The following is a 57,671-nucleotide window of genomic DNA, read 5'->3' as shown; positions in this document are numbered from 1 at the left end:
ACGGATGCCCGATACAACCATTCGGGCATGACGAGTCGAATTTGCGAATGCATCAAATATCGCAAACGAGGCAGCAGGAATGAAAAGAGCCCTGTATCTCATCGATGCGGGGCTCCTTGATTGAATATGAGAGGCTGTCCTCAGGGGCGAATCTCGACGATGGTCCCATTCGGCGTCAGCTTGTCGATCTCTTCCATTTCCTGGTTCGTCACGGCAATACACCCCTCCGTCCAGTCAACCTTCGCATGAGCATTCCCGACCCAGGAGAAATCATTTTTGAGACCGTGGATCATGATGTTTCCGCCTGGAGAAACACCCAGCTCCTTTGCCCGCTTTTTATCCAGCTCATTGGGGTAGGAAATACGCAGAGACCGGAAATATTTGCTGTTCCTGTTTCTGGCCTCGATCACGTAGGTTCCCTCGGGGGTTCTGTTATCGCCTTCCCTTTCCTTATGACCATCGGGGTTTGCCCCCAAAGCTATCGTGTATGTTTTGAGAACTTCACCGTTTGAGATGAGCATCAAACGACGAGCTTTTTTTTCTATCAGTATCCTGTCTGCATGTTCCTGCCTGATGATGTGCGCGAACACATTCTGTTGCTCTTTCATCCTGTTCTGCAGATCGATAATCTCCTTTTCCTTGCATTTGATCTCCTGACGAAGAGCTTCGATCTGTTTTTGCTGCTCGGCAATGGTTTTATCCTTGATGGAGATGTTCTTGATCGAAAAGATCATCATCTCGCTGTTCTGCCTGAATTCACTTTCCGGGTAATCCTTTACAAGTTTCTGAAACCATTCCAGGGCTTGGTCATAATCTCTTCGTTCATTGAGCGGATGCGAGGAAATGACCCCCATTTCGAAAAGGATCCGATCGCCTTTGACGGGATTTTTTTCGAGAAGTTGCTCGTATTTTTTCAGAGATGCCGCATACTCTCCCTGATTGAACAAACAGTTTGCCTCTTCGAAACTGGAGTGACCGCATCCGGACACCAGTGTTGCCGATATGAGACACCCAAGGAAAAGAAGAAGGAGCTCATACCCCCTGCCCTGTTTCTTCATATGACATCGCAACAGGTCCCTCATCCTCCACCTCTTAAAAACATTCCGAATCACCAGCAGGCCGCACTGATGAAATGGCAGGCCTTGAAAGCCCTGCCATTTCCCTTGAGCAGCAACGCCGATCAATTACTTCATCATGGATTTCTGGAAGGCCGCTTCGGCTCTCTGCGCCTTTTCATCTGCGAGCCGTTCCCTTTCCTCTGCGGCCTTTATTGCGGCATCGGCACGGGCAGACGTTTCATCCGCCCGCAACTTGGCCTCATCAGCCGCAACCTTGGCTGCCTGTGCATCCTGCAATGCCTGTTCGACCTTCGAATCAAGCATTCTCTGCTCTGCCTGCATTTTCTCGAGATCCCCGGTTGTTGCACACGCAATAAAACCAACAGGGAGTGCAACCATCATCACAATCAGCAAGACTTTTTTCATCTTTCATGTCTCCTTTTTCAGGGTTGTCATCCAGCCTACAGAAACCAGTTGAGCGCCATCCGAAAATTTCGGATGGATACAGCGTGGCTTTCAAATGGAAACGAGCGATCTTGCGAACCATTTCCCGAAAAAACTGGTTGTATTTCGCGAATCACCTCCTTCCGATGAACCGGTTATCCCTTCTTTACGGGTTCGATCAATATACCGTCCAGGTCCAAATCGATTTTCAAGCGCTTGACCGCGCCTTTGGCCTCTCTCACATCCTTGAAGGGGCCGGCGATGACGCGGTGGGTGTTGCTATTTGACAACACCCTCGCCGGGATGGGCGGCCCCTGATGGTTGATTATCGCAGCAACTCTCCTGGCATCGGTCTCATCATCAAAATCGGCAGCCAAAACATACCAGGCATTCAGATTCGGTTCAGGAGGTTTCGGACTGCCATACAGATTGCCGGGATGTCTGATTTTAATCGGTTTAGCCGCCTCTTTTGCGCTTTCCCTGAGAGGAACTGGAACACCTCGGGCCTCAACCAGTATTTGCCTGACCTTGTTCCAGTCGAGCTTGTATCCCGAATCCTTTTCAATCTTCTTCAACTTTTTAAAGACACCTTCAAGTTCAATATCCATGCCTTGCAGCGGGACGTGGGCCTCCAGGTAAAGTACGCCATGACGCTTGCCCACAAGATAGGGCTGGTTGACAATGAGAACGGGGGTCTTGACCGGAGTATCCTGATAGAGTCTTTCCACATCTTCGGGATAGAGTCTTATACAGCCGTTGGTTGCCCTGAGACCGATGCTGGCCGGCTTGTTGGTGCCGTGCATCAAATAGGTCGACCTGCTCAGATACAAGGCGTATTCTCCCAGGGGATTTTCCGGGCCCGGCGGCACCTTGGCGGGCAGGATGTCTCCTTTTTTACGATGGTCTTCAGCAATGGAGGCAGGCACGAACCAGGTCGGCCGGGCGGTTTTGCGCTCCACAATCATCGGGCCGGTAGGTGATGGTCGCTTTTCGGTACCGATACCTACCGGGTAGGTCAGCACTTTCAGAGAGTCACCATCCTTTTTGAACTGAAAAAGCCTCATGGTGGCGAGGTTGATCACGATGCCTTTCCTGGGAGCCTCCGGCAGGATAAAACTCAGAGGCAACAGGACCTCCTCCCCAGCCTCGGGCACCCACACATCCACCCCGGGATTGGCCGCACTGATTGCATTGATTCCCAAGCCGAAGTGCCTCGCCATATCCGGCAGGGTGTCTCCTTTTTCAACCCGGATGACCGCCAGTCGACCAAAAACGTCTTCTCTTTTTGCATCTGAAAACTCATTTCGTTCGATCTCCGATTCAGGATACCCCTGCAAATGCGAAAATTTTTCCTGCACGTTTTTCATAGCGGCACATCCCTGGAGAGCCAGGATGCACAGGCCCAGGGATACAAGACCAATGTTTTGGGATAGGCGCGACAAGCCACTGATTCGATTCATGGTTGAATTAGACTACCTCTCACAAAAATTTAATGACAATTTTAGCTCAAAAAACAAAAGCCGGGGCCGAACATCCTATGATATTTCGGCAACCCGGCTGTCTGCTTGAGACCCTGTAGGCTTTCCGCCCCATTCTCGCGAATGGTTGAGTATTATCGTCTATCATTGATTAAAAAGTCGGTTTTCGTTCCGATAATGCAACAGTCATGCCTCAAAAATGCCTGCTGCTGACTTCTTCCCCTTATCGCCGTGTTCGTACAAAAAAAGCCGGGCCGAACATCCCAGTGATATTTCGGCAACCCGGCTGTCTCTGTAAGACCCATAGGCTTTCCGCCCCATTCTCACGAATGGTTGAGTATTATCGTTTATTATCCCAGTATTTTTAGTGGCTTATCATTTCCATAGAATTTTGTCAAACTCAGTTTATGGATAGCCCCAGCGCCTGTTCATCCTTGCGCCTGTGACAAGTCAGGGAACCTTCGCGCTTTCGGCTTCCTTGTGACTACCGAGAAAATCGAGCAGCTTGCGAATGTCATCCATGAGATCGCTGAAGCCCTGCAGGGTCAGCGATTGAGGCCCGTCGGAAAGGGCCTTTTCCGGCTCGGGATGCACTTCCAGCATGATGCCGTCCGCGCCCGCCATCAAGGCCGCCTTGGCCATGGGCGGAACGAGGCTTCTTTTACCGGTGGCATGGGAAGGATCGATGACGATCGGGAGATGGGACATCTCCTTGACCAGGGGAACGACAGCAAGGTCCAGGGTATTGCGGGTCGCTGTCTCAAAAGTGCGAATGCCCCGTTCGCAGAGAATCACCTCCCGGTTCCCCTCAGCCAGGATATACTCGGCAGCGGCCAGCAGTTCCTCGATGGTGGCGCTCATGCCGCGTTTCAGGAGAACGGGCTTCCTGATTTTGCCAAGTTCCTTGAGCAGTTCGAAGTTCTGCATGTTTCTGGCGCCCACCTGGAGCATATCCGCATATTCCGCAATAAGCTCGACGGTGTGGGGACTCATCACCTCGGTAACGAAGGGCAGGCCGGTCTCGCGGGAGGCCAGGGCCAGGAGTTTCAAACCCTCTTCTCTCATACCCTGGAAAGTGTGGGGACCGGTGCGGGGCTTGAAAGCCCCCCCGCGCAGCATCTGGGCCCCGGCCGCCTTTACCGCCCGGGCGGTCTTGAGAATCTGTTCTTCACTCTCCACCGCGCAGGGCCCGGCCATGACCACCGGATACCTGCCCGTGCCGATCTCGAAGCCGGCAATCCTGATCACAGTGTTCCGGGGATGAAAATCGCGCGACACCAGTTTGTAGGGTTTCGAAACGTGGATGACTTCCTTCACCCCGGGCAGGTTTCGCACGGTGGCATCGTCCACATATCCCTTGTTGCCGAGAACGCCGATGGCCGTCCGTTCGCTGCCCGGAATGGGCACGGCGGAATACCCCATCCGCTCCACGGCCTTCATAACCGCGTCAATCTGCTTCTCTTCTGCATTGTGGTTCATGACGATGAGCACGGGATCCTCCGATAAGCAATGACTTCAGCCGACCCGACGAAGGTACCACGAAATTCTTCTCTGACGGTAGTGTTGAGTTGCAGCCGCCGGAGCGGACAGGGAAAAGGATTTCTGCGCCGATGAACGATCAGTCGGGGAAGACCAGATTAAATTGTTTCTCCTGGTCCGGGCTGCCGATCAGAATCAGGTTCGTCCCCTTTTGCAAAACCGTTTCGGGGGGAGGCACCACGATGGTCTCGCCCCCGCCGGGCGGTTCCAGGGCCACGATGGAGCAGCCTGTTCTGGGCCGGATCTGACAGTCGGCGATGGTCTTTTCGGCAAGGGACTGAGGCACTGAGCGGCGAAAAACGGTAATGCCCTCGGTGAGAAAAATGGAGGCTTTGGATTCGACGATGTTGAGCAGAATACTGGCGCCTACCGATGCTTTGGAGACGACAAAATCTGCGCCGGCAGCGTAGAGCTGGGAAACGTTTTCGTCTCGGTTGGCCCGGGCCACGATGCGGATGTGAGGGTGAGCGTGACGGCTGGCCAGGGTGAGGAAGATGTTGGTGCTGTCGTCATTGGTGGTGACAACCAGTCCGCGGGCTTTCTCGATGGAGGCCTGTTTGAGAATATGAACAACGGTGGCGTCGCCATAAACCGTCACATGCTCTTCGCATGCCGGGTTCTTTTCCCGATCGACGAGAATATAGGGGACCGGGCTGCGATCGAGAAAGGTCGCGGCGGCGCAGCCGATGCGCCCATGGCCAAGGATCAGGACCAGATCGTCGCCGGCCTCCTCCCCGACCAGTTTTTCCAGAGAATCCAGTTGTTCCCGCGTTCCCGCCAGCACCATCAGGGCTCTGTCTTCCAGCAGGGTATCGGCGGTGGGGATGGTCAGCTTGCCGCGTTCCCATAAACCGATAACGGCGAGTCCCGTGCGCCTCCGAACCTGCGCTTCGGCCAGCGTCTGACCGGAAAAGGGTGTGCCATGTACAGGAATTTCTGCGATTTTCAAGCTTCCGAAGCTGTCGAGAATATGGGCGATGGCACCGCGCGTGGTGGCGCGTGTCGCCAGATAGCGCCCCAGGATCTTGTGCAGGGGGATCGTGTTCCGGGCTCCCGCCAGGCGAAGCAGCTCAGCATTCCGGGCTTCCGACAACATGGCCACGACCGGAATGTCGCAACGCGCACGGGCCGCGAGACAGAGGTTGGCATTTTCAGGATCGCTCAGGTTGGCGACGATCAGACGGGCTTCCGTGATTTTCACCGCATCCAGAACACGGGGATCTATGGGTGGCCCGCAGATGACCTCGACCCCCTCCTCCTCTTCCAGCCGCAAAGCCTCCCCCTCATCGCAGGTCACGACGGCCACGGGAATATGACGGACCTGCAGTTTGGAAATCAAGGCCCGGGTGACGGCATCGACGCCGAAGATTAAAACATGACCGGATATTTTCGCGGGCAGCTCGCGGATTCGCCGGTAGCGAAGACGGTTTTCGATCCAGGGAGCGAGGAACAGGCTGACAAGGCCGAAAGGGAGAATGATCAGCAGGAAAACCACCCCCGATATGGTGACAACGGCAGCAAAAATGTATCCCAGATCGCTGTGAAAGGTAATGTCGCCGAACCCGAGGGTGGTCATCACCGTGATGGTCCAATAGATGCCGGCGATAAGGGAAAAATCGCGGCCCTCCAGATGGAACATGAGGAACCGGAACAGGACCGCGTAGATGAGAACCAATGAAAAGAGAAACGCGCAGTAGATGACCAAATATTTGATGTTTTGCCTGGCGCGTCCGCGAAGAAAGAAGGCCAGTTCAGCGGCAACCGTTTTCATTCTGTCCGATAAATTTGAATTCTATTGAAAGAAAAAATTGAATGGCCAGGCATAAGCCCCGGATCGTCCGACTGAAAGACTATGACAGTTGCCATCTTGCCCGTCAAGATTTCCCCTCCGAATGCCTTGCCTGCCGGACCTTTTGCCTGCACCGGACACTCGGACCAAAGGTTTTGCAGCTTCGGCGGCGGAGCTCGAAATTTCCTAATCCATGGTCACCAGCTCCAGGGAATGCTCCAGCCGGATACAGCCCCTGACGCTCATCGCTCCCGGGCATTTGTCTATGTAATTCTCCAGAGCCCAAAGGGCGCTGGTTTGTTCCTCCCGCGCCACTTCCAGCACATAGTGGACACGAATCTCCGTAATCCGGAGTACGCCCTCCAGGTTCTCGATATCACCTTCGACGTCGGCATGGAATCGATCGGCAGACGTTTTGATCTTCTGAGTCGCCAGCACGCTGGCGAAAGTCCCCATCATTCAAGCCGATACCCCGCCGATGATATGGTCCAGGGTGGCGGGATGCTCTTCCACCTCATCAACCTTGTAGAAATCCCGGATCCCCCCGTGAACTCCGTAAAAAACGGGCTCGGCAAAACCCTCTATCCAGGCTTTCCTGATCGGTCCCCGGTCTCTGGTGATGGTGATTTTCGACGTGTGAATGATCTCGGCCATAACAATGCCTCCTTCCGAATAGATTCCTGATGGTTAAACCTTACCGCCCATGAAAAGCCGGATGACCGAGACGCCCCTACCGATCCTGTACTTTCCGGAACCGGATATCGTCGTACCAAGCAGCGGCCGCCCCCCCGGTGTTGTCCGTATCGGTCATAATGGCAACGGCGCCGGCCGGTGGCGCATCATCGCCGAAGGCCGCTCGATAGTCGGCAGAGACATTCCTGCATTCGGACCTCCATTGGCCGATATTTTCCTTTCCGCTCTCGACCGCAACCATCATGGCATTGGAGGTAAAGGGGTTTGGCACAACCGCCCCGGGCGGCAGCTTGTTGCCCCAGATGTAATTGATTGTTCGGGTTTTCGGAAAGAACCAGTGGGGAAAGATAACATAGAGCCTGGCGGCATAATCATCCCCTTCCTTTTTTCTGGCGTCTCCCTTCGCCACGATATTGTCCACCTTCCAACGCCAGCAAAGGTTGGGGTATTCCGCCAGATCGATTTTCCGTTCGAAAATGAGAGCCGAGGCGGCGCCTCGGGACTCGGCTTTCAGGACCTGTCCCGTTTCATTCCGAACCACCCTGTAGTCGGTCCTCCCCGCCAGAACCTTTTCTGCCCAGCCCGGTCGCAGACCGGTCTCGAAATCATCGATGACCAGCTCCGTTTCAGCGGCATCCGCGAAGAGTGCCGGCAGCAGGAGCAGTGTCAGAATGATCGGGAAGAGCTGTTTCATGTCACATCCTGATGGCGGCAGTTTGGAAAATGAGCTCCCTTTGCGGTAATCTTATCTGCAAACTGCCGTTTTCACAGGGTAGCGGAAAAGAGAAATCATGAAGACAGTCTACCATCCGGGCGAACTCAAGATTCAGGAAAAAGTTGGCGCGCGCGAGGCCGCCGACCATGTCGGTCGTACGATTTACCCCCTGATTGCTCACATGTTCGTCGATTTCATCCAGAGTCAGCCCCTGGTCATTCTCGGCTTCAGCGACGACGCGGGGGAAACTTGGGCCTCCTTACTGACAGGAGAACCTGACTTCATGCAGGTTGTCGATGAACAGACGCTGCGCATCAAGGCCCTTCCTCATGAAGGAGATCCCCTGGAGCGTGAACTGCAGGATGGCAGCGAGCTCGGCCTGCTCCTGATCGATTTTGCGACCCGGCGCCGCCTCCGGCTGAACGGAAGGGGAGAAATGGAGCGGGACGGTTTCCTCGTGCATGCCCGGCAGGTCTATGCCAACTGTCCCCGCTACATTCAAGCGCGCAAGTGCGAGTGGAAAAAGATGTCGGCAGCCACCCCGAAGCCAGGGACATCAGGAAATAATCTCAATCCAGGACAGCAACAGCGCATCCGGCAGGCCGATACCTTTTTTATCGCCAGCACCCACCCCGTCGGCGGGGCAGACGTTTCCCACCGCGGCGGTTTCCCGGGATTCGTTCAGGTCATGGATGAACAGAGCCTGATCTGGCCCGAGTACAACGGCAACAGCATGTTCAACACGCTGGGAAACATCTGCGAAAATCCCAAAGCGGGATTGCTGTTCCCGGACTTCGAAAATGGCGGAACGCTCCAACTGTCGGGAACCGCTGAGATCGTGTGGGACGAGCAACGAGCCGCCGACTTCCCTGGCGCCGAACGGTTGATCGTATTCAAGACCGCCCGGGTCATCCAGACCGACAAGGCTATGGGCCTGTGCTGCAGCTTTCTCGAATACTCCCCCGACAATCCCTGGCCTTTTTGAGCGAAACCGTTGTCTGATCAGGCGCCTCGATCGAGATTCCCTAACCTCTCCAGGCAGGACTTCAGAGCCGCCCTGCAGAATTCATCCCGCTCCCCTCCGGGTAGAATCACCCCCGTCAGTTGCCGGAAGCGGGTGGACCGGCAACCCTTCTCCACCCGGAAGCCGAATAGGGCCGAAATGTCGTAGGCACCCACCAGGAAGGTATCCTCGATCTCGGCCCGGTAGCTCCCCGGGGCAGTCTCCGTCAAAGGTAGGGTGCTCACCTCCCCGTCGGGGCGCTCCAGGCGCAATCGTGCGCCCGGAAGGGCGGAGACGGGGAGGCCGTGGAGCCGGGGTTCGAAAAGGGCGGTCATGGGGGATCCAGGCTTGTAGTCGTTCTGGATCAGCCGGCCGGGGAGGAGAAGTCCCGTGACCCGGGCGGCGGCGATGACGCTGTAGAAGAGATCGGCCCGGGATCCGGGGGCAGCGGCATTGGCCACCCAGATCGTCCAGACGCCCGCCCAGTCCTCCGGATCGATCCGGCTCGCCCTGAAAATGAGATGGGACCCGTGCTGCCGGAAGGCGAACCCCGGGTTGGCCTGGGCCAGGGAAGGATCGATCATGCGACCGCCGGGGGTCTCCAGCCACACCCGCATGTACTTGGGATGGACGGCGGTAGGGCGACAGACGACGATGAACTGCACCTCCCGGTCGGCCCCGCAGACCTCGATGTCCGTCCGGTGGCGGGCTCCGGGACGCAGCACCAGTTGCGGATCGCGGATGAGGGAGCCACCGCCGAGATCGGCCAGGATCTGGGCGTAGAGCTTGTGCAGCAGGAATTCCCGGCTGCCGGTGAGCTCGCCGGTGACGAAAGCCGCCCCGCCATTTGCGGTGGCGATCTCCCCCACCTCCCGCTGGTACTGGTCGAGGCCGATCCCCACGGCGTAGACCCGCTGGGGAGGGACCCGCCCGGCGATCGTCTGTCGCGCCTCCTCGATGCCGATCCCCGTGTTCTGTCGCCCGTCGGTAAGGACCACCAAGGCCCGCTTTTCGACGGCAGCGCCGGCGAGCACATCGCTACCGGTGATCATCCCCTCGCCGATGGCAGTGTCCCCCTGGGGATCGAGAGCGTCGGACTCCAGCACCTGCCAGGCCTGCGCCTGGCTGTCTCCTCCGACATCCGCCAAGTCGAGGAGGACGTCCCCGGGATTCTCCGACTGCTGGTTGAAGCGCACGATCCCCACCCGCTGGTTCTCCCGCAGCATCCCCACGAAGAGTCCGGCGGCCTCTACCGCCACCTGTCTGCGGGTGCGATCGCCGATCCCCACCGGGTCTCCCATGCTCCCGGAACGGTCGAGTACGAGAACAGCATCGATAGGCGGGGGCGGGATCACCGTGGCTTTCAACGTCAGAGGGAGGATATCGTAATTTTCGGCATCGGTCCTCACCTCCACATCGGTAGTGACCAACCCCTCTCCGGTTTCCAAGGCAGTGAAGCCGACCAGCACCTGCACCTCTACGACTCCCTCGATGCCGGGAGGAGGGATGACGAAAACATAGGAGCCGTCCGGTCGCATCGCTCCGCCGGGGGGAAGTTGGGCATAGAAGAAGGGAGCAGGGAGAGGCGGCAGGATGACTTCGACTTCGGCTCCGCAATCGAAGTTGTCGTTGCCGAAAAGATTCATCACCGTAAAGGAGCGATACATGGTCAGCCCCTGGACCACCAATCCGAGATCCAGGGGGGCGTAGGGTTCGCCGTCGACCTCGAGCTGGAGCGCGGCCCGGCCGATGCAGACGGCGGCCCGGACTGCGACGGAGACCTCCGGAGCGCTGGAGAAGATTTGGAGAGTGGCGTTCACCTCTCCCGACAGAAACTGGGGGATGAGGATGATCTCCACCGGTACGCTCTCTCCTGGCTCGACCGTCTCGGGATGGGAACCGAGCAGAAAATTCGGATTGTCCAGTTCGAGCTCAACCCCGGTCACCGGCTCCTGCCCGGGATTGAGCAGCTCAACCGTGCCCACCGCCTCCCATCCCAGGGAAACGGTTCCCAAGTCGAGCAGCGGGGGGCTGGCCTTCAGAATCGGGGCGGGCGGAAGGTAGGAGCGGAGGCGGGTGTAAATAACCTCCCGGCAAACCGCGCAGAACCTCTTCCCTTCCCGCATGATGCATTCGTAGGCGGGGCGGTACAGGCCGCAGTGAAATTGCCCGGCCCCCTCGAAGAGCCCCGTCGCCTCGGCATCGTCGCCGGTCAGGGGATTGGAATCAGGACCGACTGTCGTGCAGTCAGGGTTCTGCTGGGTGGGGACAGGAATGTGCGCCGGAACCAGATGCCTCCACTTGAGGAGGGAGCGATCGGTGACGGCGGTGAGATTGGGCTCGGAAGGTTCGTCCCCGGAATGCTGGTTCTGGGCGGGCTCGTCGGCATCGGCCGCCCTGAGATAGCCGTACTCGTCCCCCAAACCGAAAGCGGTATGCCCCAGCTCGTGCACCGCCACGTTCCTCCAGTCGCCCGAGAGGTCCACCACCCCTACCTGCTCCCCCCCTGTCCCCCCGCCCTTGTTGTCGTTGACGATTACCAGAGCGTAGAGCCAGAGGGGGACCATTTCGTTGAGCACATCGGTGACAAGTTCGTCATCGACGATCAGAGTCCTTCGGATCTCGCCATCCCCGCAATAGGTAGCGTCGAAATAGGTGCTGCGGACGGCGCCCGTGCCTTCCGGGCATGCGGAGGGATCATCCGCCCCCGACTGGCTGGAGGCGATGTTGACCCGGTAGAGATTGACGGCTCCCATGACGGGGGAGAGGTCCGGGTGCTGAAGGAGATGTTCCTTCAGTTCGTCGCAGCGGGTGTTGAAGAGATCCTGCTGGGCCTGGGTGAACCCTTCGGCGACCAGGGGGATCGTGAAGCGCTCCCCGTCGGGGCCGTGGTCTAGGATCTTCGTCGCTCCCAGGATTGTGCCGTCAGCTGCGCCCATGGCTCTTCTCCGGAAGGGGGCTCCAGGGAATATGCGCCAGCACCTCCGAGCGGGAGCGGCGCTCGCGGAGGGACACCTGCTGTCCCCAGATGCGCAGGGACGCGATACCAGAAAGGGCGGGGACCGGCAGGTCGAGAAAAGCCCGGGGACGCCGGGTTGGGAGGCGGCGGGGTTTGCCCCCGTCGAATACTTCCACCGACTGCTCCGTCGGATCGACCATGGTCCGGCGAAACAGGACGCGCCCCTCGACATCGAGAAGCTCGATCCAGAAACCGCAGCGCCCTGCCCCTTCCGGAATTTTCGGCAGGAGATCGGAAGGGGGAAGGCGCAGGGGGCCGATGGCCAGCAGGCGGCGCAGGGACCAGGTCCCTTCCTCCCAGATCAAGCGCAACCGGAAAGCGGGGATGGGGCGGTTCAGATCGGCGACTCGGCTCATCTTCCGTCCTCCCAAGGCCAATAGGAGGCATTGCGGTAACACCCCAGGATGGTGATGGCGATCTTGAACCACAGGGCCATCAGGGTGTAGTAGCCAAAGGTGATAAAGGCGCCGACGAAGCACCCCACCGTCACCTCGAAGATGACCGTGACGATCCCCCAGACGAGGGCAATGACCGCCATGACGCTCGCCAGCAGGTCGAGCAGGAAAGAGGCCCACCTCCCCAGGGTGCAGTTCATGGTGGCGGCGATGCACAGGATGAAGAAGAGAATCCAGGAGGTGGCGGTGACCACGGCCAGGGCAATAGCGGCGACGATGGTGTAGGGGTTGGGGGCGCAGCCGGCAACCACGATGAGAATTCCGGTGACGATCAGCAGAACCAGGTTGGCGATGAGCCACAGCAGGCAGGGATCGAAAACGGCATTCCCGTCGGGCGGTGGAGGTTGCGGCGTCTCCCCGTTCCCCTCCCGGGGGGGCTCCTCCTCCGCCGGCGGACAGGGCTGCAGCAGCGCGGCGTCGAGGGTGTGGCCGTAGCGGCAGTCGGGGGAGAGCTCCAGTTCCACCTCCGGATGCTCCAGGTCGGTCGGTGTAAAGACCAGTTCGACGCTGCTCTCGTTTTCCTCCTCCAGGTAGTCGGTGACGGCGCGTCCGTCGCCGTATCGCCAGGGGATGTAACCGCTCACCGGATCCCCCGAGAACTGGGCGGAGATTTCCACGACCCGGTTCCCCTCCCCGTTGCAGCCGCCGTCGCGGGGAGAGCCGAAGCGCACCTCCGGACAGACGGCGGGACACGGCTGCAGCAGCCGCTCGGGAACCCGCAGGTGGTAGAGGCAGTCGGGGCTGATTTCAAAAGTAATCTCGGGATGCTCCAGGTCTCCCGGAGCGTAGAGGAGATCGACGGAGCTCTCGTTCTCCTCATTCAGATAGTCGTTGATCGTGCGGCCGTTGCCGTAATGCCAGGGATAGTAGCCGGTCAGGGGCTCTCCCGAGATCTGGGCGGTGACGGACAGAATGCGGTTCCCCTCCTCGTCGCAGCCGCCGTCCCGGACCGTCCCGAAGCTCACCTCCGGACAGGCGGCGGCACAGGGCTGGAGAAGGAGGCCGGGGATCTCCAGGGCGTATTCGCAATCGGGATTGAGGGCGAAGACGACCTGGAGATGCGCCAGATCGTCCTCCTCATAGGCGAGGGTGACCGTCGTCTGATTGCTGTCCTCGAAGGCGCTCTGGGCCTGACGGTCATCGCCAAAGCGCCACTGGACGAACTGATTCAGGGGAGGCCCCTGGACCGTGGCGGTGAGGGTGACCAGCCGCCGCTCCTGATCGTCGCATCCTGCGTCCTCCGGCTCGGAAAAGGTGACAGCCGGGCAGGCGGTGGGTTCGCAGAGCATCGTCAGTTCGACCTCGACATTGCATTCGGGTACACCGACGCATTCCGCCACCACCCGGGCTTTTCCCCCGCAGGGGACATCCTTGAAAAAGGCGCTCCAGGAGAAGGTATCGATGAGGTTGTTGTTGGTAAGGACCTGGGCTGTTTCAATGCGGGGAGGCCCGGATTCGGGAAAGAGGGTGACCTTGACTTCGGCATAATCGCCGCTGACGGAGGACAAGGTGGCGGGGCAGCCCTGCACGGTGCCGATGACGTTGACCGCCGTGAAGAGGTTCAGGGAAGGTTCGAAGTCCGCCCCCTCGATCCGGTCGACAACGATCTGGCACATAGAGAGCTCCTTTTGGAGTCTTACGGGTCAGGCCGCCCCCCATCGGCGTGCTGGAACCGGTTTCGGAATCTATGTTCGAAGTCTATCCCGGAGTCTGCAGGTGTCAATCGGTCACAACCTAGTCCGTAGGAACGCCGGCAAGTTAAATGTTTTAAAGATCAGAACTGCCGGCGTCGTCAAAAGCGCATCGCACCTATTTGCCCTTCTTGCCCTTACCTTTGTTTTTCTTTTTTCCCTTGCCCTTTTTTCCCTTGTCCTTCTGGTCCTTGCCCTTCTTCTCCTTGCCTTTTTTCTCCTTGTCCTTCTTAACCGTGCCTGCATCCTTTTGGCTTTTTTTGCCACCCTCCTTCCCAGGTCTTTTTTCTTTTATATCGGCAGGCTTGGCAGGTTTTTCCTCTTCGGCGACCAATTCCGACGGCTTTGCCGAAGAGATCAGGGTCGGTTCGGTGTCCTGCTGTTCGGCAGACTGCACGGCGGAGGCTGGATTGAAAACCTCCATGCGATCGCGCAAAAAGATCTGCAGCAGATACCGCACCTGGCCAAGGGTCAGCCCGCTCTGACCAGCTGCCACGCCCTGGGTCACCCCCTGGTCCAGAGCAATCAGCGCGGCAGCTCGTTGGCTGTCGAGCCCGGCGCGAAGATCGACCAGCGCCAGGCATCGAATTTTTTCCTCAGCGGAAAGTATGACCTTGCGAGCGGGACTTTTGCGGTTTTCCATCGGAACCCTCCTTTCGAATTTACGTCATGGTGTTAACGGCCCTGATGGGCATGCTTTCCATTCAAGGCATCCTCAATTCGACAGACCAGAGTTTTTAAGACCTTGATCCGGGCATAAGACTTGTCGTTGGCTTCAACCAGGGTCCAGGGAGCGATTTCGGTGCTGGTCCGTTCGATCATGTCGCAAGCAGCCGCTTCATAGGCATCCCAGTTTTCCCGGTTGCGCCAATCTTCCCCAGTGATCTTGAAACGTTTGAAGCCGACCTTTTCCCTTTCCTCAAAACGCCGCAACTGTTCGTCCTTGCTGATCGAGAGCCAGAACTTGACAACCACCGTCTGATGGCGGATCAACTGCTCCTCGAAATCGTTGATCTCGCCGTAGGCCCTCATCCAGTCGGCCTGGGAGCAGAAATTTTCCACCCTTTCCACCAGAACCCGGCCATACCAGGACCGGTCGAAAATGGCGAACCGGCCCCGTCGCGGCAGATGACGCCAGAACCGCCAGAGATAAGGCCGCGCCCGCTCCTCATCGGTGGGTGCGGCGACGGGGACGACCCGATAGAACCGGGCATCGAGAGCCTGGATAATGCGCCGGATGCTGCCCCCCTTGCCGGCGGCGTCATACCCTTCGAAGACCACCACAACCGACAGATTCCGAAAGCCGTCCGCCCGGGAAAGCCGGTTCAGACGCCCCTGCCATTCGGCCAGTTGATCCCGGTACTCTTTTTTGGGCAGGGCAAGATTCGGATCGAGAATCTGCAGAATGCGCAAGTCGTCTATGGCGGTGGTCATGAGCGGAAGGCTGTTCGAAGCCGGCAGGATAAGGTCGTTTTCGAGGCGGCGTGACAATGCTTCGTGAATCATTTTGCCGATGGTGAGATAGCGGTAACGCGGATCGGCTCCCTCGACCACCGTCCAGGGAGCCTCAGGGGTGCTGGTGCTGCGCAGCATGCGTTCGGAGACCTGGCGGAACCGGTCGTACAGTTTATAATGCTGCCAATCGGTTTTGGTCACCCGCCATCGGGTTCGGGGGTCCGATTCCAGCTCCTTGAGACGTTCTTTCTGGGCTTTTTTCGACAGGTGCAGCCAGAACTTGAGAATCAGACAGCCTTCCCGGCACAGCATCTGCTCGAAACGCAAATTTCGGTCGAGGTACTGATCGAGCTCGGCGTTGCCGATTTCGCCATAGACATTTCGCAGCAGGGGAACCGAGTACCAGGTGCCGATAAAAATGCTGATTTTCCCTTTGCTCGGCAGAACCCGCCAGAAACGGAACATGGGGGGCCGTTCCCGCTCTTCGTCCGTTAATTCGCGCAGAGCGTGGGTTTCGAGGTGGCGCGTATCAAGCCATTCGTTCAAAACGTTGACCGTTTCTCCCTTGCCCGCGCAGTCCACTCCGCCCACCAGCAGCAGGACGGAGAAGTTCTTTTTCTCCAGCAGGTCATACTGCACATCGAGCAGCTTCTCCCGCAATTGGGGAACCTCCTGCTTGTAATCCTGTTTGCTGATGCGATGGCCGAGCTCGGCGGATTCGAACATGGCGACACCCTTTTTAGAAAGCTGCGCGAGGCGAACAACAGATTTTTTAATCATAGTTTTAATTTTTCCAAACTCAAGGTATTACAATGAAAAAGGAGACTTACTGCCTCAAAGTGACGGGCGAAACCCTCAGCAGAAGGCGCCCTAACGTGACGTGCCATTGCAGTAAAAGCCATCTGCGATACGATTGGTGGTGACAGGGCTGGGAAAAACAAGGAACAACAACCGATTGGAGGATAAATTATGACCAAGCCCTACGTTCGCCTGGACAAGACAGATGCGGCGGTACTGCTCGTGGATCATCAAACCGGGCTGCTGTCGCTGGTGCGCGATATCGAGCCGGCGGCGTTCGTCAACAGCGTCCTGGCTCTTGCCGATCTCGCCAGATACTTCGGCCTGCCGACCATTCTCACGACCAGCTTCGAGGACGGGCCCAACGGGCCGTTGATGCCGGAACTCAAGGAAATCTTTCCGGATGCTCCCACTATCGCCCGGCCGGGGCAGATCAACGCCTGGGACAATGAAGACTTTGTTGCTGCGGTAAAAGAGACGGGAAAAAAGCAGCTGATCATCGCCGGGATCGTAACCGAGGTGTGCGTCGCTTTCCCGGCGCTTTCAGCCCTGGAGGAGGGGTACGAGGTTTTCGTGGTGACCGATGCCTCGGGGACCTTCAACGAGGTGACCCGACACTCCGCCTGGGAGCGGATGTCGGCGGCGGGCGCCCAGCTGATGAGCTGGTTCGGAGTGGCGTGCGAACTGCATCGCGACTGGCGCAACGACGTCGAGGGGCTGGGGCGCCTGTTTTCCAACCATATTCCCGATTATCGCAATCTGATCACCAGCTATAACACAATCAAGGCGGGAAAATAGATACAATCTGGGAATGCCGCACTTCTGCACCGGTGCCCGGGGACACCGGTGCAGTTGCGAGGTTTTGGCTACAATCCACCCATTTCAGCGCTGCCCGGGAGTGCTGAAGCTCCAGGTCGGGCTCCAATCGGATGCTTCATTCAGTGAATCCACAGCGCGGACCCGCCAGTAGTAGGTCGTCCCTTCCTCCAAAGTGTCCTGCACCTCAAGCGTCAAAGCGGCAATTTCTTCGGGATCCTCAACGTTTTGCGTATTGTCACTGCTGCTGCCGCCACCGCAGCCGCCCACCAGTGCGCCGGTCAAAACCAGCCCTGCAGCGAGAATCGCCAGCCGGCGACGACGTCCATTGATCAGGCAAGCGCCGCCGAGCAAAATTCCGGCGATGCCGAGGCTGCCGACCAGCGGCTCGCCGAGCCAGACCATCCGGCTCAAGGTATTTTCCGATGAAAACCCGGGATCTGTGCAGATCTGCACTTCGTAGCCGGCAATCTCGCCCTGCGCGGGCGCCTTGACCGGAAGCCAGCTCAGCAAGGGACTGGAACCGGCAACTGCGGCACCATTGAAAGGGGACAGCAGAACCGGAGTTGTCGAGAAGAAAGCGTGAGAACGCAAATAGGGAAAGGTGACCCCCTCGACAATCTGCCAGACCGCGGTGAAATCCCAGCCGGCAAAGGCGGCCACGGTTCCCATCTGAGCGGTCGTCAGCGGTTCCCCCTTGCCGGTATCGGACTGTCCGCTGATGTCGCTGTTGTAGTAGGAGTTGACCACAAAGGCCTGATCGAAACCTGGGGTGCCGACCAATCCGCCGGTATTCTGGCTGCCGGACACCGCTCCGGCCGCATAGACGTTTTCAATCCGGACGTTGTTCCATACTTCGCCGATCAGCCCGCCCACGGACCGGAATCCCGACACGTTTCCGGTCGCATAGGAGTTCGTAATCGTGGCATGGGCGGCCGCACCGACCATGCCGCCGATCTTTTCTCCCGCACTGGAACTGATCGATACGGAGGCATGGGAATTTTCGATACTTCCCGACAGATACCCGACAAACCCGCCTGCGTACCACTGCATGCCGCTGGCCAGGTCGATCTGGCCCGAAACCTGGCAATTGTGCAGGCTGCCCCCTTCAAGATAGCCGGAAATGCCGCCCGCATGGCCGGTTGCCGTGATGGCAATATTCTCCAGACGAAGATTGCTGATGGTGCCCTGATAGCCGACCCGCCCAAACAGACTCGCATAGGTTTCGCTATTGGTGGTGTTGATCGTCAGGTTTTTGATGGTGTAGCCGTTGCCGTCGTAGGTTCCGCGAAACGAGACCGCATCGAGATATCCGCCGATCGGCTCCCAGCCCGCTCCGGTATTCCAGGGCGATACGCCCAGATCGATATCGGCCACCTGGATGAAATGCTTGTCGACATGGGCCTCGCCTCGATAGCTCTTCAATTGGGCCAATTGGGCCGCGGTCGCCACCTGGAACGGGTCGCCTTCGCTGCCGTCACCCCCGGCAAAACTCACCGGCGCCGATTCCTGGGCCCCGATATCGATGCCGGCTCCCTGGGGGCGGACTGCGCCAAAAAGATCTTCAAAAACTACAGCGTCCTCCGTCGCTATGGCATCGAGGGCCGGACTCCCCTCGCCCGGAACGTAGGTTCCGACCGTCGGGAAGTCATCCGCATACAGTGGTGAATCACTCAACCCTGGCGACTGAGCATTGATGCCTCCAATCGCCGATGAAAAATAGCACGACCCGTCGCTGCTGAGATTATGACCATAGGGAGCATCGGGATAATAAAAATAATCCGGATTCAATGAGGCATTGCCCCGGCTCGAATCCGAGATCTGATAGCAGTTTTCGTAAGTGTCAGCGCCGAGATACTGTTTATTCTCGGCGACAAGATTTCCGAACATATCAAACGATGGCGCTCCGTTTCCAACAAGGCCTCTCCCTTCGTTGAAAGCGATTGTACAATGGACCAACTGGGCCCGGCTTCCCTGATCCAGGATCAGGCCGCCCCCGATTTCCGCCTCGTTATGAGAAACAGAAACATTGGTCAGCGTCAAGTTCCCGCCGATGATGGTTTCATAAGCGTAATATCTGCCGTTACCGGCGTTATTGACTCCACCGCCGGAAGAAACGGCAGCGTTGTATTCGATGGCGGATCGATCGATATCGATCACCGCGCTGTTGCTGACACCATTATGGATGCCACCCCCGGACCCGTAGACGAAACCGGGATTGTCCGGATCGACCGGTGATTGGGCCTGGTTATGAGTTATCCGGACCATGGAGCCGTCGAGGCTGCCGTAATTGGCAATGCCGCCGCCGTAGGTTGCCAGATTCTCTGTAATCAGGACGCGATCGAGGTGGAGGGCCCCTTCGTTCAATACCCCGCCCCCCTGCTCCCCGAGCCCGGCGCCCTCTGCCCTGCCCCCCTGGACAGCCAGGTTGCGCAAGGCAAGGTGCGCTCCTGCGGCGACATGAAACACACGGTCGATCCCGTCGGCATCGATGATGGTTTCGCCGCCCTCGCCGGTGATAACAGTCTGGGCAAGGATATCCAGATCCCCTGTGGCTGCCGCGTCTTCACCCCTGCCCGCCAGAGCCAGGATGTAATGCCCGGCAGGAAGAGTGATGACAAAGTCAGTGCCCTGCGGATCAAACTCAATCCCTCCGGCCGCAACCTGATTCATTTCCATGACGGCGGCGCGCAGGGTGCAGTTGCCCGAAACATCGGCACAAAGACCATCACCCGGAAGGGCATCGGGAGCGTCTGCGGCACTGTTCACGGTAAAACTTGCGATGGCGTCTACGGCACAGACGGAAGAGAATCCGGCAACAAGAAAAAAACCAACCAAAACCATCCTGATCCTTGCAGAAAGCATGTTTTGACCTCATGTTTGTCGTTAAGACGGAATTATTTTTCTCCTGAAGTGTGTCACTGCCAGCGTGCGACACAGGTCGCATTGCCGCTTCTCCAGATGATGATGTCGCCCCTGGTTTTCGGAAAAAAGTCACTCACATCGTTATCCGTCAACCGGATCACCTGCGGGTCATCGGCGTGGACATCGAAAAGATAGATTTCGCCCTCGGCGCGCCAGGCCAAACGCCCTCCATCCATGGTCAGGTCGCCTTTGGAGGCTCCATCCTCCGTCACCCTCACGACCTCTGGAGCAGACGCAGTGAGATCAAGGTAAAAAATGTCATGGTGCCAGGAGCTTTCGGCCTGCACAGTCCCCGTCCAGGCAATGATCCGGTCGCTGACCACCCCAACGCGGTCATCGGAATCGCTGCTGTTTGTGACCTGCACCTCCCCCGGCGATGCGGCGTTGAGATCGACGTACCAGACATCGTTGATGTTTCCGGTATTTTGGCGGTACCAGGTGATAATGCCTCCGTTGACCATCGGACCGGATTCCCAGAGGCTGTTATTGGTCAGGTTGACAGGCTGGGGAGAGGCGGCATTGAGATCGTAATAATACACCTCGTAATTGGGCCAGATGCCGCCAAGCCAGGTGATGAGGCCATCGTGCACCCGAGGGGAGAGATTTTCCTGGCCCGCCACAGCAATCGCAGCAGGTGCGGGGTTCTCACTCTTCAAATCGACATAATAAATCTGGTAATCACCGCCGTCCCCCTGCCCGCGCCAGACAACAACCCGATCACTGACCTGGGGGACTTCTTTCCATAGGCTGTCATCGGTCAACTTGGTGACTTCACGCTCAACTGCATTGAGGTCGCAGCAATAGATCTCGTTGCTCGTCCCATCATAGCCGCGCCACACGACTACGCCGTCATCCATCTCCAGGGTGGCAACATCCAACCCGAGAGGCGTTATGGCAAAAGGCGCGATTTCTTCCCCTGCGGATTGCACAAAGATTCGATAATGCGCCCCCATGGAAAGCCAGACCGGGTAACCGTTACCCGCTGAAATCATTGTGATCTGGCTGTAGGGCAAATCGGCAAGCTGAACGGTTGTCGCCGTAGCCGGATCATGCGTCATGATTCTGCTGCGGGCAGCCTCCTCGGTCCGCCAGAATATCTTCCCCCCGCTGATCAGCGGTTCATAGTTATGGTACGCGCTGTCCGTCACCTGAATGATGGCCGGTTCCGTCGCATCAAGGTCGTAATAGAAAACCTGCCCCCTGTCGTCAACGGAAGCCGTCCAGGCAATAAGACCCTCCCGGACATGGCTCAGGCGATCGTATTGGGCTGGCGTGGGCAATGCCTGAATGTTTCCCGGATTCTCCATGTCCACATAAAAGATGGTTTCCTGGCCACCCGAAAATCCGTCCCAGGCGATGTACCGGTCATGCACCCGGGGATGGCGGTCGTCGGTCGCATTGCTGGTGAGTTTCATCGCCGGCGTTCCATCCTGGGTCAGATCGCAGTAAAAGATTTCGACATCGTTTCCCGCATCGGAGCCTTGCCAGACAATCAACCGGTCATGAATGTTGGCCTGCCAATGAGCGAGATGCGTCTGGCCGGCCGGTTGCACGACAGCCGGACTGGCTGCTCTCAGGTCGTAATAGGCCACCCGCCAATCCAGGTCGCTTTCACTCCAGACGATGACACCCGCATCAATCTTCACCATGATGCGCGATTTTTCCTCGGTGGTGATCCGCTCAGGAGAAGGGTCCGCAGAGCCCAGGGTGAGATGATAAACATGGTTGTCCGCGCGATCGATCCAGACCAGTTCGCCTGAACTGATCGCAAAGTATTCGATTCTGCTGACGGAACTTGCCACCAGCACCGGCTCGGCGGCACTTTCACTATCCACCACAAAGAGGTGCTTGCCCTGGGAGACAAAAGCGACATACCTTCCATCGAACACCATGTCCTGCGGATAGTGTTCGGGCGGCAACGATTGGGTCACATTTCTGGCTTGAATGCCGTCGTAAAGGGAAATGCCCTGGCGGTCCTTGGCCTTCCACGCCAGCCACTGCCCATCGGTCGCCACCAGATCCGTCTCCACCGAATTCACCGAGACGACTGCGGGAACCGATACTAAAGGAGGGGAATCAGAATCATCCGTGTCATTTACGGAGTCAGAAGAGCCGCTGCCGCCACATCCGAATAAAGGCAGCAACGCAACAAGCAAAACCGCCCACCATGTCCTGTGCATCTTTTTTCTCCTCAATCTACTTGTTCTCAACCGCCTGCTTCATGAGACAATCCCATTCAGGTTTTCATCCAACAGAACCTGTTCGACTCTCCCCGAATTCTTCAGAAAAATCATGTCGTCTTTTTGTAAACCAGAGGTAAAACCGGAGGAAAATTTCGAAATAATCGAAGCCGGTTCGAGCATCCATCTCTGATTTTTTGGTTTGGTCTCAAAGAGTTTCCGTATACAATGGCCCACTCAACCCTGTCGGATAATGTTTTTCATGCGTGCTGTTCCCCCTGCCTTGCCGTTTTTCTTTTTTGTCCTGTGGCTGCTGGCCGTGCCCATGGAGGGACCGCTGCTGGTTGTGAGCGGGGTCAGCGGCACGAGCATATGGTTTCTCCTGCCTCTGGTCGCGTGCCTGCTGCTCACCGGCAGATTTATTTCCCCTGTCCTTCTGGAAAAACTGGCGCCCTGGGGGGCGGCCGCATGCGGTGTTGCGACCTATGCCCTCTACCTTTATCCCACCATGGCCCCCTTGCTGCTTTCTGTCATGGGCATCGCCGCTACACCGATAACAGTCAGATCGGCGATAGGCCTGCTGGGAGCCGGACAGCCCCTGCGCGCCGCTGCCTGGTGCCTGGTCACCACCAACCTTCTCCTGGCACTGCTGCACCAGACCCGGGACTTCCCCGCCTGGCCCATTCTCTTTGCCTTGCTGCCCCTGATGACCTTGCCCGGAATCGTGTCCGCCCACGAGAGCGACGTTCAAAAAGAACCCCTGGCCTGGGAGTATCTGCCCTTCATTTTCATCTTTCAGGTGGTCAGCGGATTGATGTACGGATTCCTGTTTCCGGCCTATGCTGCTTCCGGACTGATGCAGGGGCTGGAACTGGTCTTTTACATGCTGGCGGTTCTGGGGGCAGTGCCGCTTTACCGGCGCGACCGCGATCTGCTGCTGCTGGCCGGACTGAGCCTGGGGATGCTGGCTTTCGGATTGCTGCAGATCGGTGGGGCTGGCGGCATCAACCTGGGGATGTTTGCCGTAATGGCGGCGGCGGGTTGCATCGACCTGTTTCTGCTGGCCCTGCTGCTGCAGAGTGCACGTCCGGTGAAATCTTTCGGTTTCGGTCTCGCTGCGTTGTGCGGAGGCATCGCGGCGGGTCAGCTTCTCGGTCTTCTGCTGGGAGATCGGGCCGAAGCGGTGGGCATGGCCGGCAGCATGGCGCTCAATATCGCGGCCCTGGCCCTGTTTTTGCGCCATCACCTGCAACTGCGCAGGGTCATGGACGAGCGGGAGGAGAGCGAGGAAATCCCCGTCGAGTTGGCCTGTCAGCTCTCGAATCGCGAGCAGGACATTTTGCGTCTGGTGATCAGGGGCCGCAGCTATCGGGAAATTGCCGGGCAGTTAGGCATTGCCGAATCGACAGTCAAAACCCACATGCGACGAATCCACGAAAAAGCCGGAGTCACCGATCGCAAGCGCCTGCTGCTATGGCTGGCGCAAACCCGCAACCCCTGATGCTTCCACTTATCCTTTTACTTCCGTTCCACCGGATATCCGGCTTCCTGCCATGCCTCCCATCCCCCCTCGAGGGCGTAGACAGTCCGGTACCCCTGTGATTTCAGTATCCGCGCCAGACCGGCGCTGGTTCCCTCGTTCGGTCAATCGCAGTAGAGAACAAGGGTCTTTGACTTCGAATAGCTGTTTTTCCAGTCGTTGAATCTTCTCGGGTCCTCCCGGACCGCGCCCGCGATCTTCATCTCGCTGCTTGCCCAGTCATTGCCGGATCTGGCGTCGATGATGACAAGATCGGGAGTTCCGAGGCGGGACTTCAGCTCCTCCCCGGACATCCGCGGCACCTCATCCTGCGAGGATCGCCCCGCCCCGGCGCATCCCAGGGCCAGAAACAGCATAAGCATCGTGAACCACTTTCCTTTCATGGGTACACCTCCTTTGTTGACAACTGTAATCCGTCAAAACGCGAATGCAACCTGACAGACATGGTGCACAATCGATCCAGCGGGTGTTCACGGGGTATCCGGACGGCTTTACCTGTCATTTTTTACAGGTGAAAAATTGGTCATTTCCTGAAACCATAGCGTGCGATTTTCCTTTATTAATCGAGTCTTGCGGGTTCGTTCTAGGAGGTTGGGACCATGAAGATCAACGAACATCCAACCGTTTTGGCCGTGCGCGGCAATCCGACACCCCCCTCCGCCACCAAATCTCCTGCCACCAGAGTTCTCGACGATAAATGGCTCCGAAACCTATGCCGTGAAGCGGGAGCCGACGACGTCGGCTTCGTTTCCATCGACAATCCCGATATGGCGGAGCAGCGCGATATCATTCTCTATGCGTTTGCCCACGCCCGGTCTCTGGTGAGTTATGCCTGCCGCCTCAATCCCGAGAGCATCCGAAGCCCGGCCCGTTCCCTGGCGCAGCTCGAATTCAGCCGCGGCACGGGCCGCATAAACGAGGTCGGGCGGGCGATTGCCGCAAATCTCGCGACGGCGGGCGTCGCCGCCCTGCACATTCCGGCCACGTTTCCCATGGAGATCGAAAACTTTCCGGACAGGCAACCCTGGGTAATCGGTCACAAGCCGGTAGCCGTGGCCGCAGGTCTCGGACGAATCGGCCGCAACCGCTTGGTTCTGCATCCGCGTTTCGGGGCCTTCATGGTACTGGGAACGGTGCTTGTAGACGCCTCCGTCATTACCTACGGCGAAAAACTTGCCTTTTCCCCCTGCCTGGACTGCAATGCCTGCACCGCAGTCTGTCCGGTCGGGGCGGTTGGAGCTGAAGGTCAGTTCGATTTTTCATCCTGCTACGCCAACTGCTACCGCTATTCCCTGACCGGTTTCGGAGACTGGGTCGAACGCCTCGCCGACAGCCCGAATCGTTTCGCCTATCGCCGACGGGTGGATGACAGCGAAACCTCCGCCGTCTGGCAGGGGCTCACCACCGGCCCGATCTACCGCACAGGCTACTGCATGGCGGTGTGCCCCGCCGGTGAGGATGTCATTGTCCCGTTTCTCACCGATCGGGCCCGATTTGCAAGAGAAGTCGTGACACCGTTGAGAGAAAAAAAAGAGAGAGTTTATGTGGTTGCCGGCTCGGATGCCGAGTCCTATGCGACGCTAAACTTTCCGCACAAGGAATTGCGGCGGATCGACAACGGCCTTCGTGCGCAGTCGATTGCGAGCTTCCTCCAGGGCGCCCGCCTGAAATTCCAGCGGCGCAAGGCAGAGGGGCTTGCCATCACCGTGCATTTCACCTTCACCGGTAGGGAGGAGCGAAAGGCATCCATGTTGATTCGAGACGGCTCACTCGAAGTTGCCGAAGGGCATGTCGGCATTGTCGATGTAGCGGTGAGGGCGGACAGCGAAGCATGGCTCAAAGTGCTCGCCGGGGAGTGGAGTATGCTGGGGGCCATCCTGCGCGGAAAGGTCCGGGTAAAGGGGAAGGTCAGGCTTTTAAGGCGATTCGGCGAGAGTTTCGTCTGAAGATTCAGCAAAGATCGATCAACCCCAGTCGGATTGCAGCGGCAACGGCCTGAGGCCTGTTCACCGCCTCGAGTTTCTGCATCAGATTGTAGACGTGGTAATTGACGGTTCTTTCGCTGATTCCAAGGATAATGGAAATGTCCCAGGAGCTTTTCCCATGTTTCATCCAGTCGAGCACCTCCCTTTCCCGGGGGGAGAGAACGGCTTTAGCTTGATCGAGATTCGACTGGGTATTATCGAAGATGCGGATCAGAGCCAGGTGCAGGTGAGGAATCAAGTGCTCAAGTATCGTATCCGTTCGCCTGTCCGGCTTCAGCAGTTGGCCTGCAAAGCAGAACATACTTTTCTTCTTCGGCGCGAAAAAGGAACTTCCTCCGTGCATATAGGCTTCATTCACGCCAAAGTCGAGGTTTAGCGACATGATGTCTTTCGGCACCCTGGCGCTGTAGTTATTTGTCAGATACGACCAGCATTTGACTCTGCAATGAACGAATGTTTCTTTGGTGGCGATATCCAGGTAGAAGTAGTTGCGGGCCAGATATTCGTTGAGCCACTCCTCGGGAAAACTGACATTGATGCCATGGGTAATGACGAGGTCGTTGCTGCTGTCCATACGGCCGAAAAGAGTGCCCGCGAAATCAAAAGAGAAAAGTTCCTTTGTCTTCTGGAGAAGCGGAGTGAACTCCTCCTCCGAAGTGCAACCCAGGCAGCCGTGGATGAGTTCGAGGAGCATCGCGGCATCAGTACTGGAAAGACAGTCGATCGGCTTCGGCGGTTCTGGCAAAGACATGGACACCCCTTATCTGGAGTCACCCCATTGTTATGAATCATCAATGAAAAAAATAAAACGCCTCTGGGGACGATGGCAAGGTTTTTTTCGCGATCGCATCGGCTCCGAAAACACCCGGTCGACTCCCCCGAAGTTCCTGCGCCGTGCAAAAGCGGGATGCCAATGCGGGACCTTTCAATTTCTCCCGGCAGCCTCTCCTCTAAGGAACCAGACATGACTGCTTTGGTTCCGCTTGAAGGTGCTGTGCGCCACCGCGATCGCTCCCTGATCATTGACGGCGAGCTTTTTCATCAGCAACCCCTGCCTGCCTCCGCCGGTCCCGAGAGCCGGATCGCCGGTTCCCGGAATATCCCTGGGTGATGCAAAGGTCTGCCCGCCATCCCGGGAAAAGGTAAAGCCGAGCCCCTTCGGGTATCCCACCGGTTTGGGGAAGAGTTCCCAGATTATGTACGGATTCCCTTTTCCGTCCAGGCTCAGGCTCGGAAAGTTCATGCTTTCCCAGCGAGTTCCCTCTGGAACGGCGATCTGCCGCGGTTGCTCGAAGTCTCCTTCTCCCTGCGGCAAACGGGTATAGCGAATGTGATACGCCTTTAGAGGGCCACCAGGACTCTCGGCGTAAACGAGATGAACCGTCCCTCTGTCGTCGACGGCGAGTTTGGGAGCGTCGGCATGCCCATCGGTCCTGTCCAGGATGCGCGGCTCGGCGAAGGTCTGGCCGTGGTCGTCCGACTCGGAGAAGTGAATGTCGGCGGCCGGGTCTTCTCCAACTGTCCAGGCGATATAGACGGCGCCATCGCCTCCGGTGGCAAGTGCGGGGGCGCGGGCGGGTGCTGCACCGTTTCCGCCCCGGATGCGTATCGGTGCGGAGAAGCTGGCGCCCCCGTCCGTGGAGCGACTGAACCGCAGGGGGCCTTCATATTCCGTCCAGGCAGCGTAGAGATGTCCCTCGGGCCCCAGGGCAATATCCAGGCTGCCGTTGTGCCAGGAGTCCCTGTTCAGCCGTCCCTTTCCGGCGCCGGCTCTGGTGGTTGAAAGGTTGATCGGCTCCTGAAAAGTCTTCCCGCCATCGTTAGACCGTGCGAAGAAAATTTCCCCTCCGTGGGTTCCGCCGGAAAAAACGATCTCCTGCCACAGCACATACACCCGGCCGGGACGACCTGAGGTCATCACCAGCTTCGGCAGCCAGGAAAAGATGGACGGGCTTCGGGAGACGTTGACCGGTTCCTGGAAGCGTTTTTTGCCGTCCTTTTCAAAAACCTGGAAGAAGATATCCTTCCGGTCGTGATCGGCCCAGGCAACTCCGACAGCTTTATCCCCGTTGATGCCGACAGTGGGATCGTCCACGTAACGGAATTCCGATTCGTTCATCCTCCAGGGCCCCCGGTAAGCCTCTCCGGAAACGACCTCGATTTTATCTTTCCATTTTATCCCGGAAGATCCCGACTTTTGGGCCACGGACAAGGCGACCACGGACACTCCCATGAGTACGGCAATCGCGGAAATGAGGCCGGAAAGTATCGACTTGAAGTCCATCGCCAATCCTCCTCCAGACTTGCTGAATACGATAGCTTTGCGCCCGCCCCCTTCGGCAGATTGGGGTTCGCCAAGGGGAATCATCTGTACAGAATATCAATCCGGGACTGTTTCGCCATTGCCGGGAACCCGTCAATGCCCTGCCGCATGGGCTACTCGTCATTCATTTCAAAGAGTTACAACTCCATGAAAATGCGACTGAATCTTTAGGTTGACTTGCCATTTTTCCTGAGCTAATCTGGGCGAAGTTAAGAAAATATTAAAAAAACAATAATGAACCCGAATCAGCATAGCGGCAGCGGGTGCTGGGCGCCTGACAGGCGACCCGGTTTTTTTTATTTACGGCTTTTTCCCTTTTCGGCAGGGAAAATGACGGGACGTTATGCTGCTTAAGATCGGTCGGCCAGAACAGGTGGAAGACCGGATTTTACCTAGGGGGAAGAAGAGATGTTCTGGCACTTTTTGGGACTGTTGCAGGAAATCGGTTGGAAGGATTTGTTGGATATCGGGATGGCCTCCCTTCTCTTATGGCTGGGTATCGACGCTCTGCGCCGGAGCCGGATGCGGTTCGTGGGCATTTCCCTGCTGGCCTTCGGCGCTCTTTTCCTGGTCGCGAAGGAACTCGAGATAAAATTGACGGTCTGGCTCCTGCAGGGTCTGGCAGCCATCATTGTTCTCATCCTGATCATCGTGTTTCAAAGCGAAATCCGTCTGCTGTTGGAGCGGCTGTCCGGAAGACTGGTCGGGAAACGGACGCCGCCCCTCTCCTGGGCCGTACCGGAGATCCTCTGCGAGGGTGTCAGCACGCTGTCCAAGGCCCGACGGGGTGCCCTGATCGTGCTGCCGGCCAGCGACCCGCTGGAGTGGTTTACCACGGAAGGGGTCTCGCTGAACGGCCAACTGACGCTGCCACTGCTGTTGAGCATTTTCGATCCCAATTCCCCCGGACATGATGGCGCCCTTATCATAGAGGGCTCCCGGGTCGAACGCTTCGGAGTCCATCTGCCTCTGTCCCAGGACACCGAACAACTGAGGGGCCGGGGCACCCGCCACGCTGCAGCCCTGGGACTGGCGGAGAAAACCGATGCCCTGATCCTGGTGGTTTCGGAGGAAACAGGCAGGGTATCGGCGGCCCGCAACGGCACGCTGCGCCCGCTTGCACGATTGAAGGATCTGCGCGAGGAGGTGGCCGGGTTTTACGAGGAGCAGGGAAAACCCTGGGTCCAAAAGAGGACGCCGGCCAAAATCGGTAAAACCTCGCTCGAAGGGGCTTTGGCCATATTCCTGGCGCTGGTTTTCTGGCTGTTCCTGGTCCCGGGCTCGGAGATCGACTCCCTGGTGCACAAGGTGCCGATCAAGATCGAAAACGTTCCCGCCGACTTCAACCTGAAGGAAGTCACTCCGGCCGAGGTTTCGGTGACCCTGGCGGGTCCGAGGCGCAAGCTGTTCCTTTTCGACCCGAAAAATCTGAACATCCCCGTCGATGTAACCCTGTCGCGTTTCGGCCGGCAGACCTTTTCCCTGACCCCCTCATCGATCCTGTTGCCGCGGGACCTCTATGTCGCCGAAATCCAACCCGCCCAGATCAAGGTCTATGTGGAAACGAAACCGCCGCCAAACGGCCAGCAAAGCGGATAGAAAAAGCCCATCCCCAGGAAACGGGGATGGGCTTTTTTTTCAGTTATCGGAAAATTTGTCAGAAAATTTTGGTGACGACCAGAGTCGTTGTCAAACCCTCGGAGCGGTCCACGGCACCGAATTCCTGCTGCGAGCGCAGTTCGAGCAGCAGCTTCCACTGGGGAATCATGCAACGGACTTCAGGCCCCACGGCGAACACGCGGTCATGGTCATCCTTATCCCACGTCACGTCATCCCCCCGGTCATCCGTCACCTGCCACTGGGCATAGCCAACCACGCCGACCTCCCAGGCTTGCAAAGGCCCCAGTTTCCAGGAGGGCGGAAGGGCCTTGCCGATCCCCCATTCGAAATGGAAATCATCCCCCGCGGTCAGATCGTCCCCCTGCTTTTCACTGTGGACCTCGTAGCGCCCCAGCCAGGAAACGGACCAGGTCTTGGCCGCATCGGGGTAGACGGTGGCGCCGAAGGTCAGCATCCCGGTCCAATAGTCCTTGCCCGGGTAGGCCGGACGCCTGTCGTTGTTGGGCCCTGTCGGAACCCAGACGCCAAGGCTGACGGCGGCGTCCCAGCGCTCGCCGTGCCAGGCCAGTCCCGCCGGCTCGATGAAGCTGTCGCCGATGCTCCAGTCGTCGTCCTCGACACCGAGTGCCCCGATTTCCAGATCGGTATAGACCACCGGCACCAGCAGACTGCCGAAGAAGTTGCCTCCGAGAATCTTCCATTCGGACACATGAATGAAGCGATGAACGTTGGCAAAGACAAAGACATCGAAATCGACGTCAAGTTTATCGCCATCGGTATCCATCAGCTCATCGCTGGAGTAGAACACGTTGTAGAGCCGGTAGTAATTGCCGGGCGGCGGAACGCTGGCACCTTTGATCCCTTCGGCTCCGTTGGTGTAGTGATTGCCGGTTATTCCCGCCTGACAGGGCACCGCCAGACAGAGCAGCAGAACGACGAGCAGACCCCCAAATCGATTCTTCCCCATAATCCTTCCCTCCATGAATAAAACATCGGGCAGTGGCAGATCTCTGCCCCCAATTCATTAATCTAGTGCCTCATTGTGCACGGAAATCAATTTCGATCAAGGCTTTTTTGTGCAGAAGTGGTCAAGACTCAGAACCTGCAGACGTGTATGCAGCGGCACCTGGAGGCCGTTTTTGGCCTCCCTTCTCCCGCGCGGTGAGTTTAAAGGGATATTGTTCGGAAAAAGCGGGAACGGACGCTTTAGCGAAGCCGTTTCAAAACGGACTCCAGAACCTGGTTGAAAAAGGCCGGATTTTCCATTTGCAGGAAATGCCCGGCGCCGGGGATGAGGGTTTCGGTGACAAAGGGCGCACAGCGCTCCCTGGCGGAAGGGGGAATCAGGTCGCCGTTGACGGCTTGGATCGGCACCCGCAGTTCCTTGAAAGCGGCCGCTGGGCTCCAGGCAAGCAGATCGCGCCAGACCGGGATGGCCCAGACAGGATCGGCGGCCGACATCTCCCGGACCAGCCGTGCCAGGAGTTCGGGCGGAGTGGCGGCAGTGGCGGTCTGTGTCACCAGCGCAGCCATGGCGGCCGGAAAATCGGCTTCGAAGGGCGCGGCGATCGCCTGAATCGTGTCCTTATCCAACCCGCCGTAGTCGATGACGAAGGTGTCCACCAGCACCACTCCCGCGACCCGATCCTGCAGACGGCGAGCGGCCTCCAGAGCCACGGCGCCGCCCATCGAATGGCCGATCAGCACGAGCTTTTTAGCCATCAGGGCGTCGGCGCAGGCAACGATATCCCGTGCGAAGGAATCCACGTTCCAACGGCTCCGACCGGCGGCGGGGGTTTCACCGTGACCGGGCAAGTCCGGCGCCGCCACCGCGCGGATTGCGGCGAAATGCTGCAACTGCGGCAGCCAGTAGGTCCGACGGCAGGTCCAGCCGTGGATGAACAGCAGCATCGGGTCGCCTTCACCGGCGCAATCGCAAAAGAGGGGGATACCGTCAGGGGAGAGGACTGTTCGGGAATCGTGACAATTCATACAGTTAGCTCGTTTCGGATCAACTTTCGAATCTATCCACCACAAAATCTGAAAACCTTCAGATACCGCAACAATTCGCCCCAGCCCCGATTCCGATATCGATAGCGACTCCGATCAGGCTCTCTTGAGCCAAACCCGCTCCCTTATCGCTTTCGTGCCGGACCGGTCAACAGGAGCCTCATCAGTTCGGCCTGGCTCCCGGTGCCGGTTTTCGCGAAGATCGATTTGAGATGGGACCGCACCGTGTGCAGACTGATAAAACAGCGCTTCGCCACTTCGGCCGGTTCCGGAGTGTCCAGCATCGCCAAGGCTATCCGGGTCTCCGCCCCGGACAGACCGTAGAGGGCACTCAACCGAGTCCTGTCGATCGCAACTTTTGCCTCGGGGTCATACACATAAACTGCCACATACCCTTCCGGCCGGACGCTCAGGATCGGGATGTCCGGGTGGATCGGCCTGATCAGCAGCTGCAGGTCGGCGCGATCGGGCCGCGGCACCTCCAGGATGCCGCCGGCGCTATCAAAGGTCCGGGAATCGGCGGCGGCCAGACATTCCCGCAGCAGACGCTGCAGGGTCTGGTTCCGTCGACCATCGGCGAGCTGCAACTGGCCGTTGACCAGTCTCAGGGCCGAGCCGCTGCCAAGCAGCTCCTCGGCTCCCGGGTTACAGTGAACCGGGCGCAATGTATGATCCAGCAGCATGAACGGGAGGCTTTCCCCCCCGGCCGCGGCTGCGAGAGCCTCGGACCGCGCGGTCTGATCGGCCACCTGGGCCGCCAGCAGAAAAGCATGCTGGAGGTGCGGCACGAATCCGTTAATGAAATCGGTATCCTCTTCGGTGTAGTGCCCCTGTCCCCCGGTCCGCTGAACCAGCAGTTGTACCGTGCGGTGGGAATTCTTGAATATGGTGCCGCAGACCCCGTGATGGATGTCCTGGGGACCGGCCCAGTCGTTGAAGAATTCGGTGCGCAGGTAGTCGGGCTGGCGGCAACTGAAGTGGAGGTAGGTCGAATAAAGACGTCCCGGAGCCTTTCGCACCAACTCCGGACGCCAGGGGCAGGCGTTGACGTAATGTTCTGTGTACTGACGGTGAAAGCTATCGTCGATATTCTGCTTGATGCTGGACAGAACCCGGTCCGCCTGGGGGTTCAGGACCAGCATGCGGGCCGACCGGGAGTTGGTGCAGCCAATAATTTCCTGCAGAAATGCCTGCCATGCGCCCGGATCCGCAACCGTCGCATAGATCGTTTCAATCAGGCGAATCCGCCGTTCTTCGGGATGTGTCTGCCTGGCCAGGCCGTTGCTGAAATTCATTCACCTGTCACAATGGAAAACGTTCATTTCTGCGTCCAACCGAAAGCCGCCCCGGACTGGCTGGAACTGAACCTCTGGCACCTGACAACATTCAACGATATCGGATTGGATTTTATCCATTGCCAAGGATTAAAACAAGCCTTTCAACCAACCGGGCGGCTCTCGGTGTCTTCTTTGCGATCCTATATCAGAATTTTCCGAATTCTGAACTGTCCAGGGCAATCATCGGCTTGGGCCGGACTGCCTGTACCGGATTGTCCAATTCCGCGACCCGTCGGGGCGTGGTCTTCAATCCTATAAGAGTATTCCCCTGGAGGTGAAATTTCGACAGCATATGCCGTAGCTGTTCCGCCTGGCTGGAAAGCACCTCGGCGGCTGCGGCACTCTCCTCGGCATTGGCGGTATTCTGCTGGGTGACCTGGTCGATTTGTCCCAGCCCCTGGTGAATCTGACTGATCCCCAGCGCCTGCTCGTTGGAGGCGGCGGCAATTTCCAGAACCAGATCGTTGACCTTGGTGATACCCTGGACGATCTCGGCCAGGGCGACGGAAGTCTCATCGGCGATCTGTCCGCCCTGCCGGGTCAGGTTGACCGAATCCTCGATCAGCGCCGAGGTCTCGTGAGCCGCCTTGGCGCTGCGGGCCGCCAGGCTGCGCACCTCTTCGGCCACTACGGCAAAGCCCTTGCCGTGCTGACCGGCCCGCGCCGCCTCGACCGCCGCATTGAGCGCCAGCAGGTTGGTCTGGAAAGCGATTTCGTCGATCACCTTGATGATTTTGGAAATATTCTGGCTGGCGGCGTTGATTCTGTCCATCGCCTGCACCATCTCCTGCATGCTGGCAGTGCCTTTTTCTCCCGCCTTATGAGCCTGGCCGGACAGCTGGCTGGCCTGCGCGGCATTCTCCGCATTGGCCTTGGTCTGGGCGGCCATCTGGGTGACCGAGGCGGAGATCTCCTCAAGACTGCTGGCCTGTTCCGTCGCTCCCTGAGCGAGGGATTGGCCGGTATCGGCCACCTGGCCGCTGCCATTGGAAATCTGTTCACCGGCTGCCTGAATCTGAAGCATCAGGTCATTCAGCGACCGGTTCACCCGCTCGAGCGGTTGGCGGATCACCCCGTGGGCCTCAAAGGTGAAATCCCCCGCCGCCAGTTTTTCAAAGGCAGCCACAACCTCGTCGCGCAGATTGTCGGCAAATTTGTTGAGCGCAACGCTCAGCGTGGCGATCTCATCCCTGCCTCTGATCGACAGCCGGGCATTGAGGTTGCCTTCTTCCATGGCGTGGAGCATTTCAGCGGTTTCCCGCACCGATCGACCAATCCCCTTGGCGATCACGTAGGTGATGCCCCCGATAACCAGCAGCACCAGCGTCAGCAGCAGGATGGTGCCCGTCATGGCGGCGCGGGCGTGCCGTTTCCCCTCTTTCAGCTTGGCCGCCAAAGCACTGTTCCAAGGGCCGAGGTCTTCGCTAAGCAACAGCACGCCGATCGCCTTGCCGGAAAAATCCTTCACCGCCTGGGTGAAAACCATCTGATCCGCCACCTGGAACTTATGAATCGGGTTCTGGAAGGCTCGGGAGAAATCCTCCGACTGGTAAATCTTGCCGGCAATCTTCGGATCGGAGGCGTAGACCTGGACCCAGCGTCCATCGACGACCGGAAACTTCTTTGGGTCGTTCAGCTGTTTGGCCACGCCCAGTTTTTCCGCCGGCATGAAGAGGGAAATCTGCTTCCCCTCTTCAAGTTCGATCTCCTGCAGAAGGGATTCAAAGGAGGAGTAGGATTCCACCGACCCGGCCGGATTTCCGGAGCTGTCGTTCACCGGGGAAAGACCCCTGACGACAAACCCGCCGATGCCGAGTTCCACCCCCTGCAAAGGCTGATGTCGGGAGTTGATCTGGACGACCATCTCCCGGAACCCGCTGAGATCATCCGAAACATCCAGCTTCATCTCGCCCTGCTTGATCTGCCACCCGTCCCGCCAGACCCGGGCGAAGGAGCGGTTGTTGGACAGGTGAAAGTGGGCCCTCAGTTCAGGTTCACCGGTGACCTGGGAAAAGGTCTTTTCGATGGGGGAGAAGTGGTCCTTCAGAAAATTTCGGGCCGCCCGGACCTGTTCGTCGGCTTCTTCGTCGATTTGCCCTTTCAGGGCCCTGTCGTAAGCCTGTTTGACAATATCCAGAGAAGAAAAAAGGGCTGCCTGCTCCAGGTGCATTTTCGCCCGGATGTCGACCGCTTGAAATATTTTCGACAATTGCTCCCGGGCGAGAGCGTTGTGGGTGTCGTTGTACAAGGTGATCTCGCTGTCGATTCGCTCCTGAACCAGGCGGCTGGTTTTACTGTTGATGGAGAAAGCGATGATGACGGATGCCAGCACCAGGGAGATAAAAACGGGAATGAATATCTTGCCAAAGAGTTTCAACGAGACCTCCATTAAGCAAACGGGTGGCAGGTGCATAGCGATTCAGAAAACACTCGGAATTAAAGCAATTGTCGCTCCAAACCTGGCCGAAAAAATCGGACAACCGGCCATTATGCGTTCAACTGGAAAGAAAATCCTTATGGCATGGGCAGTTAAAAAATGGAAATGGTTACCAAAAATTTTCAAGTATTAAAGGAGAAGATCGTTTCGAAAACTCTGGGATTTACAAAATGTGACTGGAGGGACAAAAATTTGGCCCGTTTCAAGAATTTGTATTGTTTTCTGTTAATCAATCGGAGCAGAAAAATGCTCTTTGGACATTTTCCCCGCTGCCAGCGGTCTGCTGAAAAGATACCCCTGCCCGAAATCACACCCCTTTTCCTTCAGAAACGCCAACTGTTCCTCCGTCTCGATCCCCTCCCCCACGACCTGCAGCCCCATGCTATGAGCCAGGGCGATGACGGCGGAAGCTATGGCCGCATCATTTGGATCGCTGGTGATATCCCGGACGAAAGACCGATCGATCTTGAGTTTGTGAATCGGGAACAGCTTGAGATAGCTCAGGGAAGAATAGCCGGTGCCGAAGTCGTCGACGGAGAGGGAGACACCCTTCGCCTTGAGGTCGCTCAGTTTCAGGATCGTTTTCTCCACGTTTTCCATGGCCACGCTTTCGGTGATCTCCAGCTCCAGCCAACGGGGATCGAGGCCGCTCTGTAGAAGGATACGCTCCACCTTTTCGGCGAAATCGGGCTCCCGGAACTGTCGACCTGAGATATTGACCGAAATCCGGATCGGGGGCATACCCTGGCTCTGCCAGAATACGGCCTGGCTGCAGGCGGTGGACAGGACCCAGTCTCCGATCGGTACGATCAGGCCGGTGTCTTCCGCCAGGGGGATGAAATCACCGGGGGACAAGGGGCCCTGGACGGGATGATGCCAGCGCAAGAGGGCTTCGAGGCAGACAACGGTCCGGTTCTCAAGATCGACCAGGGGTTGAAATTCAAGGAAAAATTCCTGGTTTTCAACGGCTTTTCTGAGAGCGGTCTCCATGATCAGAAACTCGTGTGTGCGGGCGTTCATATCCGAGGTATAGAACTGAAAATTGTTCCTTCCCCTGGCCTTGGCCCGGTACATCGCCGCATCCGCAAACTTCAGCAGGCTCTCCTCGTTTTCGGTATCGGTCGGGAAAACACTGATGCCGAAACTGGCAGTCAGGGTAAAATCGCCGTTTTTCAGGCGAATAGGCTGACTGACAACCCCCAGCAGCTTCTGGACAATGGCGGCGACATGGTTTTCATCGTCGATCTGGTTCAGAATGATGCCGAATTCGTCGCCGCCCAGGCGGGCCACGGTATCATAGTTGCGGATCCACCGCTGCAGACGTTCGCCGATCTCCCGCAGCACGTGGTCCCCGGCCTGATGTCCCAGAGAATCGTTGATGTTTTTAAAGCGGTCGAGATCAAACAGCAGGAAGGCGACCTTTTTTCCAGCCCGCCGGGCTGCCGACAGCGCCTTCCTGAGATGCTCCTGCAGTTGCAGCCGGTTGGGCAGGTTGGTAAGGGGGTCATGATAGGCCAGGTATTTCAGATGCTTCTGGTTCTCTCGCAGCTGGTTCTGCACATTCAGATGTTCGGTGATATCCCGGGCGGTCTCGATGATGCCAAGCACTCGACCTTTTTCATCCCTGAAGGGCGAAGCCTGCAGTTCGAAAATCTTCTCCTCGCCGCTGCCGTCGATCCCCTTGCGGACAAAAGTCTGGTTTTGTCCGGTCCGGCGGATAGTCTCCAGTATTTCGGGAGGATCGACGTCGGCGAAGGATTCACCCTGGAGAGGCAAGGCTCCGGAGCCTGAATTCCCGGACAGAAGGTTTTGGGCTGACCGGTTCATCAGCAGAACCTGGCGGTCGGCATCAATGACCCGTATGGGGTCAGCCACCCCGTCAATGACCGTCTGCAGGAACTCCCGTTCTTTTTCCAGGGCGTGCTGGGAGCTTTTCAGTTCGGTGATATCCTGCAGCAGCGCCACCGCATACCTGGGCCGATCCTGCTCGTCGGCAAGCCAGGTGACAGAAATGAAAAACCATCGCTCCCCACCGTTTTTCCGCAACAGTCGGGCTTCGTAATGGCAGACCTTGCGATGCCCCTCCCGAACATCTTCATAGCACCGATCGATCTGGGGCCGATCAAGGGGATGGACGAGGTTTCGGTAATTGCCGCCGACCAGGTCCGCCTCGGCGTAATCCAGGTAGCTGCAAAAGCAGGGATTGACATTGAGCAGATTGTCCTCGGGGTCAATGACGATCATCCCGGCGGATGCATCTTCAAAAATTGACCGAAACCGCTCCTCGCTCTCCCGGAGGGCTTTTTCCCCCCGCTTGATGTCGACGAACCGCCAGACGGAATCCATCAGCAGGGTGAGCTGCAGCACATCGGTCTGATCATAGGCGGATTCCTTGTTGGCCACTCCGACAACGGCCACGATCCGGTCTTCCTTGAAAACCGGCAGGGTCAGGAAGGACTTCAGCGGGGCATGTCCCTCGGGATACCCTTTCTTGAGCGGGTGATGGGCCTGGTAATCGTTGAGGATGATCGGCTTTCGCTGGCGCACCGCTTCCCCCCAGATCCCGGTATCCTTAAGTTCATAGCAGGTCTGGGGATCGGTGATGGTGCATTGGTGCATGACCTCCCGGGACCAGGCGTTGAGAATGAACTGCTGACGCTCCTCATCGTAAAAATAGATGTAGCCGATCCTGCTCTCCGTCAGGCTGATGGCTTCATCAAGCGCGTGGTTGAGGAACTCCTGAATGGTCTCGCTGCGGAAATGAAGAATTCTGACGATGCTGCGCAGACGGGATTCATTGCACTGGATCTGCTGTTCGGCCAGTTTGCGTTCGGTGATATCCTCGATTACGGCGATGAAAAGCTCCGGGATGTCGGCCGTAACCTGTACCGGAACCATCCTGATACTGACCCAGATCGTCGATCCGTCCTTGCGCAGAAGACGTTCTTCCGGACCGGTCCTATCATCGTCCCCATCCTCGGGGTGAGCGAGGTCCTGCAGGGACTTGCGCAAAAGTTCATCCCGTTCGTAGCCAAGAATTTGACACAACTTTCCATTGACGCGAACCCATCGCCCTTCCCTTCCGATATGCGCCAGCCCCACCTCCGCTTGCTCAAAGGACACTTGAAACAGACAGCCTTTTTCACCGCAGATGTCCTGGCTCTTTCGCGCGCGGGGCTCTTTCTCTTTATCTGAGGATTCGGTCATTGAAAAAACACTCCGGATCTGACATGTGAAGGAGAAGAAACCGATAGTGTCAAAAATCAAGCTTTATATTTTCAAAGGAAGAGGATATACAAAAAGCCTGCCGGAAGGTTGCCCTATAAGCAAAAAACCGCCCAAATAATCGGGCGGCCTTTATCAGGTTTATTGATTTCCTGGAGAAAGTTTCAATGAAAGGGCTATTTGAAGAGCCCTCGACTCATGTACCCGCCTATACGATTTTTACACCTTGCTCAAGGCTCCAGGAACTCCGGCCTGGAAAGCCCTTTCACATCGGGAACCTCCTTAAGCTTCCCCAGGCGGTGGAGAAAAGCGCCGGTCATGTTCAGGCTCCTGACCACCTGTTCGTCGAGACGTACCCGCCATTCCATTTTTCGGAACATGGCCGCTTCCAGCGAGGCCGGGGTGCCGGTGACCAAAGCGGTTTCGGCAGCAGCAGCGTCCGGGTCGGCGTTGATCCAGTCGACGGCCCGGCGTGTGCCGGCGACGATGGCACGGATGGCTTCGGGATGGGCGTCGGCAAATTCCTGGGAGGCGACGATGAGCGAGGGGTAGTCGTTGCCCAGGCCGGACAGGCAGGCCAGTTCGCGCGCTCCCGGCACCTTGTCCCGCGTGAGCATGGGGGTCGGTTCGGAGGCGGCCAGGGCATCGATGGAACCGCTGATGAGAGCCTCGACAAGATCCTTCTGCGGCAGATTGACCAGCTGAACTTTGGCCGGATCGATGCCGTGATGCTCCAGATAGAGGTAGACCGCGCCGTGGGTGCTGGACCCGAACTGGACCCCCAGGCTTTTCCCGGCCAGATCGGCCGGTTTTTCGATCCCCGACCTTTCGCCGACGATGATGGAATGCATCTTTTCACCGCCTCCGTAGGCCGCCACCAGCACGCAATCCCTTGCACTGGCCAGGGCGATCAGGGCCGGAACGTCACCCATCACGGCCACATCGGCGCTGCCGCTCACCAGGGCCTCGGCGGCGGCGATGCCGGCACCCATCCCTAGTTTAATCTCCTGAACAATGACCCCGTCCGCGGCCAACCACCCCTTATTATAAGCGAGGATCTGAGGAGCGTAATACCCCTTGGAGGTGTAGGCAAGGCGGCAGAGGACGGCATCGCTTTTGCCCTCAGAAGAGCGGTCGCAGGCGGTCAGCGCCGGAAAGGCAAAGACGAGGAGGGCAATCGGGATGAGGGTGCGGATTTTTGAAGACATGGCATCTCCTGGTTCAGTAAAGCGCCAGCGGAAAGGTTGTCGTACTCGTACTCGAAAAGATCCTTTCGTCGACCAGAATTACGATTACGCGTACGAGTACGAGATAAAAACCGGTCGTTAAATTCGGGCGCAGATACAGGACTCGCCGTTCGCATCCTCAGGACGGCCGCCAAGACGTTCATCCAGGCGTTCGACATACTCGATGAGCCGCGCGTCGCGACGATGGCGCGGGCGGGGAAGGTCGACCGACTCGATCCCGCGCAGCCCGGCCGGGGGGCGATCCAGCATGACCACCCGATCAGCCAGATAAACGGCCTCGGCCAGGGTATGGGTGACGAAAATAACCGTCCAGCCGAACTCCATCCAAAGAGCCGTCAGTTCATCCTGCAGTCGAGCCCTGGTCACGGCATCCAGGGCTGCGAAGGGCTCGTCCAGCAGCAGAACTTCCGGATTCAGGACCAGGGCGCGTGCCAGCGCCACCCGCTGCCGCATGCCTCCCGATAATGCAAAAGGATGAGCATGCAGAAATTCCCCGAGGCCGACCCGAACCAGTGCCTCCCCGGCACGCTTTCTGGCCTCCTGCCTGGGCACCCCCTGCCGTCGCAGGCCGTAGGCGACGTTGCCGATGGCAGTGTACCAGGGGAAGACGGCATGATCCTGAAAAACCACCACCCTGTCGGGTCCCGGTCCGGTCACCGGCCTGCCTGCTGCCAGGATCGAGCCGGATGTGGGACGAGTAAAACCTGCCAGCAGGTCGATCAGAGTCGACTTGCCACAGCCACTCGGCCCTACGACAGCCACAAATTCACCCCGCTTGATCTCAAGCTCCAGTCCGGAGAGCGCCGTAACTCCGCCCTGGCGTCCCTGTCCGGGAAAGACCTTGCCCACATGATCGAGAGCCAGGGAAATCTCAGTGCTCATGGCTGATCCCCCAGCGCCTGATCGTGTTTCTTTCAAGAGGGGACAAAACCAGGCGTTCGAGACCGAGCCCAAGCAGAGCGATAATTGCAATGCAGACGAACGCCGAGACGTAGTCCATGGTCCAGCGGGCCTGGATGATGGCGTAGCCGAGCCCGTCGCCGGATCCGACGACCATCTCCGCCGCCACCAAAACCCGCCAGGCGGCTCCCAGGGCAATGCGCAGCCCGCTCAGCAGATGCGGCAGGGCGCCGGGCAGAAAAACCGTGGCAAACAGCGAAAGCGGGCCGGCTCCGCACATTCGGCCGGCCCGGACGTAGCGCCTGTCCACGCTCTGCATTCCCATCACTCCGGCGATGGCCACAGCCGGAAAGGCTGTCAAGGCGATCATGGCCACGGTCGCGGTCTGGTTGAGCCCGAACAGCAGAATGGCCACTGGTATCCAGGCCAGCCCCGGCACCACCTGCAGAACCTCCACAGTGGGCATGGTCACCAAACGCACCGGGCGGCACCATCCGGCGACAAACGCGTAAGCCAGACCGGTCCCCAGGCCGATGCCGAAACCTGCCGCCCAGCGGGCAAGGCTGACCTGGAGGTGGTGATAAATGCTGTATTCGAGGAAGATGGCGCCTGCGAGCAGATGACGCAAAGCCAGAAGACAGTCCAGGGGAGTGGGAAAAGGTACGCCGCGGGCCGCCTGCACCGCCCAAGCGATGCCTTGCCAGAGGACAATGGCGAATACCGCCGAGCCGAGGCTCCAGATGGGGCGTCCGAACCTTGCGCTGAAACGGGGGACGGCCAGGGATGGTTGCCGGGGATGGAACATCAGAAGAACCTTGTTGAACCCGAAGTCATCAACCGCTTATTCAGCCGGTGCAATGGACTCCCTGCTTCTGGTTTTTTCAACCGTTTCCGGTTTCAACAGGGCCAGGAGACCGTCGATCTGCCTGCGGTAGGCTTGCAGGGTTTCGCACCAACGCCGCAGGCATTCCCCGCCTGCGGCGGTCAAAGCATATCGCCGTTTGGCCGGCCCGTTGTCACTCAACTCCCAACTGGAGGAAACCAGACCTTCCCCCTCCATGGATTTGAGTACCTTGTAGATCCCGCTGGTATCCGGCGGCATTTTTCCATAAATGTCCAGCCCGCTCAGTTGCTGAACGAGATCGTAGCCATGGGTTTCCCCCCGGGCAAGGATAGCCAGCACGGCCGGGCGAACGAGCCGGGCAAGAGTTTTCCCCGAACAGGCACATTGGTTCAAATCCATTATTGGACCTCCTCCGTTATTGAGAGATCAATATAGCGCGGGAATATTGATTGTCAAGACGCATGACCTCTCCCGGCCGGGATGGCCAAAGCGACCGCAAAAAAATTTATTAAATGATCAACGTCCTCCTCAAAGTCGGGTATACTGCAATCAGTAATCAAAACTACTTGGAGGACGCCGAACTTGAAAACCTCCACCGACAATACGATAGAGCGTCTCCTGGCAGCTTTTCCGGAGTTCTGTCATCAAAAGGGCATCAAGGCCACCCATCAGCGGACCGAAATCTATCGGGAATTGCTGGCGACCGAGGAACATCCGAACGCGGAAACCTTATATGAGCGCGTCCGCGAACGGATTCCGTCAATTTCTCTGGACACGGTTTACCGGACCCTGCGCCTTTTCGTTAAAGAAGGGATTATTTCCCGGGTCAGCGCCGCCGGAGAGAGTATGCGCTTCGACGCCAACATCGATCGGCACCACCACTTCATCTGCACGGAATGCGGCCTGGTGCGCGATTTTTACAGCACATCCTTCGATCAACTGTTGGCCCCTGAAGAGATTTCCAGTTTGGGCGCGATCAATTCGGTGCATGTGGAAATTCGCGGCATCTGCAGTGCCTGTCGCAAAAAGGATTAAAAAAATTTCCGTCGGGACTTGACATTTCAGGAAATTCCTTAATAGTAATATCTATTATCTGGTAATCCGTCTCAAACCATCTGTCTTGGCCCCGTTTTAATCCAAAAGCAGGCCTAAGAAAGGAGATCGTATGTCGCTGAAAGGTACCCGCACAGAAAAGAACATCCTCACCGCATTCTCCGGAGAATCACAGGCCCGGAACCGCTACACCTATTTCGCCGGCCAGGCGAAAAAAGAAGGATTCGTACAGATTGCCGAGATTTTTGAAGAGACCGCCAATCAGGAGAAGGAGCATGCCAAGCGCCTCTTCAAGCTTCTGGAAGGAGGAGAGGTGGAAATTGTCGCCGCCTTCCCTGCCGGCGTCATCGGCAGCACCTCAGCCAACCTGCAGGAAGCCGCTGCAGGCGAAAATCACGAACACATCGAGATGTATCCGAGCTTTGCCAAAATAGCCCGGGAAGAGGGCTTCAACGATATCGCGGATATTTTCATGGCTATCGCCGTGGCCGAAAAACAGCACGAAAAGCGCTATCGGGCCCTTTTGGCCAACGTCGAGTCGGGGAAAGTTTTCATGAAAGATCAAACTGTTGTCTGGCGCTGCCGCAACTGCGGGTACCTGCACGAGTCCGATAAGGCGGTCGATCTCTGTCCTGCCTGCGCACACCCTCAGGCCCACTTCGAACTGCTTGGAGAGAATTACTGATAGACTGAATTCTGTCGGCCGGCAGGGTGGCCTGCCGGCATCGAAATCGGTCAGGTGGTCCATTCGGCCCGGAAAACCAACCCCTTTTTGCCAAGAAAGGAGTTCGAAATGCCCAACATACTGGAAACCATCGAATCGAACAGCTCTCTCAAGACATTGTCCAAAGCCGTGAAAGCCGCCGGCATCGAGGACGCCTTGAAGAAACCGGGTCCCTATACCTTTTTTGCTCCAAGCGACACCGCCTTCGACAAGGTGAATCTGGAGGCAATTCTGGCCGACAAGGACAAAATCCGTTCCATTCTCCAGTACCACCTGGTTGCGGAAAAACGTTCGGCTGATGAACTGGATGCCAAAAATGTCTTCACCCTTTTGACCGAGTACGGCAAAAGTCTTTCGGTCTATCTGGATGAAAACGTGATCATGATCGACAACGCCCACATCGTCGAACCGGATATCGAATGCTCCAACGGAGTTATTCACATCATCGACAACGTTTTTCTGCCCCAGCATTCCGGCTGGTACGAAACCACCGCCTGATATTAAGGGTGTCGCCGGGAAAATGTTTCCTTTCAATGCAGCCCATTGAGGTCGGTATCGGAGTCGGGGTCGAAAAGACCCTCTCCGATACCGGCATCGATGCCGACACAGACAGCTGAAAAAGATGGTCTGAACCAAGCGCTCCCCTCCCCGAAGCTGTTTGCAATCTTAGACGATTCCTGCTTTAATCAAGGCCTGAGGCAACCTCTGCAGCATCGGCTTGATTCCTTTTCTTCCGCATCATTTCAGGACAAAAAACATGACCAAACGCATCCTTGCCGTTGTTCTCGGCCTGTTGCTGCTGATCGGCATTCTTGCAGGCATCAAGTTCCTCCAGATCCGAAAAATGATCGCCCAGCAGGCCGGCTTCGTCCCCCCTGCGGAAACGGTCACCGTGGCTGAAGTTAAAAGCGCCGACTGGGAAACCCTGCTGACCGCAGTCGGCTCTGTTGAGGCGGTGCAGGGGGTGACGGTGGCCGCGGAACTCCCGGGCAAAGTCGATCGAATAGCCTTTGAACCGGGAGCCAATGTGAGCAGAGACACCTTGCTGGTGAAGCAGGATACTTCCTCCGAGCAAGCCCTGCTGCCCGGTGCCGAGGCCGCCCTGGCCAAAGCCAAACGGGACCTGCAACGGGGGGAAACCCTGCTGGCGGACAATATTATTTCGCAGGCCGAGTACGATACTGCCCTGGCCACCTGGCAACAGGCATCCGCAGAAGTTGCCAATATCCGTGCCACTATTGCCAAAAAACATATCCGGGCGCCCTTTGGCGGGCGCCTGGGCATACGCCTGGTCAATCTTGGCGAGATGCTTGAAGCGGGGCAAACGATTGTTTCTCTTCAGTCACTCGATCCCATCTTCGTCAATTTCATGCTCCCCCAGCAGCATCTGTCCCAACTTCACACCGGTCTGAAAGTGCGCCTGACCACGGACGCTCTTCCTGACAGAATCATCGAGGGGAGGATCACCACCATCAACCCCGAAGTCGATCCGGCCACACGCAATATCAGGGTGCAGGCGACTCTCGATAACTCTGACGGCGCCTTGCGGCCCGGCATGTTCGCCAGCGTGGCCGTCGTGCTGCCCTCCGTCAGGGAGGTTCTGGTCATACCGGCAACCGCGATTCTCTACGCTCCCTACAGCGATTCGGTTTTCGTCGTGGAAAAAAAGCCTGCTGAAGCCCCCGGAGGGGACGGCCTGATGGTGCGCCAGCAGTTCGTGCGCCTGGGAGAAAAGCGCGGTGACTACATCAGTGTGCAGGCCGGCCTGGCGGAAGGAGAAAAAGTGGTGACGACCGGGGTTTTCAAACTGCGAAACAATCAGGCGGTCGTGGTGGACAATGCCTTGTCGCCGGATTTCAAGCTGAATCCGACGCCGGAGGAAGGGTAATCAGGTGAGGGGTGAGGGGTAAAAAACCCGAGGCTTTGAAGTCAAGATCAAAAGCCGATTTCGATTTAAAGCCTTTCAACAAAATCCTAGATACAGGGAATCCATGAAATTCACCGACCTCTTCATACAGCGTCCCGTCCTCGCCATGGTGGTCAGCCTGCTGATTCTGATTGCCGGTCTCCAGGCCCTGCGCTCCATCAATGTCCGTCAGTATCCGCGCAGCGAGAGCGCAACCATTACCGTCACCACCGTCTATGTCGGAGCCGATGCCGAACTGGTGCGGGGCTTTATCACTACCCCGCTGGAGCGGGCCATCGCCGCCGCCGACGGCATCGATTACATCGAGTCGCAGAGTGCACTCGGGGTCTCCACCATCAATGTGCGGCTGGAGCTCAACTACGACCCGACCAAGGCGCTGGCCGAAATCAGTTCCAAAGTCGATCAGGTGCGCAACGACCTGCCGCCCGAGGCGGAAGTGCCGGTCATCAATATCGAATCGGCGGAGAGTCAGTTCGCCGCGGCCTACCTCAGTTTCACCTCGGATATCCTCGAGCAGAACGAAATCACCGACTATCTGGTCCGGGTGGTGCAACCCCGCCTTGCGGCTTTGCAGGGAATGCAGCGGGCGAATATCCTCGGCGCCCGTACCTTTGCCATGCGCATCTGGCTGCACCCGGACAAGATGACAGCCTATGACATCACGCCCCGTGAGGTGCGGGCGGCTCTGGCCGCCAACAACTTCCTGTCCACCCTCGGGCGGACCAAGGGCGCTCTGATCCAGGTCAATCTGACGGCGAATACCAACCTGACTTCGGTCAGGGAATTCAAACGTCTGGTCGTGCGCCAGGAAAACGGTGCGATTGTACGTCTGGAAGATATCGCGGATGTGGTCCTGGGCGCCGAGGATTATGACACCGAGGTGCGCTTTTCCGGTCAGACCGCGGTTTTCATGGGGATTTGGGCTCTTCCCAATGCCAACAGTCTGGATCTGGTTCATCTGGTCCGCCAGGAGATGGAGGAGATTCAGCGGGAATTGCCGAGCGGCATGGAGGCACGGGTTGCCTACGATGCCACCGAATATATCGACAACGCCATTCACGAAGTGACCAAAACCCTGCTCGAAACCTTGCTCATCGTGGTAGTGGTCATTTTTCTTTTTCTGGGCAGCCTGCGTTCGGCGCTGGTGCCGATCATCGCCATTCCCCTGTCCCTGATCGGCGCCGTCTTTCTGATGCAGGCCTTCGGCTTCACCCTCAATCTGCTGACCCTGCTGGCGATTGTCCTGTCCGTGGGGCTGGTGGTGGATGATGCCATCGTCGTGGTGGAAAACGTCGAACGCCATCTGAGTGAAGGGAAAAAGCCGCTCGAAGCCGCGCTGATGGGAGCCAGGGAACTGGTCGGTCCGATTATTGCCATGACCATCACTTTGGCGGCGGTGTATGCCCCGATCGGCCTGCAGGGAGGTTTGACCGGCTCCCTGTTCCGTGAATTCGCCTTTACTTTGGCCGGCGCCGTCGGGATTTCCGGCATCGTTGCCCTGACCCTCTCGCCCATTATGTCGGCGCGACTGCTCAAACCCGGCATGGAAGAAAAGGGGTTGGCAGGAATGATTTCCCGCGGCTTTCACCGGCTGCGCGATGCCTACGCGCGCTGGCTGGGAGCCACCCTGCGCATGCGCCCGGCCATGTACGGGATCTGGATCGTTGTCAGCCTTCTGGCGATCCCCATGTACCGCCTGTCTCCCGCCGAACTGGCGCCAACGGAGGACCAGGGGGTCATCTTCGGCATCCTCGAAGGGTCCGCCAATGCGACTCTCGATCAGACCATCATCTTTGCGGATGCCGCCAACCGGATTTTTCTCGACGTGCCCGAGACGGAATTTACCTTTCAGCTGACTTCGGCCTCCTCAGGTTTCGGCGGCATGGTCGCCGAGCCCTGGGAAAAACGGGATCGGACCATCTTCGAAATCCTGCCGGAAGTCCAGGCCAGACTCGAGTCCCTCCCCGGCATCCGCATGTTCCCGGTCACCCCGGCGCCCCTGCCCGGAGGCGGTCAGTTTCCGGTCGAGTTCATCATCGCATCCACTGCGGAAACGGAACGAATTCTGGAATTCGCCACCCAGTTGAAGGACAAGGCTGCCGCGAGCGGAATGTTTGCCTTCCCCCCGACCATTGACGTCAAGATCGATCAGCCCCAGGCCGAATTCATTATCGATCGCGACAAGGTCGCCGATCTCGGCCTCAATCTGCAGCAGGTGGGGGGCGATTTGAGTGCCATGGTTGGCGGGGATTTTGTCAACAGATTCGATATCGCGGGGCGCAGTTACAAGGTCATCCCCCAGATCCAGCGCACAGGCCGTCTCAATCCCGATCAGCTGCAGCGCATCACCATTGCCGGCCCCGGCGGAGACCCCATCAAACTGGCCACCATTGCCGACATCAGGCAAAAAACCGTTCCCCGCTCCCTGAACCGCTTTCAGCAGCTCAACGCTGTGAAAATCAGCGGCGTGTCCATCCGGCCCCTGGACGAGACCCTGACCTATATGGAGGAGGAAGCAGCCAAATTGCTACCCAATGGCTATACCATCGATTACACCGGGGAGTCCCGCCAGTTGCGGCAGGAAGGAACGAAATTCCTGCAGGCCTTCACCCTGGCGGTCATCCTCATCTTCCTGGTGCTGGCCGCTCAGTTCAACAGTTTCCGCGATCCCTTCGTCATTCTTGCGGGATCGGTCCCTCTCGCCATGTTCGGTGCGCTGCTTTTCACCTTTCTGAAGATTCCCGATCCCAATGTCCCCTTTTTCACCAGCGGCTGGACCACGACCCTCAACATCTATTCCCAGGTCGGCCTGGTCACCCTGGTCGGACTGGTTGCCAAAAACGGCATCCTGATCGTGGAATTTGCCAACCAGTTGCAGCGCCGGGGTCTGGGAAAACTGGCCGCCGTGCATGAGGCCTCATTGACCCGTCTGCGGCCGATTCTCATGACCAGCGTCGCCACCATTGCCGGACACTTTCCACTGACCCTGGTCAGTGGGGCCGGGGCAGAAGCGCGGAACTCCATTGGACTGGTGCTTGTCGGCGGGATGTTTATCGGCACCCTGTTCACCCTGTTCGTGGTACCGGCCATTTACATGCTCGTGGCACGGGATCATGCCAAAGACAGAACCCACGCCACTGTCGGATCGTAACAGGGGAAGATCAAGCCTCGTCAGGACGGATTTTTCACGACGGGTATGTGCCGGAAGGAAAGGATCCAAACAAAATTTTTTTAAGCTTTCGGGCGGCTACAGGCTCTCAATGTGCAGAGCCTGCAGGCCGCCCATTTTTTGCCGGACCATGGGGTGTCTCCTTATCGGAAGCATAGTATCATCGGGAGTTAACGGTTTCAGTCTCCGGCACTTCGATCATTTTAATTGGAATTTCAAGCTCTTCCAACAGGCTCACCAAGGCATTCCGCAGAATCTGCTCACCGTAGAGAGTGCGGGGCGGAGTCAGGCCGTTCTGAATCCGGAAAATGAAACTGGCGTATCCGACCACGGCATTGGCATGATCGGATTTTTTCTGCACCTGCTGATACTCCTCCATTCTCACCAGAGTCATTTCCATCCACTGGTGCTTGTGAGCCTTCCTCCTTTCATTTTCGACCACTTGCTGATAGTTCTGGAGTCTTTTCAGAGTAGTCGTGCTGATTTCGATATACTTTTTCATCTTCTTGCCTTTCCTGCCCCAGAGGGCATGTATTGCAACCGTCCCTTGACATTGCATATATAACAAATTTAGTTATAGTTAAATTCTAAAGGTTGCGCTGCCGATTGTCAAACCTTCCCTCCCAGTTAATTTACCCGGAGTTTATCCGATCCTGATGTGGAAAATGGGCAGAGATCTGTTATTGATTAAAAACAGGTTGGGACGGAGTAAAAGGATAGGGGTCAGTGATTATGAAAAAAACCTGTATCCATATGCTTCTGGGGCTTCTCCTGTTGGCCGTTGCCGCCACGGCCTGCAGAAGAGACGAAGAACAACCGTTGGCCCCCGAGGTCAGCAAAGACCCCACGGTCTCGGAACCTACACACCTGAAAGAACCTCCCGCACCTTCTGACTGAGGGAAAACGGGCTGAAGGGTTTTTGCAGGAAGTGGGCCCCCGAGTCCAGAATCGACTGGTCCTCAAAAGCATCCTTGGGGTAACCGGACACGAGCAGTACCTTGAGATCGGGTTTGAGCCGTCTCAACTCGGCCGCCAGCGAAACGCCGCTTCGACCCGGCATCACAATATCGGTCAGCAGAACATCAATCTCATCGGGCCTCTGTTCAAAAATATTGACCGCCTCTTCGGCATTCTGCGCCTGCAGCACGGAATACCCGCCTCCCTGAAGAACCAGATGGGTCAACTCCCGCACGACGTCGTTGTCTTCAACCAGCAGCACGGTGCCCGCGCCCATGGCCGCTTGGGGCGGGGCAGATTCGATCCGCGCGGACTGGTCGACGTCTTCGATCCGGGGCAGGTAGATTCTGAAGGTCGTTCCCACTCCCGGCGTGCTGCAGACAAATACCTGCCCTTCGCTCTGCTGGACGATGCCGTAGACCGTCGAAAGTCCTAAACCTGTCCCCTTGCCGCTTTCCTTGGTGGTAAAGAAAGGCTCGAAAATGTGGCTCATGGTTTCGCTGTCCATTCCGATGCCGTTATCGGAGACCGAAAGCATGACATAACCTCCGGGCTTCAGTCCGGCCGGCCAGGAAGAGGAATTTTCTCCGAACTCGATATTCACGGTTTCGATAGTCAGTCGGCCGCCATTCGGCATGGCATCTCTGGCATTTACGGCCAGATTGAGAAGGACCTGCTCCATCTGACCGTAGTCTGCCCTGACAAAACCCAGCCGGGGATCGCTGATGACAAGCAGCTCAATATCCGCCGGAAGAGTCCGTTTGAGCATATCTTGCAGATCGGCCGCAAGGGTATTGAGATTGATTTCCGTGGCCTGGCACACCTGTCTTCGGCTGAAGGTCAGCAATTGGGACGTCAGGGCAGCGGCCTGGTCCGCCGCCCTGCAGATCTGCTCCAGGCAAGTTTGCATGTTCCCGTCGGAGGTTTCCTGCAGGAGGTACTCGCCGTAGCCGCTGATGATCGTCAGCAGGTTATTGAAATCGTGGGCGACACCCCCGGCCAGACGCCCCATAGCTTCCATTTTCTGGGCATGCAGAAACTGCTTTTGCAAATTTTTAAGTTCGGTATTGTCAAATAGAAAGGCACGCAGGTAGGTCAGCTCTCCCTCGTCATCAAAAACTCCTATCACGTTCGCAATAAGGGACAACGGCGTTCCGTCAAGCCTTTTCGTCTCCCACTCGTAATTTTCCAGTCTTTTTTCCCTTCGAATGAAGTCCATCAGTTTGGAAGCGGATTCCTGAGATTGGAAAAGGTGCAGAGCGCACATGCTGCGGGCCTGCTCGACGGACGAAAATCCGAACAGGCGCACATAGGCCGTGTTGCAATCGACGACTTGTCCATTGACAGTGGCCACAAGATTGGCGGTCAGATCGTTTTCGAAAACCTCCCGGAAACGCTCTTCGCTTTGCCGGAGATTTTCCAGGGCCAATCGAATGGTGGTCACATCCCGCGCCACCGACTGAAACTCCAACAGCTCGCCGTCATCGTCACTGATGGGACGATCGCTCCAGATAAACCAGCGATAACCTTCATCGCAGGTGACGATTTTCTGCTCGAACTGGGCAATCCGCGGTTCCGCGATCAGGGAGGTCATATGGTCCTCAAAAGACCTGCGGTCCGCCTGCGACAACAGATCAGGAATCCTGGAACCGAGCAACTGGTCCCGGGATTTGCCCATGAAACGGCAATAGGCTTCGTTCACAAAAGTTAGGGTGCCGTCCGGACGCCAGCGGCAGATGGGATCTACCTGGCTCTCGACCAGCATCCGATAACCGGCTTCACTGTCGAGCAGCGCCTTCTCCGCCTGTTTTTTAGCGTTGATTTCACAGATCTGCACCATGACCCTGGTTATATTTCCGTCCTGATCCAAGAGCGGAGAACATCGCATCTCCTGATGCCCTATAAGAGGATGCACTGTCTCCCTGATACAGGGCTCTCCGGTTTGAAACACCTCTTCTGCACAACAGTCCCGGCAGGGACCGCTTTGATCTGAACGAAAAGTTTTGTAACAGATAATTTCACCAGCCCTTTTTTCACTGGGAACGTAATCGTAGCCTCCGCCCCAGTTGCAGACAACCACCCGAAAGTCGCGATCGATGACGGCGATGAAATCCGGAATGGAGCCAATAAGATGATGTATCAGGGGATCCTTATCCAGACAGTCCACGGCTAACCTCATCCACTGAAAAGAAAGAAGCATTTTGATCAAATGACCAACAATACCTCACTCCATTTATAAGAATTTTTACATAATACTCGAGATTAGATTTTTTTGCAAAGAATCATCAAATTATCGACAATGTTCTTTGCAGGAAGGTAAAGAGCAAGAACGAGCATGGCTTGCCAGAGGAAAACTGTATGGATAATCGTTTTAAAGGGAAATGATCAGGAAGCGGTCATCGAAACAGGATTCGAGAAGGGGTCGGACCGTCGGCCACTCCAGGCCGCCGGTCCCGCAGCCGGGGCGGGGCAGGACCACTTCGGGCCAGCCCTGGGCGGCCACCAGAGCCAGGAGTTCTTGGCAGGATCTTTCGATCAGGCGAAGATCCGGGAATTCGAAGGGGCTGTTCTCGACGGGAAAACTGAAGATACCGTCCCCAAGAGAAAAGACATGGTTGCCCCGGGTCAGGATCAGGGTGCCGAGTTTTTGCGGCAAGGAGGGAAAACGATCGCGGGCCTGGCGGGCGCAACCGCGCAGCATGATGCAATCTCCCTTGGGGCCGACCGCCCCGCCGGTGGTGATGCCCAAAGGGGTGCGGCCGAGAAAATCCCAGAGGTTGCCGCAGATGTCCCGCATCATCGTTCCTGGTTCAGCATGGGACGTACCTGTTCCAGCAGAAAATCGAAAAGGTCTTCCCGGCTGGGTTGATAACCGACAGGAATGGAATTGACGATCTGCTCCAGTTCGTAGAGCACCCTGCCATCGTCGGTTTCCAGAGCATCCATCACGGCCTCAAACATCGGAATGACCTCATAGAGATCGTCCCGATCGAAGGGGCGATTGTCGGGCTTGCCGCAGAACTTGGGCTCATCCCGGGTTTCTTTTTTGCGGCGATATTTGAAATACAGATCGGATGGTTTGATGGCGATCCCCATGGCGCAGGCCCTTTCTGTTCAAAAGTTAGGCATCAGTGATCACAGGAGCCGCAATGCCCGGCCTTGGAACAGGCGCTGCGGCAGGGTGCCGAGCCGATCCGGGCGGCAGGGGTCTCCATGAAGGCTGCAAAACTGTCCCGATCCACGAGCCATTGCCCTTCCTCCTCCCTCCCCTTCAATTGTCCTCTTTTGATAAAGAGAAGCACGTTGAGCGGAGTGGTTCCAAGGGTTTTCGCCACTTCCTCCACCGGAATACTATCCCTGTTTTCAGCGGATCTCACCATGATTAAACTCCTTCCTGATCGGCAGGCAGAATGCTATGGTTCCTGCCCATGACTTATTTTGGCCTGCCTTTACGTAATGGAATGCAGAGATCAGGCCAGAAGCGCTTATAAAAAAAGGCGGAACAGTTTTCATCCGCTCCGCCCCGGACAGGATTAAGCGAGGATCATTCTTCCTCAGTGCCCTTCACCTCATCCAGTCTTTTTTTGAGAGCCGTCAACGTCTTCTCAAGACCATCAATTTCAGCCTTGAGACCTGCGGCCTCATTTGCCGGATTATAGGGGAAAACCTCCTCCGCCATGGGGTAATATCCTCTACCGACCCAGCCGCAGCGCATTCCTCTGCCGAAGCCTCCGCCTTTCCCCCAAGCGCGGCCAAGGCCTCTTCCGAAGGAAGGATTGGCAGAACCGGGCCTGTCGAAACCGGCACAAAATCCCATGCCTCTGCCTGTCCTGGCCCCAAATCCCATCGGTCCCGTTTTATCTCCTCTTGGCATTTTCAGCTCCTTTCGGCTCTCCCAGGACAAATACCTGGTGAACCTTTATAGATGTTTTTTACATCTAAAATATATTTACATCTCTTTTTGATGTCAACAAAAAAAACCGGGCCCTCCATCAGGAGTTGCCCGGTCTTAAAGTGGCCGAAAAACCCACCTCCCGTGATATCAGGCCTTTCCGGCACTTCCCAGCACCGCCTGGTTCTTGTGCTTGATCAGCCGGATCAGCTCCTTGCGGGCCTCGCCCAGATATTTTCTCGGATCGAATTCCTCGGGATGTCCGGCCAGATATTCCCGTATTTTGGCGGTAACGGCCAGGCGACCGTCGGAATCGATGTTGATCTTGCAGACCGAGCTGGCTGCCGCCCTCCTCAGCTGTTCTTCCGACACGCCTACGGCACCTTCCATCCTACCGCCGAAACGGTTGATCAGGTCCACATATTCGATGACCACGCTGGAAGAGCCGTGCAGGACAATGGGAAACCCGGGCACGAGCTTTTCGATTTCTTCCAGAATGTCGAAGCGCAGCCCCGGAGGCTCCTCACCAGGTTTCACCTTGAATTTATAGGCTCCATGGCTGGTGCCGATGGAAATGGCCAGGGAATCGACCCCCGTCTTGCGGACGAAATCCTCCACCTCCTCAGGGCGTGTATAGGTGGAATGCTCCGCCTGCACCTCATCCTCGATACCTGCCAGGATTCCCAGCTCCCCTTCGACAGTCACATCCTGCTGATGAGCTAATTCGACGACCCTGCGGGTCAAGGCGATGTTGTCCTCGTAGGGCAGATGGGAACCATCGATCATGACCGAGGAAAACCCAGACTCAATGCAGGATTTACAGAGCTCAAAGGAATCCCCATGGTCCAGGTGGAGGGCGATCGGGATGCCGGATCCCATTTCCCGGGCCATTTTTACCGCTCCCATCGCCATGTAGCGCAGCATGGTTTCATTCGCATAGCTTCGGGCGCCTTTGCTGACCTGGATGATGACCGGCGATGCCGTCTCCACGCAGGCCGTTACAATGGCCTGGAGCTGTTCAAGATTATTGAAGTTGTAAGCGGGGATGGCGTATCCTCCGCCTACAGCTTTTCGAAACATGTCCCGCGTATTGACCAGACCCAATTCCTTGTAGTGAGTTGTTTCCGACATTGAATCGATCCTCCGATAGTAGAGCACCCCTTGACCTGAGGGGCGGCTGGGGCTGAAGGTGAGAGGTTTCCTGCGGTGTGCGGCAGCATCAACAGTAAACCCGACTCGAGATCTTAGTAAAAACTGACGGAAATTTCCAACAGTATATTGAAAAAATTTCCAGAGGCTGCATTATTTATCTGTACAATTTCTGTACAATTTCGATGAAAAGCTTGTCGCTTTTCTGCCGTTAACTGATGAGCGGGCGGGCAAAAAGCTTGAAAACGACCCTCTCATCGTATACGATAAGACGCTTTTCTGGCGGGCGCCAGGTTCGAAAAAATCTCGCAAGGGGAAGGGAGCGTAAACAAGCATGCAAAAACAGGAAAAATACCTCAAGGACTGGATCAAACAGGATGAAGTCGCGGAGGCGATGCTGCCGTTGATCGGCCGCCTTTACCGCGACCGGGGCGTGAACGTCAACGTCTATGGCCAAGCTTTGCAAAACCGGTCGGCAATCGAGATCTGCAATGCTCATCGCTTTGCCCAGCAGGTCCTGGAAAGTGATTTGTCGGTCCTGGATACCTTTCCTGTCCTGCAAGCTCTCAGCAAGCTCGATCTGTCCCCCTGCCGTATCGATATCGGCAAGCTGACCGTCCGCTTCCGCTCACTTAAAAAGAAAAAAAGCGTCGACGATTTTGTTCGGGAGGAGTTGTCGTCCATTACCAACGGACAGGGCTCTCTGCTGCAGAAACCGCGGGACGTGGTGCTGTACGGATTCGGACGGATCGGCCGGCTCCTGGCACGGGTGCTGATTGAAAAAACGGGCGGCGGTGACAAGCTGCGATTGCGCGCCATCGTGGTTCGCAAAGGCACCGACGATGACCTGATGAAACGGGCCAGCCTGCTGGAGCGGGATTCGGTCCACGGCCAGTTCGAAGCGGTCATCAGCCTCGACGAGAAAGAGAATGCCATTATTGCCAACGGCAACATGATCCGGCTGATCTATGCAAATGCCCCTGAGGACATTGATTACACCGTCTACGGCATCCGGGATGCGATCGTCATCGACAACACCGGCATCTGGCGCGACCGGGAAGGGCTGGGCCGCCACCTGAAATCGAAAGGTGTTTCCAAAGTCATCCTCACTGCTCCGGGCAAGGGTGATATTCCCAACATCGTTTTCGGTATCAACAATGAACTGGTTGCGGACAAGGAAAACATCTATTCCGCCGCCAGCTGCACAACCAACGCCGTAGTCCCGGTTCTCAAGGCAATCAACGACAGGTTCGGCATCGCAAGCGGCCATCTGGAAACCTGCCACTCCTATACCAATGACCAGAACCTGATCGACAACTACCACAAGAAAACACGCCGCGGACGGGCCGCCGCTCTCAACATGGTCATTACCGAAACCGGTGCGGCCAAAGCCTCGACCAAAGCACTGCCGGAACTGGCCGGCAAACTGACCGGCAACGCCATTCGCGTTCCGGTTGCCAACGTTTCCCTGGCCGTGATGAACCTCTCCCTTAACAAAGCCACCTCCGTAGAGGAGCTGAACAACTATCTGCGGGACATGGCGCTGCATAGCCCACTGCAGAACCAGATTGCCTATGTCAATTCACCGGAAATGGTTTCCAGCGATTTCATCGGATCCCGCCACGCCGGAGTGGTCGACTCCCTTGCAACGATCGTGAACGGCGACCGGTGCGTGCTGTACGTCTGGTACGACAACGAGTTCGGCTATACCTGCCAGGTCATGAGGCTGGCACAAAAAATCGCCGGCCTTGAGCTTCCGGTCTTCCCGATCGAACGGTCCGAAAGCAAGGAAACGACGAAAGAACCGGAGCCGACCCCTATCTAATCCCCTCGGCCGAAAATCTCCAAAGCGTCTCCCTCGTTCCCGGGGAGACGCTTTTTACCATTGCGGATCCGGATCCCGAACTTCTGCATAAAAACAGAGAGGGCCAACAATGTCGGCCCTCTCTGTTTTTATCCATCCAAGGTTTTGCGAGGCATCAGAATTTCTTCATCAACCGCATCTTCTTGCGCAGTCGCCGCTGGGCTTCTTTTTCCTTGCGCTTCCGCTTGACGCTGGGTTTTTCGTAAAACTTGCGCTGCTTCATTTCACGAAACAACCCCTCCTGCTGGAGCTTGCGCTTGAGCACCCGAATGGCCTTTTCGACGTTGTTGTCGACCACCTGGATTTCCACGGAACCTCACCTCGCTTCCCTTGTTTAATTCTATTGTCTTACAAAGACAAAAAAGCATTTTAGACTCATTTTTCTGTTTTTTCAAGGACAAAAACAGGAATTATTTAAAGATCCCCAGTCAACAGGGCGACCTCAATCCCGCCATTTCTGAGCATTGAAAGTTGACGCAGGGGGATGCCGGTTGCCTTCGCAAGATTCGGGTCGGGGCATATCATGGCGAAGCGCCAGCCTTTGAAGCTTTCCCGGCAAGTCTTCCCCAACCGCCTGTACAACGAAACCAGCTCCCGGTCGCAACCGAGACGGGTCCCGTAGGGGGGATTGCACAGCACGAGCCCAGGCCCCTCGACGGGCTGAAGCTCGCCCAACTCGGCCCTGGACAAAACGATTTTCCCCCTGACTCCCGCCCGTTCGGCATTCCGCGCCGCGGCTGCCACCACGAGGTTATCGCAATCGCTGCCTGCGATCAGTGTCTCCACTTCAAGGGCTGAACTCGATGCCTCGTTGAGCAGGGCCTGCCAAAGCCCGGGCCGGTAACGTGGCCACTTCATGAAGGCAAAAGACCGGCGGCTCCCAGGGGCATAATGACCGGCCAGCAAGGCCGCCTCGATGGGAAACGTGCCCGATCCGCACATCGGATCGACCAAAGGAACTCCTCCATTCCACTGGAGAAGACGCAGAATGCCTGCCGCAAGTGTTTCCCGCATGGGAGCCGGTCCGATATCCTCCCGGTAACCCCGTCGATGGAGCAGTTCTCCCGAACTGTCGACCGACAGCCGACAGACATCGTCTTCCATCCGGACCATCAGCCACTGGTCGCTTTCTGCAGCCAAATCGCTGGAGGCCCTGCCCAATGCCCGGTCGGCGGCCTGGCGCAAAGTTTCCGCGATCCTCCCGGTATGCTGCAGTCGGGACCGGTGGCAGGTGACCCTTATCTTCAGAGGCGTCTCCTTTTTCAGGTAACGCCCCCAGGGCAACAAAAGGGCCTTTCGGTAAAGGGCGGGGAAGTCCCGGCAGCGGAACTCTTCCCACCGCACCAGTATCCGGCTCGAGCAGCGCAACCAGAGATTGGTCAGATAGATCTCGCGCAGTCCCCCGGAAAA

47 protein-coding genes and 2 riboswitches (1 of these 49 cut by a window edge) are annotated in these 57,671 nt (G+C 57.4%); of the genes, 11 read left to right on the top strand and 36 right to left on the bottom strand.

The window, feature by feature from the left end; translation table 11 throughout:
* Positions 1 to 140: 140 nt before the first annotated feature.
* The 8 genes from R2940_10085 to R2940_10050 form a co-directional block, all read right to left on the bottom strand.
* Positions 141 to 947, bottom strand: a complete 807-nt coding sequence (locus R2940_10085) for a L,D-transpeptidase family protein (protein ID MEZ4600120.1) — start codon at positions 945 to 947, stop codon at positions 141 to 143.
* Between the two features lie 237 nt (positions 948 to 1,184).
* Entirely contained in the window at positions 1,185 to 1,484 is a 300-nt protein-coding gene (locus R2940_10080; GenBank protein MEZ4600119.1) for an Lpp/OprI family alanine-zipper lipoprotein, read from the bottom strand.
* A gap of 173 nt (positions 1,485 to 1,657) precedes the next feature.
* Positions 1,658 to 2,722 (bottom strand): L,D-transpeptidase family protein, encoded by a 1,065-nt coding sequence (locus tag R2940_10075; GenBank protein ID MEZ4600118.1) that lies wholly within the window; start codon positions 2,720 to 2,722, stop codon positions 1,658 to 1,660.
* 324 nt (positions 2,723 to 3,046) lie between these two features.
* Positions 3,047 to 3,123, bottom strand: a riboswitch (cyclic di-GMP riboswitch).
* A gap of 130 nt (positions 3,124 to 3,253) precedes the next feature.
* Positions 3,254 to 3,329, bottom strand: a riboswitch (cyclic di-GMP riboswitch).
* A 101-nt stretch (positions 3,330 to 3,430) separates the two neighbouring features.
* On the bottom strand, positions 3,431 to 4,471 hold the full coding sequence (gene aroF / locus R2940_10070) for a 3-deoxy-7-phosphoheptulonate synthase (GenBank protein MEZ4600117.1): 1,041 nt from the start codon (positions 4,469 to 4,471) through the stop codon (positions 3,431 to 3,433).
* Positions 4,472 to 4,598: 127 nt separating this feature from the next.
* On the bottom strand, positions 4,599 to 6,290 hold the full coding sequence (locus tag R2940_10065) for an NAD-binding protein (GenBank protein MEZ4600116.1): 1,692 nt from the start codon (positions 6,288 to 6,290) through the stop codon (positions 4,599 to 4,601).
* Between the two features lie 204 nt (positions 6,291 to 6,494).
* Positions 6,495 to 6,767: a hypothetical protein gene (locus tag R2940_10060; protein ID MEZ4600115.1), complete on the bottom strand. Its 273-nt coding sequence runs from the start codon at positions 6,765 to 6,767 to the stop codon at positions 6,495 to 6,497.
* Positions 6,768 to 6,962, bottom strand: a complete 195-nt coding sequence (locus R2940_10055) for a hypothetical protein (protein ID MEZ4600114.1) — start codon at positions 6,960 to 6,962, stop codon at positions 6,768 to 6,770. It lies immediately after the preceding gene.
* Positions 6,963 to 7,038: 76 nt separating this feature from the next.
* Positions 7,039 to 7,695 carry a DUF3047 domain-containing protein gene (locus R2940_10050; GenBank protein MEZ4600113.1) on the bottom strand — a complete coding sequence of 219 codons (657 nt, stop codon included), beginning with the start codon at positions 7,693 to 7,695 and terminating at the stop codon, positions 7,039 to 7,041.
* A 97-nt stretch (positions 7,696 to 7,792) separates the two neighbouring features.
* Between R2940_10050 and R2940_10045 the strand changes: the two genes are divergently transcribed.
* Entirely contained in the window at positions 7,793 to 8,701 is a 909-nt protein-coding gene (locus R2940_10045; GenBank protein MEZ4600112.1) for a pyridoxamine 5'-phosphate oxidase family protein, read from the top strand.
* A gap of 17 nt (positions 8,702 to 8,718) precedes the next feature.
* Here the strand turns inward: R2940_10045 and R2940_10040 are convergent, their stop codons facing one another.
* From R2940_10040 to pap, 5 genes are all read right to left on the bottom strand, one after another.
* A complete protein-coding gene (locus tag R2940_10040; GenBank protein ID MEZ4600111.1) occupies positions 8,719 to 11,658 on the bottom strand; it encodes a M64 family metallopeptidase in 2,940 nt (979 codons plus the stop codon).
* Positions 11,645 to 12,094 carry a hypothetical protein gene (locus tag R2940_10035; protein MEZ4600110.1) on the bottom strand — a complete coding sequence of 150 codons (450 nt, stop codon included), beginning with the start codon at positions 12,092 to 12,094 and terminating at the stop codon, positions 11,645 to 11,647. Before R2940_10035 ends, R2940_10040 begins: the two co-directional genes overlap by 14 nt.
* Positions 12,091 to 13,809, bottom strand: coding sequence for a hypothetical protein (locus tag R2940_10030; GenBank protein MEZ4600109.1), 1,719 nt, complete (start codon positions 13,807 to 13,809; stop codon positions 12,091 to 12,093). Before R2940_10030 ends, R2940_10035 begins: the two co-directional genes overlap by 4 nt.
* A gap of 193 nt (positions 13,810 to 14,002) precedes the next feature.
* Complete coding sequence (locus tag R2940_10025; protein MEZ4600108.1) at positions 14,003 to 14,527, bottom strand: hypothetical protein; 525 nt, start codon at positions 14,525 to 14,527, stop codon at positions 14,003 to 14,005.
* Between the two features lie 32 nt (positions 14,528 to 14,559).
* Positions 14,560 to 16,065, bottom strand: a complete 1,506-nt coding sequence (gene pap, locus R2940_10020; protein MEZ4600107.1) for a polyphosphate:AMP phosphotransferase — start codon at positions 16,063 to 16,065, stop codon at positions 14,560 to 14,562.
* A gap of 243 nt (positions 16,066 to 16,308) precedes the next feature.
* Here pap and ycaC point away from each other — a divergent pair, with 243 nt between their 5' ends.
* Positions 16,309 to 16,935, top strand: a complete 627-nt coding sequence (gene ycaC, locus R2940_10015; GenBank protein MEZ4600106.1) for an isochorismate family cysteine hydrolase YcaC — start codon at positions 16,309 to 16,311, stop codon at positions 16,933 to 16,935.
* 84 nt (positions 16,936 to 17,019) lie between these two features.
* Here ycaC and R2940_10010 read toward each other — a convergent pair whose 3' ends face one another.
* Both R2940_10010 and R2940_10005 read right to left on the bottom strand, forming a co-directional pair.
* Positions 17,020 to 19,797 (bottom strand): GLUG motif-containing protein, encoded by a 2,778-nt coding sequence (locus tag R2940_10010; protein MEZ4600105.1) that lies wholly within the window; start codon positions 19,795 to 19,797, stop codon positions 17,020 to 17,022.
* Between the two features lie 74 nt (positions 19,798 to 19,871).
* Positions 19,872 to 21,908: a hypothetical protein gene (locus tag R2940_10005; protein MEZ4600104.1), complete on the bottom strand. Its 2,037-nt coding sequence runs from the start codon at positions 21,906 to 21,908 to the stop codon at positions 19,872 to 19,874.
* A 412-nt stretch (positions 21,909 to 22,320) separates the two neighbouring features.
* On the opposite strand from R2940_10005, the gene R2940_10000 reads away from it, so the two are divergent.
* The gene (locus R2940_10000; GenBank protein MEZ4600103.1) at positions 22,321 to 23,559 is read left to right on the top strand and encodes a helix-turn-helix transcriptional regulator; all 1,239 of its coding nucleotides are present in this window, start codon (positions 22,321 to 22,323) and stop codon (positions 23,557 to 23,559) included.
* 17 nt (positions 23,560 to 23,576) lie between these two features.
* Here the strand turns inward: R2940_10000 and R2940_09995 are convergent, their stop codons facing one another.
* On the bottom strand, positions 23,577 to 23,960 hold the full coding sequence (locus tag R2940_09995; protein MEZ4600102.1) for a rhodanese-related (seleno)protein: 384 nt from the start codon (positions 23,958 to 23,960) through the stop codon (positions 23,577 to 23,579).
* A gap of 237 nt (positions 23,961 to 24,197) precedes the next feature.
* On the opposite strand from R2940_09995, the gene R2940_09990 reads away from it, so the two are divergent.
* A complete protein-coding gene (locus R2940_09990; protein MEZ4600101.1) occupies positions 24,198 to 25,544 on the top strand; it encodes an SCP2 sterol-binding domain-containing protein in 1,347 nt (448 codons plus the stop codon).
* Positions 25,545 to 25,548: 4 nt separating this feature from the next.
* Here the strand turns inward: R2940_09990 and R2940_09985 are convergent, their stop codons facing one another.
* Positions 25,549 to 26,334, bottom strand: coding sequence for a LuxR C-terminal-related transcriptional regulator (locus R2940_09985; protein ID MEZ4600100.1), 786 nt, complete (start codon positions 26,332 to 26,334; stop codon positions 25,549 to 25,551).
* Between the two features lie 174 nt (positions 26,335 to 26,508).
* A complete protein-coding gene (locus R2940_09980; GenBank protein MEZ4600099.1) occupies positions 26,509 to 27,867 on the bottom strand; it encodes a sialidase family protein in 1,359 nt (452 codons plus the stop codon).
* A gap of 447 nt (positions 27,868 to 28,314) precedes the next feature.
* On the opposite strand from R2940_09980, the gene R2940_09975 reads away from it, so the two are divergent.
* A complete protein-coding gene (locus R2940_09975; GenBank protein ID MEZ4600098.1) occupies positions 28,315 to 29,505 on the top strand; it encodes a diadenylate cyclase in 1,191 nt (396 codons plus the stop codon).
* A 58-nt stretch (positions 29,506 to 29,563) separates the two neighbouring features.
* Here the strand turns inward: R2940_09975 and R2940_09970 are convergent, their stop codons facing one another.
* The 9 genes from R2940_09970 to R2940_09930 all read right to left on the bottom strand — a co-directional run bounded on the left by R2940_09970 (position 29,564) and on the right by R2940_09930 (position 41,925).
* A complete protein-coding gene (locus R2940_09970) occupies positions 29,564 to 30,493 on the bottom strand; it encodes a transporter (protein ID MEZ4600097.1) in 930 nt (309 codons plus the stop codon).
* 239 nt (positions 30,494 to 30,732) lie between these two features.
* Positions 30,733 to 31,518, bottom strand: a complete 786-nt coding sequence (locus R2940_09965) for an alpha/beta hydrolase (GenBank protein ID MEZ4600096.1) — start codon at positions 31,516 to 31,518, stop codon at positions 30,733 to 30,735.
* 143 nt (positions 31,519 to 31,661) lie between these two features.
* Complete coding sequence (locus R2940_09960; protein MEZ4600095.1) at positions 31,662 to 32,831, bottom strand: LuxR family transcriptional regulator; 1,170 nt, start codon at positions 32,829 to 32,831, stop codon at positions 31,662 to 31,664.
* Positions 32,832 to 33,018: 187 nt separating this feature from the next.
* A complete protein-coding gene (locus R2940_09955) occupies positions 33,019 to 35,250 on the bottom strand; it encodes a methyl-accepting chemotaxis protein (protein MEZ4600094.1) in 2,232 nt (743 codons plus the stop codon).
* A 285-nt stretch (positions 35,251 to 35,535) separates the two neighbouring features.
* A complete protein-coding gene (locus tag R2940_09950) occupies positions 35,536 to 38,517 on the bottom strand; it encodes an EAL domain-containing protein (GenBank protein MEZ4600093.1) in 2,982 nt (993 codons plus the stop codon).
* 248 nt (positions 38,518 to 38,765) lie between these two features.
* Positions 38,766 to 39,743 carry an ABC transporter substrate-binding protein gene (locus R2940_09945; protein MEZ4600092.1) on the bottom strand — a complete coding sequence of 326 codons (978 nt, stop codon included), beginning with the start codon at positions 39,741 to 39,743 and terminating at the stop codon, positions 38,766 to 38,768.
* Positions 39,744 to 39,860: 117 nt separating this feature from the next.
* Positions 39,861 to 40,664: an ABC transporter ATP-binding protein gene (locus tag R2940_09940; GenBank protein MEZ4600091.1), complete on the bottom strand. Its 804-nt coding sequence runs from the start codon at positions 40,662 to 40,664 to the stop codon at positions 39,861 to 39,863.
* The gene (locus R2940_09935) at positions 40,654 to 41,487 is read right to left on the bottom strand and encodes an ABC transporter permease (protein MEZ4600090.1); all 834 of its coding nucleotides are present in this window, start codon (positions 41,485 to 41,487) and stop codon (positions 40,654 to 40,656) included. Before R2940_09935 ends, R2940_09940 begins: the two co-directional genes overlap by 11 nt.
* 36 nt (positions 41,488 to 41,523) lie before the next feature.
* Positions 41,524 to 41,925, bottom strand: coding sequence for a PadR family transcriptional regulator (locus tag R2940_09930; GenBank protein ID MEZ4600089.1), 402 nt, complete (start codon positions 41,923 to 41,925; stop codon positions 41,524 to 41,526).
* Positions 41,926 to 42,108: 183 nt separating this feature from the next.
* Between R2940_09930 and R2940_09925 the strand changes: the two genes are divergently transcribed.
* The 5 genes from R2940_09925 to R2940_09905 all read left to right on the top strand — a co-directional run bounded on the left by R2940_09925 (position 42,109) and on the right by R2940_09905 (position 48,381).
* Positions 42,109 to 42,561 carry a transcriptional repressor gene (locus R2940_09925; protein MEZ4600088.1) on the top strand — a complete coding sequence of 151 codons (453 nt, stop codon included), beginning with the start codon at positions 42,109 to 42,111 and terminating at the stop codon, positions 42,559 to 42,561.
* A 130-nt stretch (positions 42,562 to 42,691) separates the two neighbouring features.
* Positions 42,692 to 43,264 carry a rubrerythrin family protein gene (locus R2940_09920; GenBank protein ID MEZ4600087.1) on the top strand — a complete coding sequence of 191 codons (573 nt, stop codon included), beginning with the start codon at positions 42,692 to 42,694 and terminating at the stop codon, positions 43,262 to 43,264.
* 108 nt (positions 43,265 to 43,372) lie between these two features.
* Complete coding sequence (locus R2940_09915) at positions 43,373 to 43,801, top strand: fasciclin domain-containing protein (protein ID MEZ4600086.1); 429 nt, start codon at positions 43,373 to 43,375, stop codon at positions 43,799 to 43,801.
* A gap of 259 nt (positions 43,802 to 44,060) precedes the next feature.
* The gene (locus R2940_09910; GenBank protein ID MEZ4600085.1) at positions 44,061 to 45,191 is read left to right on the top strand and encodes an efflux RND transporter periplasmic adaptor subunit; all 1,131 of its coding nucleotides are present in this window, start codon (positions 44,061 to 44,063) and stop codon (positions 45,189 to 45,191) included.
* Between the two features lie 103 nt (positions 45,192 to 45,294).
* Complete coding sequence (locus R2940_09905; GenBank protein ID MEZ4600084.1) at positions 45,295 to 48,381, top strand: efflux RND transporter permease subunit; 3,087 nt, start codon at positions 45,295 to 45,297, stop codon at positions 48,379 to 48,381.
* A gap of 178 nt (positions 48,382 to 48,559) precedes the next feature.
* On the opposite strand, the gene R2940_09900 is transcribed toward R2940_09905, so the two are convergent.
* From R2940_09900 to R2940_09870, 7 genes are all read right to left on the bottom strand, one after another.
* Positions 48,560 to 48,901, bottom strand: a complete 342-nt coding sequence (locus R2940_09900; GenBank protein MEZ4600083.1) for a hypothetical protein — start codon at positions 48,899 to 48,901, stop codon at positions 48,560 to 48,562.
* Between the two features lie 357 nt (positions 48,902 to 49,258).
* Entirely contained in the window at positions 49,259 to 51,523 is a 2,265-nt protein-coding gene (locus R2940_09895; protein MEZ4600082.1) for a PAS domain S-box protein, read from the bottom strand.
* A 204-nt stretch (positions 51,524 to 51,727) separates the two neighbouring features.
* Positions 51,728 to 52,153, bottom strand: a complete 426-nt coding sequence (locus R2940_09890; GenBank protein MEZ4600081.1) for an ADP-ribose-binding protein — start codon at positions 52,151 to 52,153, stop codon at positions 51,728 to 51,730.
* On the bottom strand, positions 52,153 to 52,452 hold the full coding sequence (locus R2940_09885; protein ID MEZ4600080.1) for a hypothetical protein: 300 nt from the start codon (positions 52,450 to 52,452) through the stop codon (positions 52,153 to 52,155). Before R2940_09885 ends, R2940_09890 begins: the two co-directional genes overlap by 1 nt.
* A 32-nt stretch (positions 52,453 to 52,484) precedes the next feature.
* Complete coding sequence (locus tag R2940_09880; GenBank protein ID MEZ4600079.1) at positions 52,485 to 52,736, bottom strand: hypothetical protein; 252 nt, start codon at positions 52,734 to 52,736, stop codon at positions 52,485 to 52,487.
* A 164-nt stretch (positions 52,737 to 52,900) separates the two neighbouring features.
* A complete protein-coding gene (locus R2940_09875; GenBank protein ID MEZ4600078.1) occupies positions 52,901 to 53,230 on the bottom strand; it encodes a DUF5320 domain-containing protein in 330 nt (109 codons plus the stop codon).
* 168 nt (positions 53,231 to 53,398) lie between these two features.
* Entirely contained in the window at positions 53,399 to 54,379 is a 981-nt protein-coding gene (locus R2940_09870) for a class II fructose-bisphosphate aldolase (protein MEZ4600077.1), read from the bottom strand.
* Between the two features lie 352 nt (positions 54,380 to 54,731).
* Here R2940_09870 and R2940_09865 point away from each other — a divergent pair, with 352 nt between their 5' ends.
* Positions 54,732 to 56,222: a glyceraldehyde-3-phosphate dehydrogenase gene (locus R2940_09865; GenBank protein MEZ4600076.1), complete on the top strand. Its 1,491-nt coding sequence runs from the start codon at positions 54,732 to 54,734 to the stop codon at positions 56,220 to 56,222.
* 154 nt (positions 56,223 to 56,376) lie between these two features.
* Here the strand turns inward: R2940_09865 and rpsU are convergent, their stop codons facing one another.
* Both rpsU and R2940_09855 read right to left on the bottom strand, forming a co-directional pair.
* Positions 56,377 to 56,571: a 30S ribosomal protein S21 gene (rpsU, locus tag R2940_09860; protein MEZ4600075.1), complete on the bottom strand. Its 195-nt coding sequence runs from the start codon at positions 56,569 to 56,571 to the stop codon at positions 56,377 to 56,379.
* 104 nt (positions 56,572 to 56,675) lie between these two features.
* A protein-coding gene (locus R2940_09855; protein ID MEZ4600074.1) for a class I SAM-dependent RNA methyltransferase crosses the window boundary here: on the bottom strand, positions 56,676 to 57,671 show its 3' portion. 117 nt of this gene lie beyond the right edge of the window; 996 of the gene's 1,113 nt are visible here — the last part of the coding sequence; its start codon lies off the right edge, out of view — the gene reads right to left on this strand; it ends in the stop codon at positions 56,676 to 56,678.

Source organism: Syntrophotaleaceae bacterium (assembly GCA_041390365.1).
In the GTDB taxonomy this organism is placed as follows: Bacteria; Desulfobacterota; Desulfuromonadia; order Desulfuromonadales; family Syntrophotaleaceae; genus JAWKQB01.
Note: the sequence above shows the minus strand (reverse complement) of the source record. Positions and strands in the feature narration are given on the sequence as shown.

Bases quoted from the DNA above. Each gene is read 5' to 3' on its own strand.
- R2940_10080 (MEZ4600119.1), bottom strand. From the start codon at position 1,484: ATGAAAAAAGTCTTGCTGATTGTGATGATGGTTGCACTCCCTGTTGGT.
- R2940_10075 (MEZ4600118.1), bottom strand. From the start codon at position 2,722: ATGGCGAGGCACTTCGGCTTGGGAATCAATGCAATCAGTGCGGCCAAT.
- R2940_10065 (MEZ4600116.1), bottom strand. From the start codon at position 6,290: ATGAAAACGGTTGCCGCTGAACTGGCCTTCTTTCTTCGCGGACGCGCC.
- R2940_10060 (MEZ4600115.1), bottom strand. From the start codon at position 6,767: ATGATGGGGACTTTCGCCAGCGTGCTGGCGACTCAGAAGATCAAAACG.
- R2940_10055 (MEZ4600114.1), bottom strand. From the start codon at position 6,962: ATGGCCGAGATCATTCACACGTCGAAAATCACCATCACCAGAGACCGG.
- R2940_10050 (MEZ4600113.1), bottom strand. From the start codon at position 7,695: ATGAAACAGCTCTTCCCGATCATTCTGACACTGCTCCTGCTGCCGGCA.
- R2940_10045 (MEZ4600112.1), top strand. From the start codon at position 7,793: ATGAAGACAGTCTACCATCCGGGCGAACTCAAGATTCAGGAAAAAGTT.
- R2940_10040 (MEZ4600111.1), bottom strand. From the start codon at position 11,658: ATGGGCGCAGCTGACGGCACAATCCTGGGAGCGACGAAGATCCTAGAC.
- R2940_10035 (MEZ4600110.1), bottom strand. From the start codon at position 12,094: ATGAGCCGAGTCGCCGATCTGAACCGCCCCATCCCCGCTTTCCGGTTG.
- R2940_10030 (MEZ4600109.1), bottom strand. From the start codon at position 13,809: ATGTGCCAGATCGTTGTCGACCGGATCGAGGGGGCGGACTTCGAACCT.
- R2940_10025 (MEZ4600108.1), bottom strand. From the start codon at position 14,527: ATGGAAAACCGCAAAAGTCCCGCTCGCAAGGTCATACTTTCCGCTGAG.
- pap (MEZ4600107.1), bottom strand. From the start codon at position 16,065: ATGTTCGAATCCGCCGAGCTCGGCCATCGCATCAGCAAACAGGATTAC.
- ycaC (MEZ4600106.1), top strand. From the start codon at position 16,309: ATGACCAAGCCCTACGTTCGCCTGGACAAGACAGATGCGGCGGTACTG.
- R2940_10010 (MEZ4600105.1), bottom strand. From the start codon at position 19,797: ATGGTTTTGGTTGGTTTTTTTCTTGTTGCCGGATTCTCTTCCGTCTGT.
- R2940_10000 (MEZ4600103.1), top strand. From the start codon at position 22,321: ATGCGTGCTGTTCCCCCTGCCTTGCCGTTTTTCTTTTTTGTCCTGTGG.
- R2940_09990 (MEZ4600101.1), top strand. From the start codon at position 24,198: ATGAAGATCAACGAACATCCAACCGTTTTGGCCGTGCGCGGCAATCCG.
- R2940_09985 (MEZ4600100.1), bottom strand. From the start codon at position 26,334: ATGTCTTTGCCAGAACCGCCGAAGCCGATCGACTGTCTTTCCAGTACT.
- R2940_09980 (MEZ4600099.1), bottom strand. From the start codon at position 27,867: ATGGACTTCAAGTCGATACTTTCCGGCCTCATTTCCGCGATTGCCGTA.
- R2940_09975 (MEZ4600098.1), top strand. From the start codon at position 28,315: ATGTTCTGGCACTTTTTGGGACTGTTGCAGGAAATCGGTTGGAAGGAT.
- R2940_09970 (MEZ4600097.1), bottom strand. From the start codon at position 30,493: ATGGGGAAGAATCGATTTGGGGGTCTGCTCGTCGTTCTGCTGCTCTGT.
- R2940_09965 (MEZ4600096.1), bottom strand. From the start codon at position 31,518: ATGAATTGTCACGATTCCCGAACAGTCCTCTCCCCTGACGGTATCCCC.
- R2940_09960 (MEZ4600095.1), bottom strand. From the start codon at position 32,831: ATGAATTTCAGCAACGGCCTGGCCAGGCAGACACATCCCGAAGAACGG.
- R2940_09950 (MEZ4600093.1), bottom strand. From the start codon at position 38,517: ATGACCGAATCCTCAGATAAAGAGAAAGAGCCCCGCGCGCGAAAGAGC.
- R2940_09945 (MEZ4600092.1), bottom strand. From the start codon at position 39,743: ATGTCTTCAAAAATCCGCACCCTCATCCCGATTGCCCTCCTCGTCTTT.
- R2940_09940 (MEZ4600091.1), bottom strand. From the start codon at position 40,664: ATGAGCACTGAGATTTCCCTGGCTCTCGATCATGTGGGCAAGGTCTTT.
- R2940_09935 (MEZ4600090.1), bottom strand. From the start codon at position 41,487: ATGTTCCATCCCCGGCAACCATCCCTGGCCGTCCCCCGTTTCAGCGCA.
- R2940_09930 (MEZ4600089.1), bottom strand. From the start codon at position 41,925: ATGGATTTGAACCAATGTGCCTGTTCGGGGAAAACTCTTGCCCGGCTC.
- R2940_09920 (MEZ4600087.1), top strand. From the start codon at position 42,692: ATGTCGCTGAAAGGTACCCGCACAGAAAAGAACATCCTCACCGCATTC.
- R2940_09915 (MEZ4600086.1), top strand. From the start codon at position 43,373: ATGCCCAACATACTGGAAACCATCGAATCGAACAGCTCTCTCAAGACA.
- R2940_09910 (MEZ4600085.1), top strand. From the start codon at position 44,061: ATGACCAAACGCATCCTTGCCGTTGTTCTCGGCCTGTTGCTGCTGATC.
- R2940_09905 (MEZ4600084.1), top strand. From the start codon at position 45,295: ATGAAATTCACCGACCTCTTCATACAGCGTCCCGTCCTCGCCATGGTG.
- R2940_09900 (MEZ4600083.1), bottom strand. From the start codon at position 48,901: ATGAAAAAGTATATCGAAATCAGCACGACTACTCTGAAAAGACTCCAG.
- R2940_09890 (MEZ4600081.1), bottom strand. From the start codon at position 52,153: ATGCGGGACATCTGCGGCAACCTCTGGGATTTTCTCGGCCGCACCCCT.
- R2940_09885 (MEZ4600080.1), bottom strand. From the start codon at position 52,452: ATGGGGATCGCCATCAAACCATCCGATCTGTATTTCAAATATCGCCGC.
- R2940_09880 (MEZ4600079.1), bottom strand. From the start codon at position 52,736: ATGGTGAGATCCGCTGAAAACAGGGATAGTATTCCGGTGGAGGAAGTG.
- R2940_09875 (MEZ4600078.1), bottom strand. From the start codon at position 53,230: ATGCCAAGAGGAGATAAAACGGGACCGATGGGATTTGGGGCCAGGACA.
- R2940_09870 (MEZ4600077.1), bottom strand. From the start codon at position 54,379: ATGTCGGAAACAACTCACTACAAGGAATTGGGTCTGGTCAATACGCGG.
- R2940_09865 (MEZ4600076.1), top strand. From the start codon at position 54,732: ATGCAAAAACAGGAAAAATACCTCAAGGACTGGATCAAACAGGATGAA.